Annotated in this window: 57 protein-coding genes and 1 tRNA gene (1 of these 58 only partly in view); 26 read left to right on the top strand and 32 right to left on the bottom strand. The window is 64.9% G+C overall.

From position 1 onward, the window contains the following. From N7422_RS12380 to N7422_RS12360, 5 genes are all read right to left on the bottom strand, one after another. Window positions 1-180, bottom strand: partial view of a DUF971 domain-containing protein gene (locus N7422_RS12380; protein ID WP_279806805.1) — the 5' portion only. It extends 96 nt beyond the left edge of the window; the window shows 180 of its 276 coding nt (coding positions 1-180); it begins with the start codon at window positions 178-180; its stop codon lies off the left edge, out of view. Continuing rightward, the gene (locus tag N7422_RS12375; RefSeq protein WP_279806804.1) at window positions 180-1145 is read right to left on the bottom strand and encodes a HEAT repeat domain-containing protein; all 966 of its coding nucleotides are present in this window, start codon (window positions 1143-1145) and stop codon (window positions 180-182) included. The genes N7422_RS12380 and N7422_RS12375 overlap by 1 nt, the downstream gene beginning before the upstream one ends. 32 nt (window positions 1146-1177) lie before the next feature. Further along, the gene (locus N7422_RS12370) at window positions 1178-1423 is read right to left on the bottom strand and encodes a ferredoxin family protein (protein ID WP_008096634.1); all 246 of its coding nucleotides are present in this window, start codon (window positions 1421-1423) and stop codon (window positions 1178-1180) included. 120 nt (window positions 1424-1543) lie between these two features. Next, window positions 1544-3268: a fumarate reductase/succinate dehydrogenase flavoprotein subunit gene (locus N7422_RS12365; protein ID WP_279806803.1), complete on the bottom strand. Its 1725-nt coding sequence runs from the start codon at window positions 3266-3268 to the stop codon at window positions 1544-1546. Next, complete coding sequence (locus tag N7422_RS12360) at window positions 3265-4014, bottom strand: GntR family transcriptional regulator (protein WP_279806802.1); 750 nt, start codon at window positions 4012-4014, stop codon at window positions 3265-3267. The genes N7422_RS12365 and N7422_RS12360 overlap by 4 nt, the downstream gene beginning before the upstream one ends. A 275-nt stretch (window positions 4015-4289) precedes the next feature. Between N7422_RS12360 and N7422_RS12355 the strand changes: the two genes are divergently transcribed. The 3 genes from N7422_RS12355 (at window position 4290) to N7422_RS12345 (ending at window position 6884) form a co-directional block, all read left to right on the top strand. Further along, window positions 4290-4366 (top strand) — tRNA-Arg (locus N7422_RS12355). 157 nt (window positions 4367-4523) lie between these two features. Next, window positions 4524-6254, top strand: a complete 1731-nt coding sequence (locus N7422_RS12350; protein ID WP_279806801.1) for a dipeptidase — start codon at window positions 4524-4526, stop codon at window positions 6252-6254. Between the two features lie 192 nt (window positions 6255-6446). Beyond that, window positions 6447-6884 (top strand): CBS domain-containing protein, encoded by a 438-nt coding sequence (locus N7422_RS12345; RefSeq protein WP_279806800.1) that lies wholly within the window; start codon window positions 6447-6449, stop codon window positions 6882-6884. Window positions 6885-6887: 3 nt separating this feature from the next. On the opposite strand, the gene N7422_RS12340 is transcribed toward N7422_RS12345, so the two are convergent. The 3 genes from N7422_RS12340 to N7422_RS12330 all read right to left on the bottom strand — a co-directional run bounded on the left by N7422_RS12340 (window position 6888) and on the right by N7422_RS12330 (window position 8356). After that, window positions 6888-7526 (bottom strand): NADH:ubiquinone oxidoreductase subunit N, encoded by a 639-nt coding sequence (locus tag N7422_RS12340; RefSeq protein WP_279806799.1) that lies wholly within the window; start codon window positions 7524-7526, stop codon window positions 6888-6890. A 68-nt stretch (window positions 7527-7594) separates the two neighbouring features. After that, window positions 7595-7837 carry a DUF2789 domain-containing protein gene (locus N7422_RS12335; RefSeq protein ID WP_279806798.1) on the bottom strand — a complete coding sequence of 81 codons (243 nt, stop codon included), beginning with the start codon at window positions 7835-7837 and terminating at the stop codon, window positions 7595-7597. Window positions 7838-7897: 60 nt separating this feature from the next. Further along, window positions 7898-8356 (bottom strand): YbaK/EbsC family protein, encoded by a 459-nt coding sequence (locus N7422_RS12330; RefSeq protein ID WP_279806797.1) that lies wholly within the window; start codon window positions 8354-8356, stop codon window positions 7898-7900. 95 nt (window positions 8357-8451) lie between these two features. Here N7422_RS12330 and N7422_RS12325 point away from each other — a divergent pair, with 95 nt between their 5' ends. After that, window positions 8452-9795 carry a nodulation protein NfeD gene (locus N7422_RS12325; protein WP_279806796.1) on the top strand — a complete coding sequence of 448 codons (1344 nt, stop codon included), beginning with the start codon at window positions 8452-8454 and terminating at the stop codon, window positions 9793-9795. Window positions 9796-9797: 2 nt separating this feature from the next. Beyond that, complete coding sequence (locus N7422_RS12320) at window positions 9798-10550, top strand: slipin family protein (protein WP_279806795.1); 753 nt, start codon at window positions 9798-9800, stop codon at window positions 10548-10550. Window positions 10551-10619: 69 nt separating this feature from the next. On the opposite strand, the gene N7422_RS12315 is transcribed toward N7422_RS12320, so the two are convergent. From N7422_RS12315 to N7422_RS12305, 3 genes are all read right to left on the bottom strand, one after another. After that, window positions 10620-11252 carry a LysE family transporter gene (locus N7422_RS12315; RefSeq protein WP_186662035.1) on the bottom strand — a complete coding sequence of 211 codons (633 nt, stop codon included), beginning with the start codon at window positions 11250-11252 and terminating at the stop codon, window positions 10620-10622. Window positions 11253-11377: 125 nt separating this feature from the next. Beyond that, window positions 11378-11965, bottom strand: a complete 588-nt coding sequence (locus N7422_RS12310) for a mechanosensitive ion channel family protein (RefSeq protein ID WP_279806794.1) — start codon at window positions 11963-11965, stop codon at window positions 11378-11380. Continuing rightward, window positions 11965-13875, bottom strand: coding sequence for an ATP-binding cassette domain-containing protein (locus N7422_RS12305; RefSeq protein ID WP_279806793.1), 1911 nt, complete (start codon window positions 13873-13875; stop codon window positions 11965-11967). Before N7422_RS12305 ends, N7422_RS12310 begins: the two co-directional genes overlap by 1 nt. A 50-nt stretch (window positions 13876-13925) precedes the next feature. Between N7422_RS12305 and N7422_RS12300 the strand changes: the two genes are divergently transcribed. Then, a complete protein-coding gene (locus N7422_RS12300; protein ID WP_279806792.1) occupies window positions 13926-14405 on the top strand; it encodes a TIGR02444 family protein in 480 nt (159 codons plus the stop codon). Here the strand turns inward: N7422_RS12300 and N7422_RS12295 are convergent. Continuing rightward, on the bottom strand, window positions 14381-15409 hold the full coding sequence (locus N7422_RS12295; RefSeq protein WP_279806791.1) for an AlgP family protein: 1029 nt from the start codon (window positions 15407-15409) through the stop codon (window positions 14381-14383). The genes N7422_RS12300 and N7422_RS12295 overlap by 25 nt on opposite strands. Before the next feature lie 224 nt (window positions 15410-15633). On the opposite strand from N7422_RS12295, the gene N7422_RS12290 reads away from it, so the two are divergent. Then, entirely contained in the window at window positions 15634-16299 is a 666-nt protein-coding gene (locus tag N7422_RS12290; RefSeq protein ID WP_279806790.1) for an FKBP-type peptidyl-prolyl cis-trans isomerase, read from the top strand. A gap of 1 nt (window position 16300) precedes the next feature. Here N7422_RS12290 and rsd read toward each other — a convergent pair whose 3' ends face one another. The 7 genes from rsd to N7422_RS12255 all read right to left on the bottom strand — a co-directional run bounded on the left by rsd (window position 16301) and on the right by N7422_RS12255 (window position 22716). After that, window positions 16301-16771: a sigma D regulator gene (gene rsd, locus N7422_RS12285; protein ID WP_279806789.1), complete on the bottom strand. Its 471-nt coding sequence runs from the start codon at window positions 16769-16771 to the stop codon at window positions 16301-16303. A 230-nt stretch (window positions 16772-17001) separates the two neighbouring features. Next, the gene (locus N7422_RS12280) at window positions 17002-17508 is read right to left on the bottom strand and encodes a disulfide bond formation protein B (protein WP_279806788.1); all 507 of its coding nucleotides are present in this window, start codon (window positions 17506-17508) and stop codon (window positions 17002-17004) included. A gap of 212 nt (window positions 17509-17720) precedes the next feature. Next, window positions 17721-18959 carry a heme biosynthesis HemY N-terminal domain-containing protein gene (locus N7422_RS12275; RefSeq protein ID WP_279806787.1) on the bottom strand — a complete coding sequence of 413 codons (1239 nt, stop codon included), beginning with the start codon at window positions 18957-18959 and terminating at the stop codon, window positions 17721-17723. Further along, a complete protein-coding gene (locus tag N7422_RS12270; RefSeq protein ID WP_279806786.1) occupies window positions 18956-20056 on the bottom strand; it encodes a uroporphyrinogen-III C-methyltransferase in 1101 nt (366 codons plus the stop codon). Before N7422_RS12270 ends, N7422_RS12275 begins: the two co-directional genes overlap by 4 nt. Before the next feature lie 46 nt (window positions 20057-20102). Then, entirely contained in the window at window positions 20103-20870 is a 768-nt protein-coding gene (locus N7422_RS12265; RefSeq protein ID WP_279806785.1) for a uroporphyrinogen-III synthase, read from the bottom strand. After that, window positions 20867-21808: a hydroxymethylbilane synthase gene (hemC, locus tag N7422_RS12260; RefSeq protein ID WP_279806784.1), complete on the bottom strand. Its 942-nt coding sequence runs from the start codon at window positions 21806-21808 to the stop codon at window positions 20867-20869. The genes N7422_RS12265 and hemC overlap by 4 nt, the downstream gene beginning before the upstream one ends. Window positions 21809-21969: 161 nt before the next feature. After that, window positions 21970-22716, bottom strand: a complete 747-nt coding sequence (locus N7422_RS12255) for a LytTR family DNA-binding domain-containing protein (RefSeq protein WP_279806783.1) — start codon at window positions 22714-22716, stop codon at window positions 21970-21972. Between the two features lie 298 nt (window positions 22717-23014). Here N7422_RS12255 and argH point away from each other — a divergent pair, with 298 nt between their 5' ends. Continuing rightward, window positions 23015-24409, top strand: coding sequence for an argininosuccinate lyase (gene argH / locus N7422_RS12250; protein ID WP_279806782.1), 1395 nt, complete (start codon window positions 23015-23017; stop codon window positions 24407-24409). 134 nt (window positions 24410-24543) lie between these two features. Here argH and N7422_RS12245 read toward each other — a convergent pair whose 3' ends face one another. Next, complete coding sequence (locus N7422_RS12245; RefSeq protein WP_279806781.1) at window positions 24544-25203, bottom strand: glutathione S-transferase; 660 nt, start codon at window positions 25201-25203, stop codon at window positions 24544-24546. A 146-nt stretch (window positions 25204-25349) separates the two neighbouring features. Here N7422_RS12245 and N7422_RS12240 point away from each other — a divergent pair, with 146 nt between their 5' ends. The 3 genes from N7422_RS12240 to N7422_RS12230 all read left to right on the top strand — a co-directional run bounded on the left by N7422_RS12240 (window position 25350) and on the right by N7422_RS12230 (window position 28977). Continuing rightward, window positions 25350-25652, top strand: coding sequence for a hypothetical protein (locus N7422_RS12240; protein WP_279806780.1), 303 nt, complete (start codon window positions 25350-25352; stop codon window positions 25650-25652). 51 nt (window positions 25653-25703) lie between these two features. Next, complete coding sequence (locus tag N7422_RS12235; RefSeq protein ID WP_279806779.1) at window positions 25704-25949, top strand: TIGR02647 family protein; 246 nt, start codon at window positions 25704-25706, stop codon at window positions 25947-25949. A gap of 163 nt (window positions 25950-26112) precedes the next feature. Next, on the top strand, window positions 26113-28977 hold the full coding sequence (locus N7422_RS12230; RefSeq protein WP_279806778.1) for a class I adenylate cyclase: 2865 nt from the start codon (window positions 26113-26115) through the stop codon (window positions 28975-28977). A 29-nt stretch (window positions 28978-29006) separates the two neighbouring features. Here N7422_RS12230 and rnk read toward each other — a convergent pair whose 3' ends face one another. The 3 genes from rnk to cyaY form a co-directional block, all read right to left on the bottom strand. Beyond that, the gene (rnk, locus tag N7422_RS12225; RefSeq protein WP_279806777.1) at window positions 29007-29417 is read right to left on the bottom strand and encodes a nucleoside diphosphate kinase regulator; all 411 of its coding nucleotides are present in this window, start codon (window positions 29415-29417) and stop codon (window positions 29007-29009) included. 156 nt (window positions 29418-29573) lie between these two features. After that, window positions 29574-29792, bottom strand: a complete 219-nt coding sequence (locus N7422_RS12220) for a DUF1289 domain-containing protein (RefSeq protein ID WP_279806776.1) — start codon at window positions 29790-29792, stop codon at window positions 29574-29576. Window position 29793: 1 nt separating this feature from the next. Further along, a complete protein-coding gene (gene cyaY / locus N7422_RS12215) occupies window positions 29794-30126 on the bottom strand; it encodes an iron donor protein CyaY (RefSeq protein WP_054902389.1) in 333 nt (110 codons plus the stop codon). 241 nt (window positions 30127-30367) lie between these two features. Here cyaY and N7422_RS12210 point away from each other — a divergent pair, with 241 nt between their 5' ends. Genes N7422_RS12210 through N7422_RS12185 form a run of 6 tightly spaced genes read left to right on the top strand, consistent with a single transcriptional unit; the run spans window position 30368 to window position 34972 of the window. Then, window positions 30368-30577 (top strand): lipoprotein, encoded by a 210-nt coding sequence (locus N7422_RS12210; RefSeq protein ID WP_279806775.1) that lies wholly within the window; start codon window positions 30368-30370, stop codon window positions 30575-30577. Between the two features lie 9 nt (window positions 30578-30586). After that, window positions 30587-31834 carry a diaminopimelate decarboxylase gene (gene lysA / locus N7422_RS12205; RefSeq protein WP_279806774.1) on the top strand — a complete coding sequence of 416 codons (1248 nt, stop codon included), beginning with the start codon at window positions 30587-30589 and terminating at the stop codon, window positions 31832-31834. 4 nt (window positions 31835-31838) lie between these two features. Continuing rightward, on the top strand, window positions 31839-32669 hold the full coding sequence (dapF, locus tag N7422_RS12200; RefSeq protein WP_279806773.1) for a diaminopimelate epimerase: 831 nt from the start codon (window positions 31839-31841) through the stop codon (window positions 32667-32669). Window positions 32670-32682: 13 nt separating this feature from the next. Further along, window positions 32683-33381 carry a DUF484 family protein gene (locus N7422_RS12195; RefSeq protein ID WP_279806772.1) on the top strand — a complete coding sequence of 233 codons (699 nt, stop codon included), beginning with the start codon at window positions 32683-32685 and terminating at the stop codon, window positions 33379-33381. Further along, on the top strand, window positions 33381-34280 hold the full coding sequence (xerC, locus tag N7422_RS12190; protein WP_279806771.1) for a tyrosine recombinase XerC: 900 nt from the start codon (window positions 33381-33383) through the stop codon (window positions 34278-34280). Before N7422_RS12195 ends, xerC begins: the two co-directional genes overlap by 1 nt. Beyond that, on the top strand, window positions 34277-34972 hold the full coding sequence (locus N7422_RS12185) for an HAD family hydrolase (RefSeq protein ID WP_279806770.1): 696 nt from the start codon (window positions 34277-34279) through the stop codon (window positions 34970-34972). Before xerC ends, N7422_RS12185 begins: the two co-directional genes overlap by 4 nt. Before the next feature lie 175 nt (window positions 34973-35147). Here N7422_RS12185 and sutA read toward each other — a convergent pair whose 3' ends face one another. The 3 genes from sutA to glnK all read right to left on the bottom strand — a co-directional run bounded on the left by sutA (window position 35148) and on the right by glnK (window position 37630). Next, window positions 35148-35477: a transcriptional regulator SutA gene (gene sutA / locus N7422_RS12180; protein WP_279806769.1), complete on the bottom strand. Its 330-nt coding sequence runs from the start codon at window positions 35475-35477 to the stop codon at window positions 35148-35150. A gap of 432 nt (window positions 35478-35909) precedes the next feature. Then, window positions 35910-37244 (bottom strand): ammonium transporter, encoded by a 1335-nt coding sequence (locus tag N7422_RS12175; RefSeq protein ID WP_279806768.1) that lies wholly within the window; start codon window positions 37242-37244, stop codon window positions 35910-35912. Between the two features lie 47 nt (window positions 37245-37291). Then, window positions 37292-37630, bottom strand: coding sequence for a P-II family nitrogen regulator (gene glnK / locus N7422_RS12170; RefSeq protein ID WP_002555808.1), 339 nt, complete (start codon window positions 37628-37630; stop codon window positions 37292-37294). A 407-nt stretch (window positions 37631-38037) separates the two neighbouring features. Here glnK and N7422_RS12165 point away from each other — a divergent pair, with 407 nt between their 5' ends. From N7422_RS12165 to N7422_RS12130, 8 genes are all read left to right on the top strand, one after another. Beyond that, on the top strand, window positions 38038-38301 hold the full coding sequence (locus N7422_RS12165; RefSeq protein WP_279806767.1) for an accessory factor UbiK family protein: 264 nt from the start codon (window positions 38038-38040) through the stop codon (window positions 38299-38301). A gap of 3 nt (window positions 38302-38304) precedes the next feature. Then, a complete protein-coding gene (locus N7422_RS12160; protein ID WP_279806766.1) occupies window positions 38305-38658 on the top strand; it encodes a gamma-glutamylcyclotransferase in 354 nt (117 codons plus the stop codon). Between the two features lie 40 nt (window positions 38659-38698). Further along, complete coding sequence (locus N7422_RS12155) at window positions 38699-39127, top strand: TOBE domain-containing protein (RefSeq protein WP_279806765.1); 429 nt, start codon at window positions 38699-38701, stop codon at window positions 39125-39127. A gap of 849 nt (window positions 39128-39976) precedes the next feature. After that, a complete protein-coding gene (gene mgtA, locus N7422_RS12150) occupies window positions 39977-42688 on the top strand; it encodes a magnesium-translocating P-type ATPase (protein WP_279806764.1) in 2712 nt (903 codons plus the stop codon). A gap of 10 nt (window positions 42689-42698) precedes the next feature. Then, entirely contained in the window at window positions 42699-43118 is a 420-nt protein-coding gene (locus N7422_RS12145) for a DUF2493 domain-containing protein (RefSeq protein ID WP_279806763.1), read from the top strand. 126 nt (window positions 43119-43244) lie between these two features. Continuing rightward, window positions 43245-43727: a sigma-70 family RNA polymerase sigma factor gene (locus N7422_RS12140; protein ID WP_279806938.1), complete on the top strand. Its 483-nt coding sequence runs from the start codon at window positions 43245-43247 to the stop codon at window positions 43725-43727. Continuing rightward, entirely contained in the window at window positions 43724-44665 is a 942-nt protein-coding gene (locus N7422_RS12135) for a FecR domain-containing protein (protein WP_279806762.1), read from the top strand. The genes N7422_RS12140 and N7422_RS12135 overlap by 4 nt, the downstream gene beginning before the upstream one ends. A gap of 81 nt (window positions 44666-44746) precedes the next feature. Continuing rightward, window positions 44747-47260, top strand: a complete 2514-nt coding sequence (locus N7422_RS12130) for a TonB-dependent siderophore receptor (protein ID WP_279806761.1) — start codon at window positions 44747-44749, stop codon at window positions 47258-47260. A 51-nt stretch (window positions 47261-47311) separates the two neighbouring features. Here N7422_RS12130 and N7422_RS12125 read toward each other — a convergent pair whose 3' ends face one another. From N7422_RS12125 to N7422_RS12100, 6 genes are all read right to left on the bottom strand, one after another. Beyond that, window positions 47312-47989, bottom strand: coding sequence for a phenylalanine--tRNA ligase beta subunit-related protein (locus N7422_RS12125; RefSeq protein ID WP_279806760.1), 678 nt, complete (start codon window positions 47987-47989; stop codon window positions 47312-47314). Beyond that, window positions 47986-49227: an ATP-grasp domain-containing protein gene (locus N7422_RS12120; RefSeq protein ID WP_279806759.1), complete on the bottom strand. Its 1242-nt coding sequence runs from the start codon at window positions 49225-49227 to the stop codon at window positions 47986-47988. The genes N7422_RS12125 and N7422_RS12120 overlap by 4 nt, the downstream gene beginning before the upstream one ends. Window positions 49228-49233: 6 nt before the next feature. Continuing rightward, on the bottom strand, window positions 49234-50415 hold the full coding sequence (locus N7422_RS12115; protein WP_279806758.1) for a hypothetical protein: 1182 nt from the start codon (window positions 50413-50415) through the stop codon (window positions 49234-49236). Between the two features lie 19 nt (window positions 50416-50434). Further along, entirely contained in the window at window positions 50435-50737 is a 303-nt protein-coding gene (locus tag N7422_RS12110; RefSeq protein ID WP_279806757.1) for a Rieske 2Fe-2S domain-containing protein, read from the bottom strand. Then, window positions 50734-52119 (bottom strand): iron-containing redox enzyme family protein, encoded by a 1386-nt coding sequence (locus N7422_RS12105; protein ID WP_279806756.1) that lies wholly within the window; start codon window positions 52117-52119, stop codon window positions 50734-50736. Before N7422_RS12105 ends, N7422_RS12110 begins: the two co-directional genes overlap by 4 nt. A 130-nt stretch (window positions 52120-52249) precedes the next feature. Continuing rightward, window positions 52250-52672, bottom strand: coding sequence for an AsnC family transcriptional regulator (locus N7422_RS12100; RefSeq protein WP_279806755.1), 423 nt, complete (start codon window positions 52670-52672; stop codon window positions 52250-52252). A gap of 244 nt (window positions 52673-52916) precedes the next feature. Here N7422_RS12100 and N7422_RS12095 point away from each other — a divergent pair, with 244 nt between their 5' ends. Then, window positions 52917-54404 carry a YifB family Mg chelatase-like AAA ATPase gene (locus N7422_RS12095; RefSeq protein ID WP_279806754.1) on the top strand — a complete coding sequence of 496 codons (1488 nt, stop codon included), beginning with the start codon at window positions 52917-52919 and terminating at the stop codon, window positions 54402-54404. The last annotated feature ends 88 nt before the right edge of the window (window positions 54405-54492 follow it).

The raw sequence follows: 54492 nt of genomic DNA, 5'->3' as shown, positions 1-54492 counted from the left end.
CGTCACCCGCACATCGTCACGCAGCGGTGAAACAGCGCCCTTCAAACGTGCCGCCCGACACTGCGAACACGGACAGGCGCCGCGCAATCGAGCATGGCTGAGGACCTGCAGCGTCCCCGCCCACTGCACCTGCAACTCGCCCTGCGCGGGTCGATTGTTCAGTGCCTGGGGCGTTTCCATCACGCCGCCTCCTGCAACTGCGCCAGGGCGATACGCACCGCCTTGCGTACTTCCGGGTCACTGTCGGCTGCGGCCGCCTGCAGCGCCGGTAGAGCCCGAGCCTCGCCCAGCTCCCCCAACGCCAGCGCGGCTTCCTTGCGCAGGTTGGCGATGCCATGCCCAAGCAGATCCGCCAAGCCCTCGAGGGCAGGAGCATGACGCAAACGGCCCAACGCGCGCGCCGCGCGCAACCGCACCTGCCAGTAGCTGTCGCCCAGCGCCGCGACCAGCGCCTGGCCCGCCTCGCCATGGCCGACCTTGCCCAGCGTGGTCGCCGCTTCCTCGCGGACCTGCCACGCCTCGTCCGCCAGGGCATCGATCAGCGCGGGCAGCACCGTGGTGTCGCTGGCCAGGCCGAGGGCGCCAATGGCGGCACGACGAACCTCGGTGTCCGCCTCGCTCGCCGCGAGCCGGGCCAGTGCCGCCAGCGCCGGTTCATGCTTGAGCCAGCCGAGAATGCCCACCGCCTCGCGCCGCACGCCGGCATCGACATCCGCCAGCGCCCGCAATGCCGGCCCGGCGGCGTCCTCCAGGCGCAGCTCGCGCAGCGCCCGCAAGGCACTGGCGCGGACGAAGGCATCGGCATGCTCGACCCAGGGCAGGATCAACAGGCCAGCCTGCGGGGTCTTCAGTTCGCTCAGGCTCTGCGCGGCAGCCAGACGCACCGCCTCGGCGGGGTCGGCCAGCGCCATGCACAGGCCTTGCACCACTTCCGGTGCCTCCCAGGCCTCCAGCAGGCGCGCCGCCTCGGCACGCACTTCGGCGACAGGGTCGACCAGCAGGGCATCGGTCAGCCAGGGCAAGGCATCCGGGTCTTCCAGGTCAGCCAGTTCGATCAGGGCGATGCGGCGTACGCTGGCATCGGTATCGTTCAGACGGGGCAGCAGGATGAGGACGTCAGGGTTGTCGGTGTTTCGTTCAGTCATCGGAGAATCCACGGCGCAATTGAGTGGGGTGTTCAACGCAACAGGTAAGGGATGTCCACCTTCACCGCGCCGGTGGGGCAGTCCTTCTCGCAGGGCATGCAGTACCAGCACTCGTCGAAGGCCATGTAGGCCTTTTGCGTGGCCGGGTTGATGGCCAGCAGGTCCATCGGGCAGACCTCGACGCAGACGGTGCAACCTTTCTCGGCGATGCACTTGTCTTCATCGATGGTGACCGGGGCGCTGCTGCGAAAGAAGATTTCCTGGGGTTGGTAGGCCATTTCACGGGGTCCTTGGAGCCTTCGGGCTCTCGTTCTGGTGAGGGCTGCGCCATGCCTGTGGCAACGGCGGTGGATGGCAAGGGCCAAGTCCGCTCCCACAGAGGTTGCTGAAAATCACGATCAAGCCGCGTCGGTCTTGACCCGCAGCCGTTCGTACGCGGTCTGTTCCGCGGCATCCAGAGCGACCAGGTAGGGCTCCACCGGCTTCTTGAAACTGGTCATCTCCCCCTCCTCGCCCTTCTTCAGATGGCAATGACAGAACCACTCGTCATCGTTGCGCTCAGGGAAATCGACCCGATGGTGGTACAGCCCCCAACGACTCTCCTCGCGGAACAGCGAAGCCCGCGCCGCCATCTCGGCGCAGTCGCGGATCACCGTGACTTCCATCGCGCGCATCAGCTCATGGGGGTTGCTGGCCTTCATCTGCCCGAGGTCGCGCTCGATCTCGGCGAACCGCGCCAGGCCGATTTCCATCTTCTTCGTCACCTTTGGCGGCTGCAGGTAATCGTTGACCATGCGCCGCAGCTTGTACTCGACCTGCGCTGGCGGCAGGCCGTGCTCACGATGCAGCGGCGCGAACACCCGCTCACGCTCACGCTCGACCTGCCCGGCATCGACTTCGGCGAAATCCCGCCCGGCCACGTACTGCGCGGCGTTCACGCCGGCAAACCAGCCGTAGGTGAAGGCCCCGAGCATGTAGTTGTGCGGCACCGCGGCCATGTCGCCAGCGGCGTACAACCCTTTCACGCTGGTCTCGGCCTTCTCGTTGACCCACACCCCTGAAGCCGAATGCCCGGAGCAGAAACCGATTTCGGAGATGTGCATCTCGACCATGTGCTGGCGGTAATCGGTACCGCGCCCGGCGTGGAACTGGCCACGGCTGGGGCGCTCGTTGCCGTGCAGGATCTGCTCGATGTTCTGGATGGTCTCCTCGGCCAGGTGGTCGAGCTTGAGGAACACCGGGCCGTTGCCGCCTTCGAGTTCCTGATGGAACTCCCACATCATCTGCCCGCTCCAGTAGTCGCACTCGATGAAGCGCTCGCCCTTGCTGTTGGCGGTGTAGCCACCCAGCGGGCCGGTGACGTAGGCGCAGGCCGGGCCGTTGTAGTCCTTGATCAGCGGGTTGATCTGAAAGCACTCGAGGTTCGCCAACTCCGCTCCGGCGTGATAGGCCATGGCGTAGCCGTCGCCGGCGTTGGTCGGGTTCTCGTAGGTGCCCATCAGGTAGCCCGAGGACGGCAAGCCCAGGCGCCCGGCGGCGCCGCAGGCGAGGACCACCGCCTTGGCGCGGATCACCCGGAACTCGCCCGAACGGCAATCGAAACCAAGCACCCCGGCCGCCGCGCCATCGCCATCGAGCAGCACGCGGGTGCAGACCATGCGGTTGCTGATCTCGACCCGAGCGCGCTTGAGCTGGCGGTACAGCACCTTCTTGATGTCGTGGCCTTCGGGCATCGGCAGCACGTAGGCGCCCATGTGGTGGACCTTCTTCACCGCGTAGTCGCCGGTCTCGTCCTTCTCGAACTTCACGCCCCAGCGGTCGAGCTGCTCGAGGGTCTCGAAACTCCGGGTGGCGTAGGCGTGCACCGTGGCCTGGTTGACGATGCCGTCGTTGGCGACGGTGATTTCCTTGGTGTATTGCTCGGCGGTGGCGTGGCCGGGAATGATGACGTTGTTCAGGCCGTCCATGCCCATGCTGATGGCACCGCTGCGCTTGACGTTGGCCTTGTCCAGCAACAGCACGCGCAGGTGTTTGTCCTGCTCCTTGGCCTTGATCGCCGCCATGGGCCCGGCGGTGCCGCCACCGATCACCACGATGTCGTAGTCCTGGGTCTCGATAGTCATGCCTTGTCCCCCTTCTGGCGGTCGATGCGCAGGCGGTACTGGAAGGCGTCGCCGCGGTAGTAGAGGTGCTCGAAGTCCAGCGGCGTGCCGTCGGCGGTGTGGGTGAGGCGTTCGATGCGCATGATCGGCGAGCCCTCCTGCACATCCAGCGCCTGGGTCAGGTCGCTGTCGGCGAGTACCGCATCGATGGCAAGGTCTGCGTGGCCAAGGGCTATGCCGCAGTCGTTCTCCAGCAGCACGAAGATGTCGCGGGTGACCAGATCGGCGTTCTCCAGCCGCTCGCCGACGCTCTTCGCCAGCCAGGTGATTTCCAGCGACACCGGCTCGCGGTTGATCAGGCGCACGCGGCGGATCTCGGTGACCTCGCTGCCCTCGGCAACCTGCAGGCGCGCCGCGACCAGGGCGTTGGCAGGCACATGGCGGAAGCTGCGCAGGCGGTTGAGCACCTCGTAACCCATCTGCGTCATCGATTCGCCCAAGCCCTGCAGGGTGCTGACGTTCTGAAACGCCTTGGGCTTGGCGACGAAGGTGCCCTTGCCGTGAATCTTGAAGATCAGCCCTTCCTTCTGCAGGTCGCCCAGCGCCTGGCGCACGGTGATGCGGCTGACGTCGAAGGCCTTGCCCAGTTCGTTTTCCGAGGGCATGCGGCTGTGTGGTGGATAGGTACCGTCGAGAATGCGCTCGCGCAGCAGTTCCTTGAGCTGGGTGTAGAGCGGTACGGGGGAGAGGGGAAGCAGTTCGGCCATGATTGTCTTCGCTGTCGGCTGACTTGTTATAACAAGTTGTGACCAGACAATATCTGGCATGACCCAACACTGGGAAATATCGATATGGCATATGAATAGAGACTTTTATCCGCTGTTCCAACCCATTCGCGGGCAAGCCCGCCGCCACAGCGAGCACATGCCCCTGTGGGAGCGGGCTTGTCCGCGAACGCAACAACACCGTCCTCTCAGGGAAAAACAGCCTCATATCAAGGCGATGGACGTCATCGAAACAGATGGGTATCATGCGGCCCGTTGCACTCGTAGCTCAGCTGGATAGAGTACTGCCCTCCGAAGGCAGGGGTCGTGGGTTCGAATCCCGCCGAGTGCGCCATCTTCAAAAAGCCCCAGGCCATGCCTGGGGCTTTTTCGTTTGTGCGTGAGCTCACAATGCCACCTCTCCCTCTGCGGTGGTCATTGGTGTTAGCGTGGGCATCTTCCGTTTGCGTAAACGGGTACCCACCAACACTTGCGAAGGAATGCGCACACCCATGCCATCTACCAAGCTCTGTGCCGTCTCCCTGATGCTGGCCAGCCTGGCCCTGTTCACCGCGCCAGCCCAGGCCAACCTGTCCCAACAGCAGTCCGCCGCCATCATCAAGGCCTACGACGGCAGCGACCCGACCGATTTCAGGCAGTTCCTCGGCAAGCTGGCCGGCAGCGAGCTGGCCAAGGCCGACAAGCTGGACGAAACCCTCAAGCTGTACCTGGCCGGCAAGCCACTGGGCGCCGAGCAGCAGGACGAGATCAACCGCCTGCTGGGCCTGTACACCCGGATCAAGTACGGCAAGGCCGCTACCGAAACCCTGCGCGAGCTGGTGGAGATCCCGACCTACCGCAAGGAGGGTGTACCCCAGCACGAGAACCCGGAGTTCCTCAAGATCGCCGACAAGATCAAGAGCCTCGCCGAAGGTTTCGGCCTGCAGTTTCGCAACATCGACAATCGCGTCTACGAAATCACCCTCGGCGAAGGCAAGGAAGTGATCGGCATCCATGCCCACGCCGACGTCGTCCCGGTCAATCCGGACAACTGGAAGCTCAAGGACGGCACCAAGCTCGACCCGTTCAAGGTCACCCTGGTGGGCGATCGCATGTACGGACGCGGCACCGAGGACGACAAGAACGGTATCGTCGTCGCGCTCTACGCGCTGAAAGTGGCCAAGGACGAGAAGCTGCCGCTGGCGCGTCAGTTCAAGCTGCTGGTGGACACCACCGAAGAAACTACCGGTGACGCCATCCCCTACTACTTCGAACGCAACGCCACCCCCAACTACAACCTGGCGCTGGACGGCGGCTACCCGGTAGTGATCGCCGAAAAAGGCTATGGCACGGTCATGGCCACCTTCACCCGACGTGCCGGTACCGGCAAGGGCGCCGAGGTGGTCAACCTGACCGGCGGCCTGGCCACCAACCAGATCCCCGGCAGCTCGGTGGCGACGCTGATCGGCGACAAGCCGGCCGACCTGGCAAAGGCCCTGGAGAAGGCCGGCGCCGAATACGTCAAACGCCATGGCGGTGACTTCAGCATCGACGCCAAGGTCGACGGCAAGCAGGTACTACTGACCGTGACCGGCGTGTCGGCGCATTCCTCCGAGCCCGAGTCCGGGGTCAACCCGGTGGCGCGCATGCTCGATTTCCTCAATGGCCTGGGCAACGAGGTGCCGCTCAAGCACAACCACATCACCGACGCCGCCCGCTACGCCGCCGACAACTGGGGCCTGGACTACCTGGGCAACAAGCTCGGCATCGGCTTCAAGGATGACTTCATGGGCCCACTGACCACCTCGCTGACCTACGTCGGCCTGGATGACAAGGCGCTGAAGCTGGCGGTGAACCTGCGTATTCCAAAAGGCAAGTCGCTGGAAACCCTCAAGTCCGAGATTTCCGACAAGCTCGGAGCCTGGGCGCGCAACAGCCACACCTCGGTGGCTTACAACTACACCCTCGACGAGCCGATGTACCGCAACCCGGAAGGCGAGTGGGTCAAGGCCCTGCTGGCCGTGGCCAGCGAGAATCTGGGCATGAAGCACGAGTACGGCACCTCTGCCGGTGCGACCTCGGTGCATGACCTGCCCAACGGCGTGCAGTTCGGCCTGGCCATGCCGGACGTGAAATACACCGGGCACAACGACAACGAGTTCAAGACCGTGGAGCAGTTCATGCTCGACCTGCAGATCGTCAGCGAGATGGTGGCGCGGATCGGGCAGATGCCGAAGCTCTGAGGTTTCGGTCTGGAACGAGCGTTGCGGGGGCCCGCTCCCACAACGCTCGTTCTCACGCTGGTGATGTTTGTCCCCCGCATACGATGACGTTTTTCAATCGCCTCCATGCCGTTTCCTGCATTGCCGTGCAGAGCGCCGTGCCGGATGCTTTATTTACTCCGACACCGCGCTTTTTCACCCACCGAGGCCCGTATGAAGAACGTCGAACAAATTCTCAAAGCCAAGTCCCAGCACCACACCGTCTACACCATCGGCCCGGATGACTCGGTACTGGATGCCTTGAAGCTGCTGGCGGAGAAGAACGTCGGCGCACTGCCGGTGGTGGAGCACGACCAGGTGGTAGGCATCGTCAGCGAGCGTGACTATGCCCGCAAGCTGGTGCTCAAAGGCCGTTCATCACCGTTCACCAAGGTACACGAGATCATGAGCGCCCCTGTGATTACAGTGGAGCCCAAGCAGAACCTCGAGTATTGCATGGGCCTGATGACCAACCGCCACCTCCGACACCTGCCAGTGGTGCAGGACGGCAAGCTCATGGGGCTGCTTTCGATCGGTGACTTGGTTAAAGAGATCATCGCCGAGCAAGCAAACCAAATCGTCCAACTGGAGCAGTACATCCGCGGCGAATGAGCCTCAGTGGTAGGCGCGCTCCAGCTCGTCCAGCTGATGATCGAAGCTGCGCAGGCGCGCCGACCAGGTGTACACCAGCACTTCCAGATCGCGATTGAGCACCGCGGTATTGCCGCCTTCGCGCACCGGTGCATCGCACAGGTCCAGCTGGTAACGCTCACGGGCCATGGCCGTGGCCACGCTGGACAAGTCCCGCGCATTGGCCAGCCAGTGATGATGGTGGTCGTGGACTTCCCGATCGAGCTCCCGGCACTGGCGCTTGAGGGCGTCGAGGCTCTGCTCCAGCGGCGTGCCCTTGAGTTCGCCCATCACCTCCTCGAACGTGCGCCCGGAGTGCCAGTAGCTGCCCCAGAAGTAGCGGTCGAACACGGTCTCGACCCGCCGCAAGGCGACCTTGGTGTTCCAGATGGTCAGCAACGTTCGCCCCTGGGCCACCTCACGCCGGTTCAAGTGCAGCTGTTGCCAGGCGATCCACGCCAGGCCGCACAACGCTACCGCCGCGGTCACGGCGGCGGCGGCATAGAGAAACTGCACGGCCTGGTTCATCTGGTGAGTGTGCCGGATACCGTAGAAGTAACCGGCGGTCAGGGTGCCCAGGATCGTCACGGTGCACCAGAAGCCTGGTGCGTAGGGATCTTTCATCGCCATCCCCTCTTGTTTTCCCTGAGCATAGCAACGGCCCGGTCACCCATCAGGTGCCGCTCGGCGCTTTATTTGCGAGGGCGACGCAGTGCTTCGTTGAGTTGATCGAACAACTCCGCCCAATCTGCGTCCTCCTCGATGATCTCCTTGAGGAATGTCCGCTGGGCTTCGTTCCAAAAAGGCGCATCCACCAGTTTCACATCGCCCTTGAGTGGCGAATGGCTGGTGATGAACTGGTCGATGCCCAGCGCATCGTCGGGCAGCCCCAGTTGCTTGAACAGTTCGGAAAACTTGTGGATCGGCGCTTCCATGATTCACTCCTGTAGCCGGACCGATCGTCCACGACGCCAGCCCGGTATGGGTTGCGAGTATCAGCTCAGTTCGCGCACTTCGGCGTGCGGTACCAGTTTCAAGTATTGCTCCATGCTCATGTGGATCAGGTGATCGTGGTCACCTGCCTCGAGATAGACATCACCCTGGCGGGTAAGACGGCGATCGAGCAGCATCGGGATGTCGTAGGCATCGCCCAACGCAGGAATCGCTCCGCGCTCGCAATCGCCGAACAGGCTCGGCAGGTTGCTCTCACGGGTCAGCTGCCAGGCACCGGTCATGCGCACCTCGCTCATGTCCAGGTGCCGGTTGGCCGGCAGCACGGCCATGATGTAGTTGCCATGACGGTCATCGAGCATCACCGACTTGGCGACCCGCTCGGCGGGCACGCCGGCCGTGCGCGCCGATTCCAGGCTGGTGGCCGAATGTGGATGGGAAATGATGTCGTAGTCGCAGTTGGCCTGGTCCAGGCGTTGCTGCAGGGTCTTGGCCATACGCATGTTGCACCTCCGGTTTACCCCCATCCACAAGTTTAGGCCGTGGTCGGTCAGGCACGACTAAACTTCAGGGACTGGTCCGCACGAGGTGACGACAGGTGATCGCTCACGGCTGGCGCGTACTGCTGTTGTCACTGTTGCTGGGATTCGCCCCGGCCGGCCACGCCGCGCCAGGCGCCAGCGTCTGGTTGCTGAGCGTCGACGACGCGATCGGCCCGGCCAGCGCCGACTACCTGCTACGCGGCCTGGACCAGGCACAGGCGCAAGGCGCGCAACTGGTGGTGATCCGCCTCGACACCCCCGGCGGGCTGGACAGCGCCATGCGCCAGATCATCAAGGCCATCCTCGCCAGCCCGGTGCCGGTAGCCACCTATGTCGCCCCAGGCGGCGCCCGCGCGGCCAGTGCCGGCACCTATATCCTGTATGCCAGCCATGTGGCGGCCATGGCGCCTGGAACCAACCTGGGTGCCGCCACGCCCGTGCAGATTGGCGCCCCCGGCAAAGGCGACAAAGCGCCCGCGAACAACGAAGAAGACATTCTCGCCCGCAAGCAGATCAACGACGCCGCCGCGTACATCCGCGGGCTGGCCGAGCTGCGCGGACGCAACGCCGACTGGGCGCAGAAGGCCGTGCGCGAAGCGGTCAGCCTGCCGGCCAGCGAAGCCCAGAGCCTGAAGGTGGTCGACCTGATCGCCAATGATCTGCCCGACCTGCTGCGCCAGCTCGACGGCCGCGAGCTGGTCGCCGCCGGCCAGACGCTGCAACTGCGAACCGCCGGCGCCAGCGTGACCGAGCACCTGCCGGACTGGCGCACACGGCTGCTGGCGGTGATCACCAACCCCAGCGTGGCGCTGATCCTGGTCATGATCGGCGTGTACGGCCTGCTCTTCGAGTTCATGAGCCCGGGTTCCGGTGTCGGCGGGGTGATCGGCGGCATCTGCCTGCTGCTGGCGCTGTACGCCCTGCAGCTGCTGCCGGTGAGCCATGCCGGAATAGCGCTGATCCTGCTCGGGATGGCGTTCATGATCGCCGAGGCGTTTCTACCCAGCTTCGGCGTGGTCGGCTTCGGCGGCGTGGTCGCCTTCGTGGTCGGCGCGGTGATCCTGATGGACACCGACGCTCCCGGCTTCGGCATTCCCCTGGCACTGATCGTCAGCCTCGCGGTGGCTTCGGCACTGCTGCTCGGTGGCGTGCTGGGCATGGCGGTAAAAGCGCGCAGGCGTGCCGTGGTCAGCGGCGACGCAGGGTTGGTGGGCAGCCTGGCCACAGTGACCCTGGTACGCGCGGACAACCCGTTCTGCGGCTCGGTCCAGGCCCAGGGCGAAGAATGGCAGGCGCAGTGCGCGACACCGCTGCAACCCGGCCAGCACGTGCGGGTGACCGCGCGCAACGGCGTGACGCTGGAGGTCAGCGCCACCGCGCCCACGGCGCAAGGAGAATGAACATGTTCGTGCAATTCGGTTTCGGCACCGTGCTGGTGCTGCTGGCAGTGTTGCTGCTGTCGGCGCTGCGCATCCTGCGCGAATACGAGCGCGGGGTGGTGTTTCAGCTGGGGCGTTTCTGGCAGGTCAAGGGCCCAGGGTTGATCATCCTGATCCCGGGCATCCAGCAGATGGTCCGCGTCGATCTGCGCACCGTGGTGCTCGACGTGCCGCCGCAGGACGTGATCACCCGCGACAACGTCTCGGTCAAGGTCAACGCCGTGCTGTACTTTCGCGTGCTCGACCCGCAGAAGGCGATCATCCAGGTCGAGGACTTTCTCGCGGCCACCAGCCAGCTGGCCCAGACCACCCTGCGCGCCGTGCTGGGCAAGCACGAACTGGACGAGCTGCTGGCCGAGCGCGAGCAGTTGAACTCGGACATCCGTGAAGTGCTGGACGCGCAGACCGATGCCTGGGGTATCAAGGTGGCCAATGTCGAGATCAAGCATGTCGACCTCAACGAATCGATGGTCCGCGCCATCGCCCGCCAGGCCGAAGCCGAGCGCGAGCGGCGGGCCAAGGTGATCCATGCCGAAGGCGAGCTGCAGGCGTCGGAGAAGCTGATGCAGGCAGCGCAGATGCTGGGCAAGGAGCCCGGGGCGATGCAACTGCGCTACATGCAGACGCTGGGGTCGATTGCCGGGGACAAGAGCTCGACCATTGTGTTTCCGCTGCCGATGGACTTGCTCAAGGGGCTGGTGGACAAGCAGAGGTAGCGCAGCCGCGCTCCATGGGAGCGGCGGTGCGCCGATGCGACTTGCCCGCGAACGGCCTGGCGCGATCGATCAGATCGGCGCCCGACGCAAGGTGGCGAGGAACGTCGCCGCACCGATGAACAACCCGGCGAAGGTGCGGTTCAGGCGCTTCTGCTGCTTCGGCGTGCGCAGCAGGCGCAACACCCGCGAGGCCAGCCCGGTGTAGCCCGCCATCACCAGCATGTCGACGCTGATCATGGTCACGGTGATGGCCACGTACTGCGGCAGCAGCGCTTCATGCGGGTTGATGAACTGCGGCAGCACCGCCAGCATGAACACCAGCGCCTTGGGGTTGCTGACATTGACCAGGAAGCCACGGAACACCAGGCTCAGCGGCTTGCCGATCGGCCGCACGCCGGACTCGTCGCTCATGTCCATCGGCAACGCGCGCCATTGCTTGTAGGCGAGGTAGACCAGGTAGGCGACACCGAACCACTTGATGACCTGAAAGGCGGTGGCCGACGCGGCGAGGATGGCGCCGACACCGGCGGCGATGATGGCGATCTGTACGATCAGACCCAATTGCAGGCCCAGGGCATTCCAGTAACCACGCCAGAAACCGTACTGCAGCCCGCTGGACATCGAGGCAATGGCCCCGGCACCCGGCGACAGGCTGATCACCCAGCACGCGGCAAAGAAGGCCAACCACGTTTCCATCGACATCGCACACCTCGCTCGAACGTTTGTTGCAAAACGTTAAGCTACGGTCTTGGCGAAAAAATAACCAGCGGTTTTTGCGCTTGCAACGAGCGCGGGCATGCCTCGCGACTGCGCCGAGCAGCGCCCTATCAGTCGCTCTCGACAGGCGCCTCTTGCAGTGCCACCGAAGCCTCGGCCCCGCGCCAACGGCGCACGGCTTTCTGGAAGAACTGGCTGTTCGGCACCTGCACCAGCGCCCCACCCGCCTCCGGCGTTTCCATCAGCGTGGTGTACAGCAGGTTGATGGCGATCACCCGGCCCTTCACGCCCGGCTTGTCGAGGGTGTCGACCAGCTCGACCACATCGCCGATGCGAAACGGCCCGACGGTGAAGATCAGCACTGCGCACAGCAGGTTGGACAACACGCTCCAGATGGCGAAGAACGCCACCGCCGCGACCGCGACGAAGCCCGACAGCGCCGTCCACAGCACCGTGGCCGACACGCCCAGGCGCTCCAGCACGAACAGCAACGCGCTGCCCATGATCAGCCAGCGCAAGGCCCCGCGCACCGGCACCATCAGCTCATGCGGCAGCGGGTAGCGCTCGCCCAGGCTCTTCAGGCACCGGGCGATCATGCGCTGCAGCACGAATGCGGCGATGAGGATCAGCAGGATCTGCAGCCCCAGCCAGAACGCGTCCATCCACTGTCCCGGCAGCAGCGAGCGCAACGCCTCCATCAGCTCAACGCCTCGAGCTCGGCCTGCATGCTTTCGAGGGTTTCCAAAGCTTCCATCCAGGCCTCTTCAAGCTCGCCTTCGCGCTGCTTGAGCTTGGTCTGGCGGGCCAGCAGATCACGCAGCTCGTCCTTGCGCGACGCCTCGTACAGGCTGCTGTCACCCAGGGCGGTCTCGATCTCGGCCAGTTCCTTGTGCACCTGGTTGAGTTCGGCCTCCAGCTTGTCGGCCGCCTTCTTGTGCGGCGCCAACTGCTGGCGCAGCGCCGCCGCGGCCTGGCGCTGGGCCTTCTTGTCGGTCTTGTCCGGGTTGCCAGGCGTACTGCTGGCAGGCGCGTTGCGCTGGCGGAACTCGACCAGCCAACGACTGTAGTCGTCCAGGTCGCCGTCGAACGTGTCGACCTTGCCGTCGGCCACCAGCAGGAAATCGTTGGTGGTGCTCTTGAGCAGGTGACGGTCGTGGGAGACCACCACCACGGCACCGGCGAACTCCTGCAGGGCCATGGTCAGGGCCAGGCGCATCTCCAGGTCGAGATGGTTGGTCGGTTCGTCGAGCAGCAGCAGGTTCGGCCGTTCCCAAGCGATCAGCGCCAAGGCCAGGCGGGCCTTCTCGCCACCGGAGAAATTGACCACCGGTTCATCCACTCGATCGCCATGGAAATCGAAGCCACCGAGGAAGTCACGCAAGGTCTGCTCGCGCTCGGCCGGGGCGATGCGTTGCAGGTGCAGCAACGGGCTGGCCTTGTCGTCCAGCGAATCGAGCTGGTGCTGCGCGAAGTAGCCAACAGCGAGGTTCTCACCGCGCATCAGCCGCCCGGACAACGGTTGCAGCTCACCAGCGAGGTTCTTGATCAGGGTCGACTTGCCCGCGCCGTTGGGGCCGAGCAGGCCGATGCGCGCGCCAGGCACCAGCTGCAGCTTGACCTTCTCGAGCACGGCCTTGTCGCCATAGCCCAGGCGGCCTTCGGACAGGTCGAGCAGCGGGCTGGAGATCTTCTCCGACTCGCGGAAGACGAAGTCGAACGGCGAATCGACATGGGCCGCCGACAGCTCCTCCATGCGCTCCAGGGCCTTGATCCGGCTCTGCGCCTGGCGGGCCTTGGTGGCCTGCGCCTTGAAGCGGGCGATGTACTTTTCCATGTGGGCGCGCTGCGCCTGCTGCTTCTCGTAGGCCTGCTGCTGTTGCGCCAGGCGCTCGGCACGGGTGCGCTCGAAGGCGCTGTAGCCGCCCTTGTAGAGATTGAGCTTGCGCTGCTCGACATGCAGCACATGGTCGACCACGGCATCGAGGAAGTCACGGTCGTGAGAGATCAGCAGCAGCGTGCCCGGGTAGCCCTTGAGCCACTCTTCCAGCCAGAGGATGGCGTCGAGGTCGAGGTGGTTGGTGGGTTCGTCGAGCAGCAACAGGTCGGACGGGCACATCAGTGCCTGGGCCAGGTTCAGGCGCATCCGCCAGCCACCGGAGAAGTCGCCGACCCGGCGGTCCATCTGCTCGTTGGTGAAGCCAAGGCCCGCCAGCAGCTTGCGCGCGCGCGCATCGGCGGTGTAGCCATCGGCGCTGTCCAGCTCGCTGTGCAGGCGCGCCAGGGCGGTGCCGTCGTGGGCCTGCTCGGCGGCGGCAAGCTCGGCCTGGACCTTGCGCAGGCGGGCGTCACCGTCGAGCACGTAGTCCACGGCGAGGCGGTCGAGGGTGTCGACTTCCTGGCGCATGTGGGCGATGCGCCAGTCGCCGGGCAGCTGGCAGTCGCCGGCATCGGGCGACAGCTCACCGCGCAGCAAGGCGAACAGGCTGGATTTGCCGGCGCCGTTGGCACCGATCAGGCCGGCCTTGTGACCGGCGTGCAGGGTCATCTCGGCGCCTTCTAGCAGGCGCTGCGGACCACGCTGTAAAGTGAGGTTCGATAGTCTGATCATGATGGTCGCGGAGTCTACCAGCTTCCCCGATCACTGGCGCGAGCGAAACCATGCACACTGACCTGTGGAATCATGCCCTGGCCCTGTACGCCCGGCCGGGGGTCGAAGCGGCCTGCCTGGCGCTTCAGGAGCGGGGCGGCGATGTCTGCCTGCTGCTCTGCGCGACCTGGCTGCAGGCGCGCGGCGTGGCCGCTGACGAGCAACGCGTCCTGGCCTTGCAGGCGCTGGCCGGGCCATGGCAGCGAGAGGTGATCGTACCCCTGAGAACGCTGCGCAAGCAGTGGCGCCAACAGGCGTCAGGGGATCGGCAGCTGAACGCGCTGCGTGAACGTGTGAAGGATCTGGAACTGCAGAGTGAGCGCACCTTGCTGGAGCGTCTGCAGAGCCTCGCCGGCGACTGGGCAAGCGGGACGAGCGAGGGTGAAGACTGGCTGGCCCGACTCGCGCCGGACCAGGCCCAGGACCACGACGCGCTGCATCTGCTGCGCGTCGCGGCACAGCGGCTTCAGGAGGCCGAGGACGGCGTCTGAGCCGGGGTGCTGGCAGGCGCGGCCGAGCTGCTTGCCGCTGGCACCGAAGTGCTGGCGGGCGATGTGGCCGGCTTGCTGTCGACAGGCTTGCTGACCGCAGCAGGTTTGGCTGCTGGCTTGGCCGGGGCTTTGGCAGCCGGTTTCGCAGCTGGCTTGGCAGCTGGCTTCGCGGCGGCGGGCTTGGCCGGGGCCTTGGCGGCAGCCGGTTTTGCGGCAGGCTTGGCGGCAGGTTTTGCAGCGGCGGTCCTGGCCGGGGTCTTGGCGGCAGCCGGTTTCACGGCAGGCTTGGCAGCAGGTCTGGCGGCAGCCGTCTTGGCCGGCGCCTTGGCAGCAGCCGGTTTCGCGGCAGGCTTGGCAGCAGGCTTCGCGGCGGCGGTCCTGGCCGGGGCCTTGGCGGCAGCCGGTTTCGCGGCGGGCTTGGCAGCAGGTCTGGCGGCAGCCGTCTTGGCCGGCGCCTTGGCAGCAGCCGGTTTCGCGGCAGGCTTGGCGGCGGGCTTCGCGGCGGCGGTCTTGGCGGTAGCCGGTTTCGCGGTGGGCCTGGCAGCCGAAGCCTTGGCCGGTGCCTTGCCGGCTGCCGGCTTGGCAGCCGCTTTCGGAGCGACAGTGCGAGCGTCCAGTGCCTTGCCCGCGGCCTCGCGCACCTTGCCGACACCTTGCGCCAGCTTCAGGCTTTCCTGGGCATCGCGCTTGAGTTGCTGGATATAAGTACGGGTCTGGGCCTGGCGATCTTTCAAGGAGTCGAGCAGGTGTTCAAGTTCACCGGCGGCTTTTTGCGCCTTGCCTTGTGCCTTGGCCTTGCCGGCCTTGGCCGCGTCCTGCAACTTCAGACGCGCGTTGTGCAGTTTTTCCTGCGCCTTGCCACGTTGTTTTTCCAACTTGGCCAGCAGTTTCTCGGCATCCGCCAGCGCTTGGGAGCAGGCATCTTCCAAATGTTCGAGCAGGCTGCCCGAAAGTTGCTGGAGCAGGTGCAACGGCGTACTTACTGGCTTCTTTTTGGCCGACATGGTTTACCTCCTGGCTGACGAGAGTGCGGCTCATACTATGCTTCTGCTGCTACCGCCGCTAGGGCATGTTGACAGTCTCGATAGCGCCGCGTTGCATGCCTGGGCAAAGTTGTTGTCTTGCAGCAGAAAACAAGTGTAGTTGCCGATTAAAGTGTTGCGGATATTTACACGTCTTACCTCAACAAGGCTGGCATACTTCGCCCTCAATGCCGCTGGAGGCGATCATGCCCCGATATCTGATGCTTGGCCTGTGCCTGGTGGCGCCACTGTCACTGGCCTCTGCCGAGACCGCTCCATCCAACGACAACGACCTGGCCTACAGCATCGGCGCCAGCCTCGGTGAACGACTGCGTACGGAGGTGCCAGACCTGCAACTGGAGGCCTTGATCGAAGGCCTGCGCCAGGCCTATCAGGGCGAGCCTCCACGCATCGCCAAATCACGCATGCAGGCCATCCTGCAAGCCCATGACGAACAGGCCAGCGCCGCCGCCGAGCAGGCCGAAGTGGACAAGCTGCTGGCCGCCGAAAAACGCTTCATGGCAGGTGAACGGGCCAAGGCCGCCGTGCACGAACTGGCCGATGGCATCCTCTACAGCGAACTGGCCAGTGGCAGCGGCGCGCAGCCCAAGGCCAGTGGCAGCGTGCAGGTACGTTACGTAGGGAGGCTGCCGGATGGCACGGTGTTCGACCAGAATCAGCAGCCTCAATGGTTCAAGCTGGATTCGGTCATCGAAGGCTGGCAGGTGGCGCTACCGAAGATGAAGGCGGGGTCGAAATGGCGGCTGGTGATTCCGTCCGCCCAAGCCTACGGTGCAGAAGGTGCGGGCGACCTGATCGCGCCCTACACCCCGCTGGTATTCGAGATCGAGCTGCTGGCCGTGGCCGACTGAATCAGGCCTGCACGGCGCCCTCTTCCTTGTGCGCGTTGTGCAGCACTTCGATCAGGCAGTCTTCCAGTTCGAAACGCTCGTGCAGGAGGCTGCCCAGCTTGCGAAGCTTCTCGGCGAAACGCTCGGTGTCATTGCACTCGCCTTTTTCGCAGTGGTCGTTGAATGCCAGGGCGATCTGGGTACTGTCATTGATACGTGGATTGATCTGCTCGGCCAACTCCAGAGCCCCTGTATCACCAAAGGCCTTGGCTTCGCTGACCAACTGCTCGCTGACTTCGAAATGCCAGGCAGACACGTAGTCGACCAGCACTGCGCAGAATTCGCGGCTCTTGTCCTTGTCGGCAAACGCCGGCCGGGCATCGCGCAAGGTGCGAAAAGCCCGAACCAGCTCCTCTCGCTCCTTGAGCCAACGATCGATCAGCTTGTGAACACCGCCCCAGCGTTCCTGGGCGTTCTGGCAACTATCGAGCATGGCGATCTCATCCCTTCTGGATAGATGCCGCTGCACTTCGCGACACAACACCGTGGCACAAAAGTGACATCAGCAGACGGCATCGAGCAGTTGTGTTTTCGATAAGCGTGCTGGGAGATTATTCCCACGCGACCTGCCCATCAAGGTACGCAGCAGACTAAGTTCATACAAGCGTTTAATCCCCTGCCACCTCACCGCTGGTCGCGCAATCCCCGGGCAATTGCCCTGGATCAACCCGTTGCGTGATTGCGGAAACGATACGCCACCAGCCAGGACAAGGGCAGCGTGGCCAGCATCAGGAACGCCAGCAGGCTCCATTCGGGCAGGGTCAGGTCGAGGAAGCTCCAGCTGATGGACACGCAGTCGGGGCTGCCCAGCAGGAACGTGTTCACGATCTCGCCCAACGGGCGCTGCAGAAGTTGGCCGACTGGCAGGTGGCAGCCATCGATCGCCATTGGGTCGCCCTGCAGCCAGACATGCCGCCCCGCCAGCAAGGCGCCCCCCACAGCCATGAGCAAGGTCAACCAGGCATAGCCGCGCTTGCCGCGGGCAGCGGGCGCATGCATGGCCGCGGCGAAGCACACCAACGCGTACAGCCCCAGCATCACGCGTTGGCTGAAACACAGCGCGCACGGCACCAGGCCGACGACGGACTCCAGGCGAAACGAAGCCACCAGCACGGCCAGCGATGCCAGGAAAGCGGGAAGGAAAAAGCTGCGCAAGCAGGCCAGCGACATGGGTATTGGATGTCCGAGAGTGGGGAAAGTGGTTTGAAACGGTAGAGGAAAGGGGCGCTTTGTATCAAGGCGCTACAGAGCGGACAAGTCGCTGATTGGCGGGGGAATCAATTTCGTCGCAGGCAGGAAAGATCTGACGCAACGGTGGGAAAGGTCTACGAGTCATGCGTCGAGGTGAGAAAAGGGGCTGTCTGGCAGCCCCTTGAGCAGTTTCAGGCCCTGACACCCTCGGGCAACGGCAAGGCCAGCAGGCGCTCATCCAGCAACCCCAGCCCCTCCTGGAACAGCTGGTTGCTACGCTCGGTCTCACCCAAGCCGGCCAACAGACGCGCCAGTTCTGCGCACGCCTCCGGGTTGCGCTCCATGCGCAGGCTGCTTTCCAGGTAGTCCCGCGCCTTGCCCCACAGGCGGTTCTGCAGGCTCAGGCGCCCCAGGGTGAGCAGCAGGCTCGGGTCTTGCGGGTGGTCCTTGAGCCAGCCCTCGGCGGTCTGCAGCTGTCGCGCCGGATCATCTGCGCGCACCAGGCCGTACAACCGCGCGAGATGGCTCTCGTAGTTTCGCTTGAGCGCGGCGCGCAACACCTGCTCGGCTTCACCCTGGGCGCCACTCTGACGCAATTGTTCGGCATAGGCCGACACCAGTTGCGGTTCCTGGCGCTGGGCCGCGGTCAGCTGTTGCCAGGCGCGCTCGAGCGCCTGGCGCGCAGCCTGCGGATCTTCGCCACGGCTCGCCGCCAGCCCGAGGTTCTGCCCCCAGGCACGTTGCTCGAGATCGGCCAGCTCGTTGGGCGGCAGCACCTTGTGCTTGCGCAGGTCGGGCAACAGTCGAATCAGCGACGGCCAGTCGCCCCGCTCCAGGTGCAGACGCTGCAGCAGGCGCAGCACCTGTGCATTGTGCGGATGGCGCTCCTGCATCGCCTGCAGGGCCTCCAGCGCACCGTCGCTTTCACCGCGATCCATTTGCAACTGTGCGTGCGCGAGGGCAATCGCCAGCTCGGCCTGTGGCTGGCGCTCCAGGGCGCGCTCGAGCAGGTTGTCGCGTTCGTCGACGCGGCCCAGCTCGTTGGCTGCGCGGGCAGCACCCAGGTAGTACAGCAGCGGCTGGCGATCAGCTTCGGCGGCCCGCTGAAGATGGCGCTGGGCACTGGCCCAGCGGCCCTCCGCCAGGTCCAGCTGGCCCTGCTCGACGGCGATGCGGGTACGCCGGCTGCGGTTGCGCCGCGACCATGGATTGACCACCCCGGAGGAAGTCAGCACCAGCCCGACCAGATAGCGCAGCAACAGGAGCAGCAGGATGACCGCCACCAGCGCCCCGAGCGCCGCCCACAGACCCGACTGATAACGGAAGCCACCATAGGCGATCAGCACGTAGCCGCTGTGCTTGGCGATGGCGATGCCCAGCGCCGCGGCGATCACGATCGCCAGGACCGCCAGCAGGTACACGCGCTTCATGGCTTGCCCCCCTCGGCGGCAGCCGGCAGGTCACGACGCTGGATGTACGCCTGCACCGCGGCCAGGCTCTCGCTCAGGTCGGGGGTGACGACCGACACTGGCTGCTCCGCCAGCTGGTTGAGGCTGTCGAGCATGGCCTTGCTCTGTGGGTTGTCCGCGTTGAAGTTGGCCAGCAGCACACTGCGGGCATCGTCCAGCGCCTGGGCATAGACCTTGGCTTCGCCGTTGAGCGCCGCCCACTGGGCCTGCTCGATGGTCAGGCTCAGGGCCAGGCGCAGCTGGTTGAGCGACTGTCCGGAAAGCAGCGGACGCACGTTGTCATCGGCGTTGAACTCGACCTGGAAATACTTGGACATCTCAGCCCACCACTGCGACCAGCGGCTGGCACCGTCGCCGTCGGCGGTGAGGGTACCCATGGCGTCGGCCTTGCTGTCGAACTCCGGCGACTGGGCGCTGAGCTGCTGGACCAGCTCGCGCTGCGCGGCCAACTTGAGGAACAGGCCGGTGCGGTCCGGCTGTTGCGTGCTGTTGAGCGTCGCCAGGCTGCGGGTCAGCTGTTCGCGGGCAGCGAAGGCGCCGGGGTCGCTCTGCTCGCGCAGGATCTCGTCGGCACCCTCGACCAGCGCCTTGGCGCTGGCGATATCCTGCAAGGCCGACAGGCGCAGGGTAGCCAGGCGCAGCAGGTGTTCGGCCTCGGCCAGGCGCCATTCCTTGCGGCTTTCGCCGAGCACGGTTTCCAGGCGCTGGCTCAGACGTTGCTGATCGCCCTGCAACTGCGCCACCAGTCGGCGGCGGTCTTCCAGCTCGCTGGCCGCCGGCAGGCTGGCCAGTTGCGCGGTGAGCTGCTGCTCGCGCTGCTGCAGTGCGTCGGCACGCTGGTTGAGGGCCTGCAGGTGCTCGCCCTGGCCTTGCTCGCTGCCTTGCAGCTGACGCACCTGCCAGACGCCCCAGCCGCCGACCGCCACCCCGGCGGCGCCCAGCAGCAGGGCCAGCAGCGCCAAACCGTTGCCGGAGCGTCGGACGGGCTTGGCGGTGGTGGATTCCGGCGTCTCGGGCGCCGATGGCTGTTCGGTGTTGGACAAGACAGTTTCGCTCACGTATCCATCCTTTGCATGGTGGCGCATCGCTCTCTAGCTTAGCGCCTTAAGAGGCAGGCGCAGCGCTTCGCTGCACGGCTGCCAGCAAGGCCGCGGCGCTGGCGCCACGGCAATCCACAATTTTTCGCACCCCGAGCGCACGGGCCTGCTCGGCCACCCGGGGGCTGGGCACGAACAGCGGCAAGCGGGAAAGCCGCGGCCAATCCGTGCCTGCCAATCGGTGCAGATGTTCAAGCCCCTGCCCACTGCTGACCACCAGGCCATTGAGGCGTTCCCCCGCGATGCGCTGAACCAGGGTACCGGCGGGATAATGCGGCAGGCAGCGGCGATACAGTTCCAGATAATCGACACTAGCACCTTGCTCGGCAAGACGCTCGGCCAGCAGTTCGCGACCTCCCAGGCCGCGAACGATGAGCACACGGGGCGCTGGTGCTGCGAGAGACTCGCGCAAGGCGGGCAGTTCGAGCAAGGCTTCGCTGTCGTCGCCAGCCGCCGGGAAGCTCACCTGCAGCCCTTGCTCCTGAAGGATTCGCGCCGTCGCCTCGCCCACGGTGAACCAGCCCCCGCGTGGCGGTGCCACGCCTGCCTGGGCGAGCTGTTCGAGCAGCAGGCGAGCGGCAGGTTTGCTCACCACGATGATCGCCTGGGCCTCGCCGACCGCCCGCAGGCGCTGCAACTGCGCCGCATCCGGCACGATCGCCTCGATTGCCAGCAACGGCAGACTGGCGCTGGCGATGCCCGCATCGGCCAGCGTCTGCGCCAGCGCCGCACAGTCCTCTTCAGGGCGAGTCAGCAGCAGGCGCCAGGGGCTCACGGGTGGCCGGCCTCGCCGTAGACTTCCTTGAGGATCGCCTCGGCGCCCTGGCCGAGCAGATCCTCAGCGACCTGCACACCCAGAGCCTCGGCACCGGCGCGCGGGGCTCGGGCTTCAGCCACCAACAACTTGTCACCGGACGGCTGACCGACCAGGCCGCGCAGCCACAACTGGTCGCCTTCGAGCACCGCGTAGCAGGCGATCGGCACCTGGCAACCGCCATTGAGACGTTTGTTCAGGGCACGCTCAGCCACCACCCGGTCGGCGGTATCGACATGATGAAGGGGGGCCAGCAAGGCGTGGATCTCACTGTCGGCGCTGCGGCATTCGATGCCCACCGCGCCCTGGCCACCGGCCGGGAGGCTGTCTTCGACGCTGATGGCGGCGGTGATGCGGTCTTCGAAACCGAGGCGGATCAGGCCGGCGGCGGCGAGGATGATCGCGTCGTACTCGCCGGCATCGAGCTTGGCCAGGCGGGTGTTGACGTTGCCGCGCAGGAAGTGGATTTTCAGGTCGGGCCGGTGCGCCAGCAACTGGGCCTGGCGACGCAGGCTGGAGGTGCCGACGATGCTGCCGGCCGGCAACGCCTCGAGGCTGGCGAAGGTGTTGGAAACGAAGGCGTCACGCGGGTCTTCGCGCTCGCAGATGCAGTACAGGCCCAGGCCTTCGGGGAAGTCCATGGGCACGTCCTTCATCGAATGCACGGCGATGTCGGCTTCGTTTTCGAGCAGGGCGGTTTCCAATTCCTTGACGAACAGGCCCTTGCCGCCGATCTTCGCCAGCGGCGCATCGAGCAGCTTGTCGCCACGGCTGACCATGGGCACCAGGCTTACCCGGATGCCGGGGTGCGCCTGTTCCAGGCGGGCTTTGACGTATTCGGCCTGCCACAGGGCCAAGGCACTTTTACGGGTGGCAATGCGGATTTCGCGAGTGGACATGAAACGCCCCGAAGCAGAGAAATGCCGCCGATGATAACAGCATCGCCTGTATCGCTTGCAGATACGGATCAATAGCTCATGCGCGGGCTGGTGTGGGAGCGGCCTTGCCGAGGCCGCTCCCACAAGGGCCGAGCAGATTCACAGGCTTTGTGCAGACAGCTTCAGAGGGCCTGCATCATCTTGCGCACCCCCGCCACATGGCGGCGGCTGACGGTCAGGGCATCGCCTTCCAGGCCTTTGAGATAGAGCTGGAAATGCCCCAGCGGCGTGCGCTGCAGGCGCTCGATGCGCTCACGAGCAACCAGTGCGTTGCGGTGGATGCGCACGAAGCGCTCGCCAAACTCGTCCTCCAAGGCCTTGAGCGGTTCATCGAGCAGCACCTCGCCCGCCTCATGGCGCAGGGTGACGTACTTGTGGTCGGCGATGAAATAGATGACCTGCGGAATGGGGATCAACTCGATGCCTTTGCGGGTGCGGGCGCTGATATGGCTACGCGGGCCGCCACCGGTGTCGGCGCCGGGACGGGTCAGCGCCGCCAGGTGGGCACGGTTGGGCTTTTCGGCCCGGCGCAGGGCGTCGCGCAGGGCCTGGGGCTGGATGGGCTTCTCGACGTGGCTCAGGGTGCTGTCCCTGAACGCTTCGCTGCCGTATTCGTCATCGCCGGTGCAGAACACCACCGCCGGCGGCGACTCGCGCTCGCACAGCCGGGCGGCGACCTGCAGGCCATCGAGGCCCGGCATGCCGATATCCAGCAACACCACGTCGGGTTTCAGGCTTTCTATCAGGGCCAGGGCCTCCTCGCCGTTGGTGGCGCTGGGCTCCAACACGGTGTAACCCTCCAGCTCGCCGAGCAGCCGGCTCAGGCGCTCGCGGGCCTGGGGTTCATCATCAACGATCAGGACATTCATAATTGCGCTGGATTCCTGAGTGAGTCTCGCACGGGTATAGCGTAGACAAGTGTGGGACGACCGAAACGCGGTCACGCTACAGACCGGTGCGAAGGCCAAAGATTCACTGGCCTGGCAGATTCACCGCCAGCCCTTTGTCCAACTGTAGACGGTCCGTGGAACACTGCCGTTCAATCGGTGAATATGCCGCACCCCTTTGTTGCCGGACGATTCTCACGACCAGCGCCCTGCGGCGGCGGGCGCAACCCTGCTATGATCGGCGCCACTTTTTCCGTTCACGCCTTCAACGAGTGAATCCATGAGCACCGACAAGACCAATCAGTCCTGGGGCGGCCGCTTCAGTGAGCCCGTCGACGCCTTCGTCGCCCGTTTCACCGCCTCGGTCGATTTCGACAAGCGCCTGTACCGCCACGACATCATGGGTTCGATCGCCCACGCCACCATGCTGGCGCAGGTCGGCGTACTCACCGAGGCCGAACGCGACGCGATCATCGATGGCCTGAAGACCATCCAGGGCGAAATCGAGGCCGGTAACTTCGATTGGCGCGTCGACCTGGAAGACGTGCACATGAACATCGAAGCCCGCCTGACCGACCGCATCGGCGTCACCGGCAAGAAGCTGCACACCGGCCGCAGCCGCAACGACCAGGTGGCCACCGACATCCGCCTGTGGCTGCGCGACGAGATCGACCTGATCCTGGGCGAGATCACCCGTCTGCAGAAGGGCCTGCTGGAGCAGGCCGAGCGTGAAGCCGAGACCATCATGCCCGGCTTCACCCACCTGCAGACCGCCCAGCCGGTGACCTTCGGCCACCACCTGCTGGCCTGGTTCGAAATGCTCAGCCGTGACTACGAGCGCCTGGTGGACTGCCGCAAGCGCGCCAACCGCATGCCTCTGGGCAGCGCCGCGCTGGCCGGCACCACCTATCCGATCGACCGCGAGCTGACCTGCAAGCTGCTGGGCTTCGAGGCCGTGGCCGGCAACTCGCTGGATGGTGTCTCGGACCGTGACTTCGCCATCGAATTCTGCGCCGCCGCCAGCATCGCGATGATGCACCTGTCGCGCTTTTCCGAAGAGCTGGTGCTGTGGACCAGCGCCCAGTTCCAGTTCATCGACCTGCCCGATCGCTTCTGCACCGGCAGCTCGATCATGCCGCAGAAGAAGAACCCGGACGTGCCGGAGCTGGTACGCGGCAAGAGCGGCCGTGTGTTCGGCGCCCTGACCGGCCTGCTGACCCTGATGAAAGGCCAGCCTCTGGCCTACAACAAGGACAACCAGGAAGACAAGGAGCCACTGTTCGACGCCGCCGACACCCTGCGCGACTCGCTGCGCGCCTTCGCCGACATGATTCCGGCGATCAAGCCCAAGCACGCGATCATGCGCGAAGCGGCCCTGCGCGGCTTCTCCACCGCCACCGACCTGGCCGACTACCTGGTGCGCCGCGGCCTGCCGTTCCGTGATTGCCACGAGATCGTCGGCCATGCGGTGAAGTACGGCGTCGACAGCGGCAAGGACCTGGCCGAGATGAGCCTGGAAGAGCTGCGCCAGTTCAGCGACCAGATCGAACAGGACGTGTTCGCCGTGCTGACCCTGGAAGGGTCGGTCAACGCCCGCAACCACATCGGCGGCACCGCGCCGGCCCAGGTGCGCGCGGCCGTTGCCCGAGGCAAGGCCCTGCTGGCTTCGCGCTAAGCAGTCAGGGGCCGCTTTGCGGCCCTTTCGCCGGCAAGCCGCCGCCCACCCCGATCGCACAGCCCTCAGCGCTTCGTTGTATCTGTGGGAGCCGGCTTGCCGGCGAAAGGGCTGCGCAGCAGCCCCGATTGCAGTCAGCGCTTGCTCTTGATCATTTCGAGGAACGCCGGCATCGCCGCGTCCTTGTCCGCCACGATCCGCGCCATGTGCGGATTCTGACCCATCAACTGCAACAGCGCCTTCGCTTGCGGGAAGTCCGTCAGGAAGTCGATGTTCAGCACCTTCTTGCCCACCGCACAAGCCAGGTCGACCGAGAAGCAGAACATCAGGTCGGCGATGGTCAGTCGCTCACCGGCCACATAAGGCTCAAAGCGCCCATTGCGCTTGAGGGTGGCAAAACCCGCCAGCAACTCGGCCCGGGCACGTTCCTTGATCAGCGGCTCCACCGCAGCGCCGAAGAACGCCTCGGCGTAGCAGGTACGCGCCGGCAGCTCTATGTACAGTTCGATCTCCCTGAGCAATTCGCGCACTTTCGCCTGGCCGAACGCATCAGCCGGCAACAGCGGCGTGCCAGGTTGGGTCTGCTCGATGTAGTCGAGGATCACACCGGTCTCGCTGATGAAGCCGTGCTCGGTCTCCAGCGCCGGCACCTTGCCACGCGGGCTTTTGGCCAGGGCCTCGGGTGCCTGGCCACCAAAGAACGGCACCTCCTCGAAAGGCACGCCTTTCTCCAGCAGGGCCAGCTTGACCATGTTGTAGTAGTTGCTGACCGCGAATCCGTGAAGCTTGAGCATTGAGGCAGCCTCCAAGGCCGTATGGGGTTGGCCCGGCTTTTATAGCCCCCCTGCCCGCCCTTGGCCAGTGCCATGGCCGGCGCTGATGGCCAGGCATTGCCAACGCAGGCGTGGCACACTGTGCGCCTCACCACAGGAGTACCGCCATGAGCGAGCACGACGATATCGACAGCAACGATGAAGAAGCCTTCACCGAGGCCACTCTCACCCAGGCCATCGAAAACCAGATCGAAAGCGGTGAACCCGCCGCGGCCAAGGCCACCTTCAACAAGCTGACCCTGGTCGGCTACGAGCGCGAAGACATCCTCAACCTCATGGCCCACGTGCTGACCATCGAGATCGACGCCATGCTCGACGCCGACCGCCCGTTCGACACCGAATGGTACGAAAACGCCCTGCGCGCTCTGCCGGAACTACCGCCTGAGGCGGATCAAGGCGACATCGAATAAGCCCGTCTACACTCCTGACTTCCATCCTCGTCTCGAAGTCAGGAGTTGCCCATGTCCTTCACCCCCGAACTGATCGCCGAACTGGAAGTGCTTGCACTGTTCAACCTGGACAGTCATCAGGAAGGCATCAAGGTTGGCAGCAGCGCCTCCCCCGCCCTGATCGCCGCTGCCAAGCGCCTGTATGAGAAAGAGCTCACCGACCAGCCTGATGGTGGCTACCTCACCAGCCTGGGCAACGATGCCGCCGAAAGCGTCCAGTTACTCCTGACCATCCTCAAGACGCCACAACCGGCCTGAGTTCGCCAAGCCCGCCCCTCGCGAACCTGTGGGAGCGGGCTTTCCTCGCGATGGTAGCCGCAAGGACGCTTGAAATCTGACGTCAAAAAGTCATCAACCCCTTATCCGACCGCGCCACTCAGGCTAAACTCGCCAGTGCTCCCCCGGCCTGCCTGAGTGCGCAATGAATCACCCCCATGAAATCCGCCCCGATCTTGACCAAGGCATCGACCGCAAGGAGCTGTCCACGCTGCGCGCGCGCTTCCTGAAGATCAACCAGGGGCGTCTGGCACGGGCGATGGAGGGGCTGTCCACACGCCAGCAACAGGTCCTCAAGCTGCTGCCGCTGTTCTTCCACGTCAATCATCCGCTGCTGCCGGGCTATGTCTCCGGCATCACCCCCGCCGGCGTGTCGGGGTTCGAGCCCGACGGCGAACTGCTCGCCGAAGCCCAGCGCCTGACGCGCTCGTTCACCTACAAGGCGCGCCACGGGAATCCACCGCAACCGATCCACGGCCTGTTCCTGATGGGCAGCCTGGGTACCCTGGCCCAGGCCGAACAGAGCGACATGGACCTGTGGGTGTGCCATGCCCCCGACCTGGATGAACTGGCGCTGAACGAACTACGCCGCAAATGCCAGCTGCTCGAAAGCTGGGCCGCCAGCCAGGGCGCCGAGGCGCATGTGTTCCTGATCGAGCCCCAGGGCTTTGTCCAGGGCGAACGTGACAGCCAGCTCAGCTCCGATGATTGCGGCACCACCCAGCACTACCTGCTGCTCGACGAGTTCTACCGCACCGCGATCTGGCTGGCCGGGCGCACACCGCTGTGGTGGCTGGTGCCGGTCTACCAGGAACACAACTACCGCGACTACACCCAGACCCTGCTGTCCAAGCGCTTCATCCGCGACCAGGACGATCTCGACCTTGGCCACCTGGCGCACATTCCCTCAGGGGAATTCGTTGGCGCCGGGCTCTGGCAGCTGTTCAAGGGCATCGACTCGCCTTACAAGTCGCTGCTCAAGCTGCTGCTCACCGAGGCCTACGCCAGCGAGCACCCGGACGTGCGCTGCCTGAGCCTGGACTACAAGCAGGCCGTGTTCGCCAACCAGCTGGACCTGGACGAGCTCGACCCTTACGTGATGGTCTACCGGCGCATCGAACGCTACCTGCTGCAGCGCGGTGAGCCGGCGCGCCTGGAGCTGGCACGGCGCAGCCTGTACCTGAAGGTGAACAAGAAGCTCGGCGACCTGGGCCGCTCCCGCAGCGGCGACTGGCAGCGCCAGCTGCTGGCGCGCCTGACCGAAGAGTGGGGCTGGGACGAGCGCCAGCTGGCCCTGCTCGACAGCCGCAGCCAGTGGAAGGTGCGCCAGGTCGCGGTCGAGCGTCGCGAGCTGGTGGCCGAGCTGAACCACAGCTACCGCTTCCTGACTCAGTTCGCCCGCCTGCAGAACGCCAGCAGCCGCGCCGACCAACGCGACCTCAACGTGCTGGGTCGCCGCCTGTATGCCGCCTTCGAGCGCCGCGCCGGCAAGATCGAGGTGATCAACCCGGGCATCGCCCCGGACCTGGCGGAAGATACCCTCACCCTGGTGCAATCGCCCAACCGCAAAGAGCCGGGCACGCACCATTGGGGCCTGTACAACGGCAACCTGGGGGTGCACGAGTGGGAGCACTTCAGCCCGATCAAACGTTGCCGGGAATTGCTCGAGCTGCTTACCTGGGCCCACCGCAATGGCGTGATCGACAGCAGCACGCGACTGGCCCTGCACCCGGGCGCCAGCGACCTGAGCGAGTTCGAACTGTTCAACCTGATCGGCAGCCTGCAACAGAGCATTGCGCTGCCGCTGGAAACGGTCAGCGAGGTGCGCCTGCTGCAACCGAGCGTGGCCGACGAGATCCTGTTGCTGGTCAACGTAGGTGTCGACCCGCTGCGCCATCACCGCGACCTGAACATCCTGATGACCACCGAGCGCACCGACTCGCTCAGCTACGCCGGGGTGCGCGAGAACCTGGTGCTGACCCTCGATCAGATAACCCTCAACAGCTGGAACGAAGTGCTGGTGCATCGCTACGACGGCGAACACGCGCTGGTGCGTTGCCTGCGCGACTTTCTCAATGGTCTCGGCCAACGCAACCAGCGCCCGCGGGTCCGGGTGCGCTGCTTCTGCCACAACCGCGCCCAGGCCATTGGCCAACGGGTCGAGGAAATCTTCGACACCGCGCGACTGCTGCTAGACCAGGGCCTGAACCACCGCTACCTGCTGCAGGTGGCGCAACACACCCACGTGCTCGACCTGCAGCCCGGGCAGGTCACCCTGGCCAGTCTCGATGACCACGGCGCCGTGCTGGATACACTCGGCGAGGAGCGCAGCAGCTACAGCCCGCTGCATCTGGATGCCCATGCCCTGCAGGATCACGACCTGCCCCTGGTGCTCGCCCAGGGCCAGCCCCGCTGCATCCAGGTGTTCTACCGCCTGTTCGAGGGTTGGGCCGACCTCTATGTGCTCGACGAGCACAACGCCCTCTGGCAGCAGCGCCTGCCGCTACAGGACGAACCGCACCTGTTGCTGCCGCTGCAGCGTTTCCTGCAATCGATGGTGATGCGCCGCGACGCGCAACTGCCCCTGGACAGCCTGCAACAGGCAGCGCTGGACATCCTCTACTACCAGTTGCTGCCATCGGGCATCGGCAAGGCGCGCCACCTGGAGCGGAGGCCCGCCCCCGAGGACAGCCGCAACCAGGCCTACTACGAAGTGCAGGCGATCCTCCAGGCCGGCTCGGGCGACGAGGTGCATGTCACCCTCTATTGCAACCAGCAGGAATTCTCCGAACTGGAGCATGGCGACCAGCTGTACACCGTGGTCGCCCGACAGATCCTGCGCCAGCGCCGTGGCAGCGGCAGTTACCGCTGCTACATCACCGACCTCGACCTGTCCGAGCTGCTGGAGGACGAGCAGGGGTCCACCAGCCTCTACCTGCGCTACAAACGCGAGCTGGAGCAGGCGCTCAACGAGGGACTGGAACAGCTGCAGGCGCGGCTGGAGCCCTGACACTCAGAAAGCACGACGCCCCGACCGCCTCAGAGATCGAAGTCGCCCGCCGCCTCCGGCTGGTACTCGACCGCCAGCAGCTCGAGCTTGAGGGTCTTGCCGCCGGGCGCCGGCCAGTCGATCTGGTCGCCCACCGACAGGCCAAGCAGCGCACAGCCGATCGGCGCGAGGATCGAGACATTGCCTTCCGGCCCGGCATCCTTGGGGTACACCAGGGTCAGGTGGTAGTCCTTGCCACTGGCGCTCTCGCGGCAATGCACGCGGGAGTTCATGGTCACCACGCCAGCCGGTACTTCCTCATGACCGACCACCTGCTCGGCGCGGTCCAGCTCGTCCTGCAAGGCGAGCACACCCGGGGTGCTTTCGTCGAGGCTGTCGATCAGCCGCTCGAGACGCTGTACGTCCAATCGGGTGAGGATGAGGGTAGGCTTGGTGCTCATGATCCAGTCAGACTCCTTTGAACAGGCGATTTTCTACAGGCAGATAAAGCAAAACCCCGCCCAAGGGCGGGGTTTGCGCAATGCTGTGGCGTCATCGACGCGAAACCTGACACTACCACAGCGGGGCAAATACTCAAGCCCACACCGTCGATGTGGCTATGCCGACATGCGCGCTTTCAGGGCCAGGGCCTCGCGACAGATCTGCCGCCGCCGCTGGTCATCGGCCGAGCGCCACTCGCGAATATGCTCGACATGGCGATGGCAGCCGGTGCAGACCTTGCGCTCATCCAGCCGACATACGCTGATACAAGGTGACGGCACCGCCGGGCTCACATTGCTGTAGAGCGGCTTGGGTGGGCGAGGCTGGTCGCTCATCTCAGATCTCGTCGAAGTCCAGCTTCTCGCCGGCCCGCTCCCAGACGATGCGCTCGAGCATCTCGCCCAGCAGCTCTTCGCTTTTCTCGCACACCCACTTGCCGCTCTCTTCGTCGTAGTCGAAGTGGAAACCACCGGAGCGGTCGGCCAGCCACAGCTGACGCAGCGGCTCCTGGCGGCTGAAGATCAGCTGGCTGCCGTTGTCGAACTTGACGGTCAGCACACCGGCGGAGTTCTCCATGTCCAGATCCAGGCCGCTTTCGTCGAACAGGTCTTCCAGGGCCTGTTGGGTCGCGTCGACCAGATCGTGGAAACGCGCTTCACTCAAACTCATTGCAGGGACCTCGAAAAATGACTGCGTTACAGGCAAGGCGGGCAAGATACGGGCGCTGACCGCCGAATGCAAAGACTAGCGGATGCCGACGCGCGCCCTGTCGCGGGCAAACCCGCAGCCATCCAGGCCGACACGGGCAGCACAAGGATAGCCCGCCCGGCGGGCCGGCCCTTGCATAGGCAATCAGGTAGCCGCTGGGTATACTCGGCCGCAATACTGCATATTTCCAAGGATTTCACCCATGAAACGCCTGATTTCCTCCCTCGCGGCGCTGGTCGCGGTTGCCTGCCTCGTTTCCGCCTGTGGCCAGAAAGGCCCCCTGTACCTGCCGGAAGACGGCAAGGACGGCAAAGGCCCGCGCAAGTCGCACCAGCACCAGCCGGCCAAGCCCGTCCAGCAGCAACAGGAGCTTGAGCAGCAAGCGCAGCCCGAGCCGTCGCCCGAGCAGTAAGGAAATCCAATGGATGCTTTCAACTACCGCGGCGGCGAGCTGTTCGCGGAGGGTGTTGCCCTGTCGGCCATCGCCGAACGCTTCGGTACCCCGACATACGTGTACTCGCGCGCCCATATCGAGGCCCAGTACCGTAGCTACACCGATGCCCTGCAAGGGGTCGAGCACCTGGTGTGCTTCGCGGTCAAGGCCAACTCCAACCTCGGCGTGCTGAACCTGCTGGCCCGCCTGGGCGCCGGCTTCGACATCGTTTCCGGTGGCGAGCTGGAGCGTGTGCTGGCCGCCGGTGGCCGCGCCGATCGCGTGGTGTTCTCGGGCGTGGGCAAGACCCGTGAAGACATGCGCCGCGCCCTGGAGGTCGGCGTGCATTGCTTCAACGTCGAATCCACCGACGAACTCGAGCGCCTGCAGGTCGTGGCCGCCGAGATGGGCAAGGTCGCGCCGGTCTCGCTGCGCGTGAACCCGGACGTCGATGCCGGCACCCACCCTTACATTTCCACCGGCCTCAAAGAAAACAAGTTCGGCATCGCCATCGCCGACGCCGAAGCCATCTACGTGCGCGCCGCGCAGTTGCCGAACCTGGACGTGGTGGGTGTCGACTGCCACATCGGCTCGCAGCTGACCACCGTCGAGCCCTTCCTCGATGCCCTCGACCGCCTGCTGGTGCTGGTCGATCGCCTGGCCGAGTGCGGCATCCACCTGCGCCACCTGGACCTGGGCGGCGGCGTCGGTGTGCGCTATCGCGACGAGCAGCCGCCCGTACTGGCCGACTACATCAAGGCCATCCGCGAACGCGTCGGCAGCCGCGACCTGGCCCTGGTGTTCGAGCCGGGCCGCTACATCGTCGCCAACGGCGGCGTGCTGCTGACCCGCGTGGAATACCTCAAGCACACGGAACACAAGGACTTCGCCATCATCGACGCGGCGATGAACGACCTGATCCGCCCAGCCCTGTACCAGGCCTGGATGGGGGTCAGCGCGGTCAAGCCACGCGCGGGCGAAGGCCGCGCCTACGACCTGGTCGGCCCGATCTGCGAGACCGGCGACTTCCTGGGCAAGGACCGCGTGCTGAACCTGGCCGAGGGCGACCTGCTGGCCGTGCAGTCCGCGGGAGCCTATGGTTTCGTCATGAGTTCGAACTACAACACCCGTGGCCGCTGCGCCGAAGTGCTGGTCGATGGCGACCAGGCCTTCGAAGTGCGTCGCCGCGAGACCGTCGCCGAATTGTTCGCCGGCGAAAGCCTGCTGCCGGAGTGAGCCCATGCTGCTGCGTTTCACCAAGATGCACGGACTGGGCAATGACTTCATGGTCCTCGACCTGGTCAGCCAGCACGCGCACATCCAGCCCAAGCACGCCAAGCAATGGGGCGACCGCAACACCGGTATCGGCTTCGACCAGTTGCTGATCGTCGAGGCACCGAACAATCCCGAAGTGGACTTCCGCTACCGGATCTTCAATGCCGACGGCTCCGAGGTCGAGCAGTGCGGCAATGGCGCGCGCTGCTTCGCCCGCTTCGTGCTCGACAAGCGCCTGACCGCGAAGAAGCGCATCCGCGTCGAGACCAAGGGCGGCATCATCGAGCTCGACGTGCGCAACGACGGTCAGATCTGCGTCGACATGGGCCCGCCACGCTTCGCCCCGGCCGAGATTCCGTTCATCGCCGACGAGCAGGCACTCAGCTATGCGCTCGAAGTCGATGGCCAGGTGCACCCGATCGCCGCGGTGTCCATGGGCAACCCGCATTCGGTGCTGCGCGTCGATGACGTGCGCACCGCGCCGGTCCATGAGCTGGGCCCGAAGATCGAACACCACCCACGCTTCCCGCAGCGGGTGAATGCCGGTTTCATCCAGGTCGTCGACCGCCACCACGCCAACCTGCGCGTGTGGGAGCGCGGCGCGGGCGAGACCCAGGCCTGCGGCACCGGCGCCTGCGCCGCCGCCGTGGCGGCGATCAGCCAGGGCTGGATGGATTCGCCGGTGACCATCGACCTCCCGGGCGGACGCCTGAGCATCGAATGGGCCGGCCCCGGCAAACCGGTGCTGATGACCGGCCCTGCCGTACGCGTTTTCGAAGGACAAGTTCGTCTCTAAGCGAGTATCCGCCATGACCGATCAGCCTAACGTTGTACCCGAGCTCGACGTCGAAACCGTGATCGCCTACCTGCGCGCCCACCCGACCTTCTTCGCCGAGCACGACGAGCTGCTGATCGAGCAGCGCATCCCCCACCAGCGCGGCGACAGCGTGTCGCTGGTGGAGCGCCAGCTCCAGCTGTTGCGCGACCGCAACATCGAGATGCGCCATCGCCTGTCGCAACTCATGGACGTGGCCCGCGACAACGACCGGCTGTTCGACAAGACCCGCCGGCTGATCCTCGACCTGCTCGACGCCAGCACCCTGGAAGAATTGGTGATGGCCGTCGAGGACAGCCTGCGCCAGGAGTTCCAGGTGCCCTTCGTCAGCCTGATCCTGTTCGGCGAGAACGCGGCGCCCGTCGGCCGCTGGGTATCGGGCACCGAGGCGCAGCAAGCCATCGGCGGCCTGATCAGTGGCGGCAAGACCATCAGCGGCAACCTGCGCGAGCATGAGCTGGCCTTCCTGTTCGGCGATGCGCAGCACAAGGAGGTCGGCTCCAGCGCCGTGGCCGCGCTCGAATACCAGGGCCTGCACGGTGTGCTGGCGATCGGCAGCCGTGACCCGCAGCACTACAAGAGCAGCGTCGGCACTTTGTTCCTCAGCTACATTGCCGAAGTGCTCGGCCGCGTGGTGCCACGCTTCACCCAGACACTGCGCTCGGTACGCTGATGGAAACCCAGCTGGAGGCTTATTGCGCCCACCTGCGCAACGAGCGCCAGGTGTCGGAGCACACCCTGCTGGCCTACCGCCGTGACCTCGAGAAGGTCATCGAATTCTGCAATACCCAGGGTATCCCCGGCTGGCACGCGCTGCAGGTCCAGCAGCTGCGCCAGCTGGTCGCTCGCCAGCACCATCACGGCCAGTCCTCGCGCAGCCTGGCGCGTCTGCTTTCGGCGGTGCGTGGCCTGTACCGCTATCTCAATCGCGAAGGCGTGTGCCAGCACGATCCGGCCAACGGCCTGGCGCCCCCCAAGGGCGAACGGCGCCTGCCCAAGGCGCTGGATACCGACCGCGCCCTGCAGCTGCTCGACGGCAGTGTGGATGACGATTTCATCGCCCGTCGCGATCAGGCCATCCTGGAGCTGTTCTACTCCTCTGGCTTGCGTCTTTCGGAGTTGACCGGCCTCGACCTCGAGCATCTCGATCTCGCCGCCGGGCTGGTGCAGGTGCTCGGCAAGGGCGGCAAGAGCCGCGTCCTGCCGGTCGGACGCAAGGCCCGCGAAGCCCTGCAGGCGTGGTTGCGGCTGCGTGGCATCGCCGGGCCACGGGACGGCGCGGTATTCATCTCGCGACAGGGTAATCGCCTCGGCCCCCGGGCCATCCAGATGCGGGTCAAGGCCGCTGGCGAACGCGAGCTGGGCCAGCACCTGCACCCGCACATGCTTCGCCATTCCTTCGCCAGCCACCTGCTGGAATCGTCCCAGGACCTGCGCGCGGTGCAGGAAATGCTCGGCCACGCCGACATCAGCACCACGCAGATCTACACCCACCTGGACTTCCAGCACCTGGCCGCCGTGTACGACAGCGCCCACCCCCGGGCCAAACGCAGTAAGGGCACAGACTCATGAGCATCAAGCTGATCACCTTCGACCTTGACGACACCCTGTGGGACACCGCGCCGGTCATCGCCAGCGCCGAAGTCGTCCTGCGCGACTGGCTCGAAGCCAACGCGCCGATTCTCGGCGGGGTGCCGGTCGAGCACCTGTTCGCCATCCGCGAGCGCCTGGTCCAGGCCGAGCCGGGCCTCAAGCACCGCATCAGCGCCCTGCGTCGACGGGTGCTGTTCCACGCCCTGGAGGAGGTCGGCTACAGCGAAAAGCATGCCCAGGAGCTGGCCAACGAGGGTTTCGAGGTGTTCCTGCATGCGCGGCACCAGGTCGAGGTGTTCCCCGAAGTGCTGCCGGTACTGGAAATCCTGCGTCACCACTACACCCTCGGCGTGGTCACCAACGGCAATGCCGACGTGCGTCGCCTGGGGCTGGCGGACTACTTCCGCTTCGCCCTGTGCGCCGAGGACCTGGGCATCGGCAAGCCGGACCCGGCACCCTTCGTCGAAGCGCTGAAGCGAGGCGAAGTGGACGCGGGGGCGGCGGTGCATGTGGGCGACCACCCGGGCGACGACATCGCCGGCGCCCAGCGCGCCGGGTTGCGGGCAGTGTGGTTCAACCCGCAGCACAAGCCCTGGAGCGGCGAGCAGGCGCCGGATGCCGAGATCCAGCGGCTGTCGCAACTGCCCGACGTGCTGTCGCGCTGGCGCTGACCTTGTGGGAGCGGCCTTGCGGGGGGAAAGGGCTGCATAGCGGTCCCAGAGATTGATGCAGCGCCGCTGATGCCCTGGGGCCTTTCGCGACACAAGGCCGCTCCCACAGGGCAGCACAAAACCGAAAGGCACAAAAAAGCCCGCAGCGACGGCGGGCTCTTTTGCATTCAACCACTCAGATAGGGCGGCTGCCGTACTTGTTGTCCGGCTTCTTGGGCGGATCGGCGACCACGTTGGCCTCCACTTCCTGCACCTTGCCACCGCGGGCGAGGAATTCCTCCATGGCCCTGGCCAGGGCGTCGCGCTCCTTCTGCTTGGCTTCCATGCTCGGCATCTCGTCTACCGAGACAGCCGCCTTGGACTTGCCCTTGGCCGCCGGAGCCGGGCTGCTGTCGTCGTCGCCGGAGTCTTCCGCGCCGTCGTCAGACGCTGCCTCGAGGCCTTCATCGGCCTCGTCTTCGTCGCCTACTTCGAGGTCATCATTTTCCAGATCGTCGTCGCTCATGTTCTACCTCATGACTTGCGAAAAGCAGGTTAGTTATAGACCGGTGCAGCCGTAGACCGGCAGCCACCAGTGAAAATTCAACTGGCCGTGGGTTGGCCACTGCCCTGGGTGTCCGCCTCCTGATGGGAGGCCTGGCACCCTGCAGGTCCTGCTCCTGGCAAGACCTGACGAAATCGTTTTTGACCCTTGCTGGCCACAGGCTATTGGCAAGCCTAGCAAAGGCTGCGCAAGTGTGCGGCGTCCTCGCCTTGCACCCTTCGGCGCGCATTCTAGCGCGCTCGGAGAAAAAGCAAAGCACCAGAAACGCCCAATGACTTGTAAGTTTTCGACCCAGGTCGCGAACAGGACAGGGAAACCGTTTGCTCTGCGCAAAACGGCAAATTACAGGCAAAAAAATGCCCGGCGAACCGGGCAAGTTTTCCAGCAGGGCGGTTACAGGTTGTAGCCGCGCTCGTTGTGCTGAGCCAGGTCGAGGCCGACCGACTCTTCTTCTTCGCTGACCCGCAGGCCCATCACCAGGTCCAGTACCTTGAGGATCACGTAGGTGACGATGGCGGTGTAGACCACGGTGAAGATCACGCCCTTGGCCTGGATCCAGAACTGCGCGGCGATGTCGGTGACCGCGCCGAAGCCACCCAGGGCCGGCGCGGCGAACACGCCGGTAAGCAGCGCGCCGACGATGCCGCCGATGCCGTGCACACCGAAGGCGTCGAGGGAGTCGTCATAACCGAGCTTGCGCTTGAGGCTGGTGGCGCAGAAGTAGCAGATCACACCCGAGGCCAGGCCGATCACCAGGGCTCCCATCGGGCCCACGGTGCCGGCGGCCGGGGTGATGGCGACCAGGCCGGCGACCACGCCCGAGGCGATGCCCAGCGCGCTTGGCTTGCCGTGGAAGATCCACTCGGCGAACATCCAGCCCAGGGCGGCGGCGGCGGTGGCGATCTGGGTCACCAGCATGGCCATGCCGGCGGTGCCGTTGGCCGCGGCGGCGGAGCCGGCGTTGAAGCCGAACCAACCGATCCACAGCATGGCCGCGCCCATCAAGGTGTAGCCCAGATTGTGCGGGGCCATTGGCGTGGTCGGATAACCCTTGCGCTTGCCCAGCACCAGGCAGCAGACCAGACCGGCGATACCGGCGTTGATGTGCACCACGGTGCCACCGGCGAAGTCCAGCACGCCCCAGTCCCACATCAGCGCGCCGTCACCGCTCCAGACCATGTGTGCGATCGGCGCGTAGACCAGGGTGAACCAGACGCCCATGAAGATCAGCATCGCCGAGAACTTCATGCGCTCGGCGAAAGCGCCGACGATCAGCGCCGGGGTGATGATGGCGAAGGTCATCTGGAAGGTGATGAACACCGCCTCGGGGAACAACGCGGTGGCCGAGGTCAGGCCCGACGGCGTGACACCGCTGAGGAAGGCCTTGGAGAAGCCACCGATGAAGGAACTGAAGTTGAGCACGCCCTTTTCCATGCCCGTGGTGTCGAAAGCCAGGCTGTAGCCGTAGATGACCCACAGGATGCTGATCAGGCCGGTGATGGCGAAGCACTGCATCATCACCGAAAGCACGTTCTTCGAGCGCACCATGCCGCCGTAGAACAGGGCCAGGCCCGGAATGGTCATGAACAGGACCAGCGCCGTCGAGGTGAGCATCCAGGCGGTGTCGCCGGAGTTCAGCACGGGGGCGGCAGTTTCCTCGGCCAGGGCCAGCCCTGGCATTACGAGGGACAATAGGGCTCCTAGCCCTGCGATCTTGCGCAGAGTCATGTTGTTTTCTCCTGGGGCGTTGGGTTTGGTGAGGCTTTTTGTAGCGCTTAGATCGCGTCGGTATCGGTTTCGCCGGTACGGATGCGGATCGCCTGCTCCAGATTGACCACGAAGATCTTGCCGTCGCCGATCTTGCCGGTGTTGGCCGCCTTGGTGATGGCTTCGATCACCCGATCGAGGTCCTTGTCGTCGATGGCGACATCGATCTTGACCTTGGGCAGGAAATCGACCACGTATTCAGCGCCGCGGTACAGCTCGGTGTGACCCTTCTGCCGACCGAAGCCTTTGACCTCGGTCACGGTGATGCCCTGCACGCCGATTTCCGACAGCGACTCGCGCACGTCGTCCAGCTTGAACGGCTTGATGATGGCAGTGACTAGCTTCATGAAACTCTCTCCCGATTTGGTGGACTTGCCCCAGGAAAACAAACCCGTCTCAAGTCTAAGCGCAGCGCCTGGCTTTGTAACGCGTCGTCGGCTCCATCCTCCCCGCCGACGCACGATCCGGCTGTGACGAAGAACCTTTCGGCTCCGCCTGCGCACTGCCTGGTCACAAGGGACTGCATCAGTGCATGGCTCGCAATGGACATAGCAGAAACCTTGCCAGTTAGCGCAAAGCACAGGAAAACAACCAGTTGCGTGAACCTGGCAGGCTTGGCCAATCGCCAGCAGTGAAAAAGCGCACAAAATCGGTGCGCGAACTTTGGCCGCCCTGCGCGAAAACCGTGCAGGGCAAGCGCGCAGAGGCCGCGTGCTACACTGCAGCCCTTTCAGTGATCAGCGGATATCCACACATGCTCGCGCCAAAAGCCTTTCTCGATGCCCTGAGCGATCAGGCCTCGCGCCTGTTCAGCGGTGACACCGCTGCCCCCCGCGCCGAACTGGAAAGCCAGTTCAAGGTGCTGATGCAGGGCGCCTTCAGCAAGCTCGACCTGGTCAGCCGCGAGGAGTTCGACAGCCAGATGGTCGTGCTGGCCCGCACCCGCGCCCGCCTCGAAGCGCTGGAGAAACAGTTCGCCGAACTGGAAGCACGGATCGCCCCGCCTGCGCAGGAGTGAGCCATGCAGCCCTCCAGCCAATATCCGGTGCTGCTGTTCTCCTACGGCACCCTGCAGGACAAGGCCGTGCAACTGGCCAACTTCGGCCGTGAACTGAGCGGCCAGGCCGACCGTATGCCGGGCTATCGCCAGGATTGGGTGGAGATCACCGACCCCGAGGTGCTGGCCACCAGCGGCAAGGCCCAGCACCCCATCGTTTCCCCCAGCGAGCAGGCCGACGACAGCGTTGCCGGCATGGTCTTCCAGATCAGCGAGCAGGAGCTGGCCGCCGCCGATCGCTACGAAGTTGCGGATTACAAGCGGATTGCCGTCAGCCTCGCCTCGGGGCTGACCGCCTGGGTTTATGTACGCGCCTGAACCCTTCGGGCGTGATGATTCATACACGGAGCGTTTCCCCATGAAAGTCAGTGCACGCAATGTCTTCGAAGGTAGTGTCAGCGATATCAAGCCAGGCGCGGTCAACGCGGAAGTCGAACTGACCCTGGGCGGCGGCGAGAAACTGGTCGCGGTGGTGACCATGGCCAGCCTGCACAACCTCAACATCAATGTCGGCAAGCAGGCCGTCGCGCTGGTCAAGGCGCCGTGGGTGGTGCTGATGACCGACGCCGCTGGCTACAGGCTGTCCGCGCGCAACAGCCTGGAAGGCGAAGTGGTACGCGTTGGCGACGGCGCGGTGAACGCCGAGGTGGTACTGAAGCTGTCCGGCGGTACCGAGGTGTATGCCATCGTCACCCGCGAAGCGGTGCAGGAGCTCGGTCTCAAGCCGGGCGTGAAAGCCACCGCGCTGATCAAGGCTTCGCACATCATCCTCGGCGCCAAGGCCTAGCACGCACCCTGTGGGAGCGGCTTTAGCCGCTCCCACAGGCCCTGCTGAAACAACAAGTCATGTGCAGTCCCATGAGAGCGGGCTTGCCCCGCGATGGCACTTGAGCAGTGCGCAGGATTAATTCACCCTGCACCAGATGAAACTTATTTAAGTTACACCTCCCCGGTTGACTTCCCCGCTATGCTTTGCATAAAGTTCACCCGCCCCGAAAAGCGGGCCTTTATTTCAACTCACGAAGAATTCAATGGACACAGTATCTAGTCGCTGTCTGGCAGCTGTTGGCCGCCAGGCACTTGAACCGGAACTCCGGGCCCGCCCCCAAGGTCGGGCAAGCCGCGCCAGAGCCTGATGCTCCGCCGACGCTTGCCGCCCCGGGTGCCCGCCCGGTCGGAGGCAAGCTCATGAACCTCATCATCGTTACCCCCCGCCGCCCGCACGCCAACGCATGCGCGGGCTCGCGCCGTCCTCGTCGCCCCTGCGCAGCCCGCGTCGCCTGGCTGTACCCTCCTGCGCCCCTTGAACCACCCAGTCGATAACGCGCTCGCGATGCCGAGCGCGATGCCGCGCGAAAACTGAATGTACGCCGTATTCGACATCGAACTTGCAATATTGAAAGTTCGACGGACTTGTATTGCCCGTTATTTATCAGAGGATTTAAAAGCCATGGACTCCGCCAGTAGAAAGTTCGCTGCCGATCTTATTTCCGGCATTCGCCAGCGAACACGCAAACGTCGGAAAAACCACGTTTTTCACTGTTCGAACAGTTGCGACACGAGACACTTTCACTCACCTCCCCAACCGTGAGTCGACTGTGTGTCGTGCCGCCTCCCGCGGCAGGAGCACAGCCAAATGACCGTAAAAGACCGCAACACTCACAGCAAGACCAGCGAAGACGCCCGCCTCTCGATGCGCGCCGCCCGCGAAGCACGCAACGGCCTCGCCGTCACCTTCGCCAACCTCGATGCCAGCGAACTGGGCCTGACCGAGCACGAAGCCGCCAAGCGCCTGCAGCGCGACGGCGCCAACCAAGTCGCCCACGACAAGCCGCAACCGGCCCTGCTGCAACTGCTCAAGGCCCTGCACAACCCCTTTATCTACGTGCTGCTCACCCTCGCCGGCATCAGCTTCGTCACCGACTACTGGCTGCCGGTCCGCGCTGGCGAAATGGAGGATGCCGACCTCACCAAGGTCATCATCATCATGACCATGGTCAGCGTCAGCGGCCTGCTGCGTTTCTGGCAGGAGTACCGCTCGGGCAAGGCGGCCGACGCCCTCAAGGCCATGGTCCGCACCACCGCCACCGTGCTGCGCCGCGAACGCCACGACCAGCCGCCCCGCCTGCGCGAAGTGCCGATGAACGAACTGGTGGCCGGCGATATCGTGCAGCTGGCCGCCGGCGACATGATCCCCGCCGATATCCGCCTGATCGAGTCCCGCGACCTGTTCATCAGCCAGGCCGTGCTGACCGGTGAGGCGCTGCCGGTGGAGAAGTACGACACCCTTGGCCACGTCGCGCAGAAGTCCGCCGCCGACAGCGCCAGCGGCGAAAGCGGCCTGCTCGACCTGCCCAACATCGGCTTCATGGGCACCAACGTGGTCAGCGGCCGTGCCCGCGCGGTGGTGGTGGCCACCGGCAAGCGGACCTACTTCGGTTCGCTGGCCAAGGCCATCGTCGGCTCGCGCAGCCAGACCGCCTTCGACCGCGGCGTGAACAGCGTCAGCCGCCTGCTGATCCGCTTCATGCTGGTGATGGTGCCGGTGGTGTTCATGCTCAACGGCGTGGTCAAGGGCGACTGGAGCGACGCCTTCCTGTTCGCCCTCGCCGTGGCCGTGGGCCTGACCCCGGAAATGCTGCCGATGATCGTCAGCGCCAACCTGGCCAAGGGCGCCGTGGCCATGGCCCGGCGCAAGGTGGTGGTCAAGCGCCTGAACGCCATCCAGAACTTCGGCTCGATGGACGTGCTGTGCACCGACAAGACCGGCACCCTGACCCAGGACCGCATCATCCTCGAGCACCACGTCGATCCCAGCGGCCACAAGGACGCGCGTCTGTTGGAGCTGGCCTGGTTGAACAGCCACCACCAGAGCGGCGTGAAAAACCTGATGGACCAAGCCGTGCTGCGCTTCGCCGGTGAAGACCGTGGCTTCCAGCCGCCCTATGCCTACGCCAAGGTCGACGAACTGCCCTTCGACTTCATCCGCCGGCGCCTGTCGGTGATCGTCAAGGATGCCCTGGGCGATCACCTGCTGGTGAGCAAGGGCGCCGTCGAGGAAATGCTGGCCATCGCCACCCACGTGGAGGAGCACGGCCAGCGGGTCGCCCTGGACGCCGCTCGGCGCCAGCAGTTGATGGCCACCGCCAGCGCCTACAACCAGGACGGCTTTCGCGTGCTGCTGGTCGGCACCCGCGATATTCCGGCCGCCGATGGCAAGGCCCAGTACCGCACCGATGACGAGCGCGAGCTGGTGATCCGGGGCTTCCTGACCTTCCTCGACCCGCCCAAGGAAACCGCAGGTCCAGCCATCGCAGCGCTGCGCGAGATGGGGGTGAAGGTGAAGGTGCTGACCGGCGACAACCCGGTGGTGACCTGCAAGGTCTGCCGCGAGGTCGGCCTGGAGCCGGGCCAGCCACTGCTCGGGCAGGACATCGAGCGCCTGGACGATGCCCAGCTCAAGGCGCTGGTCGAAGAACGCACGGTGTTCGCCAAGCTCACGCCGCTGCAGAAGTCGCGGGTGCTCAAGGCATTGCAGGCCAACGGCCACACCGTGGGCTTCCTTGGCGACGGCATCAACGACGCCCCGGCCCTGCGCGATGCCGACGTGGGCATCTCGGTGGACAGCGGCACCGACATCGCCAAGGAATCGGCCGACATCATCCTCCTGGAAAAGAGCCTGATGGTGCTCGAAGAAGGTGTGCTCAAGGGCCGCGAGACCTTCGGCAACATCATGAAGTACCTGTGCATGACCGCCAGCTCCAACTTCGGCAACGTGTTCTCGGTACTGGTGGCCAGCGCCTTCATCCCGTTCATGCCGATGCTGGCGATCCACTTGCTGCTGCAGAACCTGATGTACGACTTCTCCCAGCTGTCGCTGCCCTGGGACCGCATGGACAAGGAGTTCCTGCGCGAGCCGCGCAAGTGGGATGCCCGCAACATCGGCCGTTTCATGCTGTGGATCGGTCCCACGTCGTCGATCTTCGACATCACCACCTTCGCCCTGATGTGGTACGTGTTCGCCGCCAACAGCGTGGAAATGCAGGCGCTGTTCCAGTCCGGCTGGTTCATCGAGGGGTTGCTGTCGCAGACCCTGGTGGTGCACATGCTGCGCACTCGCAAGGTACCGTTCTTCCAGAGCACCGCGGCGTTGCCGGTGATCCTGGCCACGGGCCTGGTGATGTGCCTGGGGATCTACATCCCGTTCTCGCCGCTGGGCGCGATGGTCGGGCTGGTGCCGCTGCCGCTGGCATACTTCCCTTGGCTGGTCGCCACCCTGCTGGGCTACTGCCTGGTGGCCCAAGGCATGAAGACGCTGTACATCCGCCGCTTCGGCCAGTGGTTCTGAGGGGGTGGGCATGCGCGTACTGATCTGCGCGGGGCGCAACTACGCCGACAGCCAGCGCTGCCGCCAGGCGCTGGACGCCCTGCAGCGCCAGCAACCGATCCGGGTACTGATCCATGGCGGCAGCCAGCACCTGGGCGGCGAGATCGAAGGCTGGGCCCGCGAGCAGGGGGCCGACATCGTGCGCTACCCGCCCAACTGGCAGTTGCACGGCAAGCTGGCCGAGCGCTTGCGCAACGTCTTCATGCTGCGCGACAGCCGGCCCGACCTGGTGCTGGCGCTGCCGGGCGGTGACGACACCGAGGAGCTGCTGGCGCGGGCACGGGGTTCGGGAATTCCTGTGATCTGCGGCAGGCAGCCCCGGAGCACTGACCTGACGATCGGCACGTTTTCGCTAAAGGGCCAGGACGGCACGCTCTTACCAAAGGACTGACTAGCGCTTGAGGGCACGACCACAAACCCCGTAGGATTGAGAGCGATTCCCATCCGCATCTCGCTCATTCCTTCGCAGGAGAGGCTCGTCGTGCCTTCACCCTCACTTCCGCCGCCCCACCCGGCCATGGATGCGTTGTACCAGGACCATCACGCCTGGTTGCTGGGCTGGCTGCGCCGACGCCTGCAGCACGCCGACAACGCCGCCGACCTGGCCCATGACACCTTCGTGCAACTGCTCGGTCGACCGGAGCTGCTGCCCTCGCTGCGCCAGCCACGGGCCTGGCTCAGCAGCGTGGCCAAAGGGCTGATGATCGACCGGCAACGTCGACACAAGCTGGAAACCGCTTATCTCCAGGCCCTGGCCAGCCTGCCGGAGCCGGAGGCGCCTTCGGCGGAGCGCCAGCTGATCCTGCTGGAGACGCTGATGCAGATCGACGCCATGCTCGATGGCCTGCCGCCGAAGGTGCGCATGGCCTTCCTGCTGTCGCGCCTGGAAGGCATGAACTACCAGGACATCGCCCACCACCTGGCGATCAGCCTGAGCAGCGTGGAGAAGTACATGGCCAAGGCCATCCGCCACTGCTACCTGGCGAGACTGGAGCCATGAACGACGACGTGCTCGACCAGGCCATCGGCTGGCTGGTCCGGCTCGAATCGGCGCAGTACGCGCCGCCGCTGTGTGCCGCCTGCCTGGCCTGGCGCCAGAGCGACCCACGCCACGAGACCACCTGGCAGGCCCTGCAGGAGGCCCAGGCCTGCTTCAGCCAGGCCCGTGAGCTGCCGGGCGGCATAGCCATGCGCACCTTGACCGGCCCTGCCCGGGGCGAGCGTCGACACGCACTCAAACTGCTCACCCTGGGCCTGCTTGGCCTGGGCCTGAGCGGCACCGCGCTGCAGCATTCGCCCTGGCGCGTCAGCCTGGCCGACTACAGCACCCGCCACGGCGAACGCCGACGCCTCGACCTGGCCGACGGCAGCGAGCTGCAGCTCAACAGCCGCAGCGCGGTCAACCTGCGCTTCAGCGCGACCCAGCGCCTGATCGAGTTGCTGGAAGGCCAGATCTATGTGCGCATGCATGGCGACCATGGACTACGCCCCTTGTGCGTGACCAGTGCCGAAACCAGCCTGCTGGCCATGGACGCGGCGTTCGACGTCTGCCAGGCCCACGGCAGCACCCGCCTGAGTGTCGACCGGGGCCAGGTCGTGATCCAGCAGGCCGGGCGCAAGCAGCAGTTGGCCAACGCCGGCGAGCAATACCGCATCGACCGTGCCGGCGCACCGCCCCTGGCCAATCCGCAGGCCCAGGGCTCGGCCTGGACTCGCGGTCTGCTGATCGCCAACGGCATGCCGCTGGCCGAGCTGGCCGATACCCTGGCGCGTCAGCGCGAGGGCTGGGTCGGCTGCGACCCGGCGGTGGCCGGCCTGCGCATCTTTGGCGTGTTCCAGCTCGACGACACCGACAACGCCCTGCGCACCCTGACCCATACCTGGCCGGTGCGCCTGCAGTGGCGCACCTCGCTGTGGGTGCGCATTCTCCCCGCGTAAAGAAAATCGATTCTCGTTTACGGGTTTTCCGGCCTCCTTCGACAAACAGGAAAAACACCTGCCAATTCCCAGGAGCTTCCGATGGACCTGCTGTCCCGCTACCGCCCCACCTTGCTTGCCCAGGCCCTGCTGCTGGGCACCGGCGTTGGCCTGGCCCACCCCGTGCTGGCCGAACAGCCGCTACGCCGCTACGACCTGCCCGCCGCGCCGCTGGCCGATGCGCTCAACCGCTTCGCCGAACAGGCCGGTATCAGCCTGACTTACGACCCTCAACAGGTGCAGGGCAAGCAGGCCAGGACGGTGAAAGGCCAGTTGCCCACCGACATGGCGCTGTACCTGATGCTCGAAGGCACCGGGCTCAAGGCCGTGCAAGCCGCCGATGGCAACTGGGCACTGCAACCTGCCGCCAGCGGTGCAGACGCACTGGAGCTCGGCAGCACACTGATCCAGGGGCAAGGAATGGGCCAGGCCACCGAGGGCTCGCGCTCGTACACTACAGGCCTGGTCAGCGTGGGCTCGAAGACCCCAGTGAGCCTGAAGGACACGCCGCAATCGGTGTCGGTGGTGAGCCGTCAGCTGATCGAGGACCGACGCATGGTCAGCCTCGACGACGCCATGAAATACACCCCCGGCGTCACCCTGCGCAACGTCAACTTCAACACCCAGGAGTTCATCTCCCGTGGCTTCGCGATCGACAATCTGCAGATCGACGGCACCGCGCCGATGGACATCGGCAATGGCCTGGGCACCTTCTACAGTCAGCGCAAGTACGACCTGGCCGCCTACGACCACGTCGAAGTGCTGCGCGGTGCCAGCGGCCTGCTCGGCGGCACCGGCAACCCCGGCGGCATCGTCAACCTGGTACGCAAGCGCCCGCTCGACCACTACCAGCTCAAGCTCGAAGCCTCGGCCGGCTCCTGGGACAACTACCGTGGCGAAGTGGACGTGACCGGCCCGCTGGCCTTCGACGGCAAGCTACGCGCACGCATGGTGGCCGCCTACCAGGACCGCCAGTACTTCTTCGACAATCGCGGCACGCAACGGCCGTTCTTCTACGGCGTGTTCGAGGCCGATGTCAGCGATGATACCCTGCTCACCTTTGGCGGCAGCTACGACAAAGTGCAAGAGAATGGGGTGGGCGACGGCCTGCCGCGCTACAGCACCGGCGGCGACGTGAAACTGCCGCGGCACACCTGGTACACCACCAACAGCGCCTGGAGCGACAGCGATACCCGCGAGCTGTTCGCCAAGCTCGACCACCACTTCTCCGAGAACTGGAAACTCAACACGTCCTACACCTACTCGTACAACGAGGGCTCCACCGAAGGCGTGATCCCCTATGGCTCGGTGGACGAAAACAGCAACAGCGGCCCCTACTGGTGGGGCAGCTATGTCTCCAGCTGGAGCAAGCAGTCGGTGTTCGACGTCAACCTCTCCGGCACCTTCGACGCCTTCGACCGCGAACACGAACTGCTGGTGGGTGGCGACTACCAGGAGGTCACCAGCCGCTGGCGCGCCGCCCAGGGCAAGGTCGGCCTGGGCGGCATGATCGACCTGTGGGACCCACAGTCCACGCCACTGCCGACCGAGGCCACCAACCACGCCTTCTACCGCGACTACTACCCGAACAAGCGCAAGCAGTACGGCCTCTACTCCACCCTGCGTCTGCAGCTGACCGACCCGCTCAAACTGGTGATCGGCGCCCGCGCCCAGCGCTACACGTTCGAGCAGGCCTATGCCACGCGCAACCGCGACGGTTCGGGCGACTGGACACGCCAGGATCAGGTCTCGCACCGCGAGCCGACCACCCTGGTACCGTTCGGCGGCCTGATCTATGCCCTCGACGACCAGTGGTCGACCTATGTCAGCTATGCCGAGATCTACAAGCCACAGGCGCAGAAACTCAAGGGGCCGGAAAAGTCCGGCAGCTCCCTCGACCCGATGACCGGCAAGACCTACGAAGCCGGGATCAAGGGCGAGCTGTTCGACGGCGCGTTGAACGTCAGCGCGGCGCTGTTCTACACCAAGCGTGAGCACCAGGCGATCAAGGATCCCGCCTACCCTGACACGCCTTTCAGCTATAGCGCGTCCTGCTGCTTCCTCGGTCAGGGCAAGGTGATCAGCAAGGGCATCGACCTGGAGGCCACCGGGGAAATCATGCCGGGCTGGGACCTGATCGCCGGCTACACCCTCAACCTGATGGACGACCAGAGCGAGGAAACGCTGTACAGCACCGTCACGCCCAAACACCTGCTCAAGCTCTGGTCGGTCTATACCCTGCCGGGCGACTGGTCGGCGTGGCGCGTCGGCGCCGGGGTCACCGCCCAGAGCGCCAGCTACGTGGAAGGCAAGGCCTACCGCTTCGACGCCAACTGGAACGCCGTGGGCGAAACCCCGTTCGATTTCAGCCAGAGCGGCTACGCGGTCTACGACGCGATGGTCGAGTACAAGGTCGACGACCACTGGACCGTGGCCCTGAACGGCAACAACCTGTTCGACCGCAAGTACTACGCCAGCGTCGGCACGTCCGAGTACGGCAACTACTACGGCGAGCCACGCAACTTCATGCTGACCTTGCGCGGCGTATTCGACTGAGACGAAGCGGGGCGCTGCTGCGCCCCTTCTTGGGATGCGTTGGTCCTGGCGCTACGTCTCGAACACCGTCTCCAGAAAATGCGCCTGCATCTGCGGCATGCTCTGGCCCAGCAGCTCGATCACCTCGGCGATGCGTGCACGATTGAACGCCGCCGAGGTGTACTCGTGCCCCAGGATCACCACCACCACCCGCTCCACCTCGGCCGTAATGCGGTGTTCATGGGAGTCGGCATCGAGGCTGCCCAGCACTGCCAGGGGCTGCCCTTCCACCGCATAGAGCAGATCGCCTGCCGGCACCTCGCAAGCCTTGCGGGCGAACATCGGATGGATCCGCATGGGCTCCGGGGCACGGAACACCTCGATGTCCCGGTCCTCATCGAAGCGGTGCGCCCCGATGCTGATGCCATGACGAATGGCCACCGCGTTGTAGGCATCGACAAGCGTATTGATCGACTTGACCCCACGCGCGACGAAGTTCTTCAGCAGTCGCTCGTTGGCGCTCATCGTCCCGGGGTAGCCCAGGCTCGCCAGCTGGCTGGCAAACCCGGTGAACACCGGGTCGTCGTGCAGGGTGCCCATCCGTTCGGCAATGGCGTTGAGGTTTTCCTGCAGCACCGGGAGATAGGTGGGCTCCTGTGCCACGCGGACATTCGAGATGACCGCCGCGCAGGGGTTGCAGACACCCACCGCCGTGGCGCATGGGCGAACACGTAGTCTGGCATCGCTCACTGGACGGTTTCCTGTTCGTTCCACAGCAAGGTACGCAGGCGTTCGGCGCCTTCCGCCACCCCATCGGCCCGGGCGTGGCTGAGCCAGAACAAGCCAGGACAGGTGGCGAAATCGATCGTCAGCGCAGTGGCTTGCCCAGGCTCGACGAAATACTTGTGGCCTTCGTAGCCGGCGACCGTCTTGGCTTCGGCAAGGGCCGTGGCCCCGGGCAGCGAAAAGGGACGCCGGGTATCGGCATAGAAGAAGCCGACCTGCCCATGCTTCACCAGGCTGACCTTGTCCGTCTGCGCAGAGCCGTCCTTCTGCAAGTAGCTCTGCACCGCCAGGTCAACCAGGGCCGGGCGATAGGTGCTGGCGAACAGCGAAGGCGCGACGCCCCCATGCAGGCGCGCTCCGGCCTCGACCATGACCGGCCCTTCTTCAGCCCAGATGATCTCCATGTGGATGGGCCCGATCTCGATGTCCAGCGCCGAGGCCGCCTTGCGCGCATAGTCGATCAAGGGCTGCAGCTCGGGCAGCGCGGGGTCGAGGATATCCAGGCTCTCATAGACGAACTGCCCGCCATTGCGCGCGATCTTCTTGTACTTGCAGACCGAGGCAATCACGTATCTGGAACCGAACGCCACCATGTCCAGGACATACTCCGGGCCTGCGACGAAAGGCTGGATGATGAAGCCCTGGTTGACCTCGCCCAGGTCATTGATCTGGTCCCACCCGGCCACCAGCAGCGCCTGTTGCACGCCAGCACGCCCCTGGGCGAACACCACGCCATCGGTGGCGGCCGAGTTGATCGGCTTGACCACATAGGCGCGCTGTTCGTCCAGGCCCTGCAGACACTCGTTGATCGCGTCGAACGAAGTGACCAGGCGTGACTCGATATGCGCCAGGCCTTGGTCTTTCAGGGCCTTCTGCATGACGAACTTCTGCCGGCGCAGCGCGCTGGTGGCCTCGTGGTTGCCAGGCACGTCGAGCTGCGCGGCGATGTGGTCCGCCAGGTAGACCGCGGTCTCGCAGCCGGCGACCACCGCGCTGACAGGACGATCCCTGAACGCCGATAGCAGCGCTTCATCCCAGTAATGGGTCTCTTCGAAGTCATCGCTCTGCAGGTCGTTGATGAAATGCGCCGGCAGCTCCCGGGAAGAAATCACGGCGATGCATTTGAAGCCTTGCGCCTTGAACGCTGGCGCATACAGGCGACCGGTCGACAGCGGGTCCACCAGGATGACGATTTTTTCCATGACTGTTTACTCCGTGGCCACAGAAGGGGAACGAGAAGAAGACAGCTGCCAGCCCAGCGCGGCCAAGCCCAGGAGCAGTGCGGCACAGATCATCAGTGGACGGGCCGCTTCCAGGCCGAACACGCTGGCCGAGGCCAGAAGCGTGAGCAGCATGGGCGCGGAACCGTTGAGCATCAGGTAGACGAATGCGCTCTGCGAGGCGAAGTTGTCTGCCGTGGCATTGTCCGCGGCGGCCTCGATCAAGTGTTTGCGCAAGGCGATACGCAGGTAGTTGATGGAGAAACCGAGGCAGAAAGTCGCGACACCGATCAAGACCGTGCTCTGCGCGAACACGATCAGCGCGTCGGCCAGAATGATGAACACCAGGCACAGCAGATGAGGCAGGCGGACCCTGGTCAGCACGGCAGCGCTGAAGGCACCGAGCCCGGCAAGCCCACTGGCGATGCCGAACTGCGCGGCACTCCAGTCGTTGAGCTGCTGGAACACGATCGGCACCAGGCTATTGAAGGCGCCGATGTGAAAACCGATCATGCCCAATGCCACGATGAGCATGACGATCTTGCCCGGTATCGCCTGGCGCGGAGTGCGTGCCTGCGCCGCCTGGCCATCGCCGGCTTGCGGCTGATGGCGCTCGTCGAGCACGAAAGCCAGCACCAGCGAACCGATGGCCGCCAGGGATATCCCCTGCAGCACGGTCGACAGGCTGAAGGCATCGACCACCACGCCGCCCAGCAGCGCCCCGCCGAACGCACCGATCTGGATGGACGTCTGCATCAGCCGCGACGACGCGTCGCTGCTCAGCTTTCCGGCCAGGACCAGCTTGGTGTTGCTCGCCTCCAGGGTGCTGATGGTGAAGTAGTCGGTCATGCCGACCAGGAAGGCGATGAGCAGAAAGCCCACAGGCACCTGGATGAACGTGGTCAGGCTCAGCAGCCCCACCGTCGCGAAGATGAGCAGGCGTGTCAGCACCAGCCGCCGCATGCTCAAGGTCACACGCCCGAACCGGGCCATGACGCGCTCGACGATATAGGGCACCAGGGTCGCCACGCACAGCGTGGTCCCCAGCAGCACCGCCGACCCGGTGACCTTCAGCCCGTACCAGATCATGGCGATGACCATGGCCATGTCGAGGGCCGTGAACAGCGTGACCGTCGCGTAGAAGGTCGTGAGGGATGTCTTGGTCTTCATTGGCCAGCTCCTTGGTGAATCACAGCACGTGCCAGGTTTCGACCGGCGAGGCCTGAGGCACGACGAACGACAGCTGGTTGCCGACCCGCACGCTTACCAGTGCCTTGCGTTCCAGCCTGCAGGTCTTGTAGGGGATGTCGTGCCAAGGGCAGACAATGTCCTGGCCATCGCCAGAGGCCTTGCCCAGGTGCAATGGCCCACCACGATGCGGGCAGGTCGCCGGCAGAAACTGCGCGCCTTTGGGCCCGCTGTTACGGAAATACAGGGTCTCGCCCACCTTCACCCGGTTGATCGCCGCGTCTGGGCTGTGGAAAACCTTCATGCCTGCTCTCCCAAGGCCGTCACCGAATAGTCGCAGCTGTCACTGAGCACCAAGGTGCCGTGCAGCATGCCCTTGGGAATCACGATACCTTCGCCCCCATTGAGCACGATCTTCTGTTCAGGGCCGGCGACGAACTCCAGTTGCCCTTCCTCGACCCAGAACAGTTCGTCGACAGGGTGGGCGTGGGTGACGGACAGCTCGCCACGCAGCTCCTTGAAGAACATGTCGGGAGTTCGCAGAGGGCGCAACGCAGCGGCCTGGGCCTGGCATTCGGCCAGGCGGTCATGCCAGTGAATGTGGCTGTACATCTCCGCGTCCGCCTTGTCCTGCAGCAGCCGGAACTCTTCGAAACCACGCAGCAGGTCCGGAATGATGGCGTCGCCGTATTGCTTCACCAGCGGCATGATCAACTTGTGCAGCGCCATGCGGCCGTGGTGCACATCGATATGATTGTGCTCGTCGAAATAAAGCGTCGGTACCGCGCCGGCAAATACCTCTTTGATCGCGCGCGACTGATGACGGGTGGTGAACGCCAGCGTCGCCTCGGTGAAATACATCGCGCCGATATACCTGAACAGCGAGCCATGGTTGGCGGAGACATAATGGAAATAGTTGATCAGCGCGAGGGAAGACGCGGTATAGAACTGCCAATAATGATGAATATGATGTGACAACCCGGCCTGCTTCAACATCTCTTCGAATATGGAACTGTGTTTCTTTTCGTTGACGCCATAGCCATATTCATCGATCAATATCTTGAACAATTCGCTGGTGTGGCTGCCGAAGTTGCCAAGTACATTGCGCGCCATGGCCGACGCCTCACTCAGGAAATCACCCGCGCATTGCACCAGGAAGTATTTAGCCGCCTGCTGCGGGTTCTGACTGGTGGTCAGTTCACGGTGCAGGCTGGATTCGCCTTTGGCAATCTCGTCGAGCACTTGCTGGGTATGGGTCAGGAACGAGTCCAGGCACCAGGGGCCGCTGATGTCGACTTCCTTCTCCAGCCAATCGAAGACGAAATGCTCCAATGCCGGGCGAATCAGCTTGCCGCAGGCCGCCAGCTCCGGATCGTAGAAGCTCTTGAACTCCTGCAGGTCGAGTTTGTTCGGCGCCTGTGGCAGGAATACCAGGTCCTGCTCATAGATGTTCAACAGCAAGCGCTGCGCCAACAGGTAATCATTACTCGCCAGGTCATGGACCGACAATGAGTCGGTCAACAGCGACTCGCTGATATCCTGCGGGCGACTGGGGCGAAAGAACGGTGAATGGCTGTAAAAACTGGCGGCAGAAGAAAAGTGTGAAGAACCGCCATAAAAATGCAGTGCTTGCAACAGGTGATTACTGACACTTTCATGTTGCTGATTTTTGATCGTCCCTATCATTACCCAACCCGTCCATTGAGAACAAACAACCAAGAGTTGGGCGATTCTAACAATGCGCTCTAACAGCGAGTAAGTGCAAAAACGCAGGTGTCGGTAGTGATTTTCACTATCCGCTAGTCATTCTGCTTGCTTATTGCCAGACCTTCAAAACGGGGTTCACGACAATCTCGGCGACGGCGTCCAGTGCATTGATACGCTCCTTCAGCAGCATCAGTTCCTCGAAGCGTACATAGGTCACCTCGAGGATCATGTCGAGCTCACCGAAGATCGAATACCCCCGCACCACCCCCGGCATCACCTTGAGCAAGGGAAAGACCTCGTGGCACTTCTTGTCCCTGAACGTCAGCAGGAGGAACGCCGTCTGGTTGCCGGAGCGCACCTCCTGCGCCAGCTCGATCGTGAAGTTGAGGATCTTGCCGTTCTCCAGCAGCCGGTTGATACGCGATTCGACAGCAGTCCGGGACTTGTGCACCCGTCGAGCGATCTCGGCCAGGCTGGTGCGGGCATTCTGCTTCAGGATCTGAAGGATCTGCTCATCCGTTTTGTCGATCATCGTTTCTCCACCCGGGCTTTTTATTGGTGTGCGTGTCGGTGCTGCCTGCGCTGGAATCACCAGACGGTGACACGACAGTTTCGAGGCATGATGCTCGGCGGCCCCTCTGACATCAAGCTGGCCCGCTCCCTGCCCGGGCAGGGTGAAAAACCCCGACGCATTCTTTCCAGCGTTGCGCCGCCGGACACCACTAAGCTTTGCCGGGCCGCAGGACGCGGCCTTTCTCGGCAAACACGGAGCGCCCATGTCCCTCGCCCTCGTTCACAGCCGCGCCCAGGTCGGCGTACAGGCACCTGCGGTCAGCGTCGAAACCCACCTGGCCAACGGCCTGCCCACCCTCACCCTGGTCGGCCTGCCGGAGGCCACGGTCAAGGAGAGCAAGGACCGGGTACGCAGCGCCATCGTCAACTCTGGCCTGGACTACCCGGCCCGGCGCATCACCCAGAGCCTCGCCCCCGCCGACCTGCCCAAGGACGGTGGCCGCTACGACCTGGCCATCGCCCTGGGCATCCTCGCCGCCAATGGCCAGGTGCCCGTGGCCACCCTCGAAGACCTCGAATGCCTGGGCGAGCTGGCCTTGTCCGGGGCGCTGCGGCCAGTGCAGGGCGTGCTGCCCGCCGCGCTGGCGGCTCGGGACGCAGGCAGGGCGCTGGTGGTGCCCAGGGAAAACGCCGAAGAGGCCAGCCTGGCCAGCGGCCTGGTGGTGTACGCGGTAGGCCATCTCCAGGAACTGGTGGCTCACCTGAACGGGCAGCCGGCGCTGCCTCCCTATGCGGCCAAGGGCCTGCTGCTGGAGCAACGGCCTTATCCGGACCTCAGCGAAGTTCAGGGCCAGATCGCCGCCAAGCGCGCCTTGCTGGTAGCCGCGGCCGGCGCGCACAACCTGTTGTTCTCCGGCCCGCCTGGCACCGGCAAGACCTTGCTCGCCAGCCGTCTGCCGGGCTTGCTGCCGCCATTGGACGAGCGCGAGGCGCTGGAGGTCGCGGCGATCCGCTCGGTCAGTGGCCACGCGCCGCTCGACAGCTGGCCGCAACGACCGTTCCGCCATCCGCACCACTCGGCCTCCGGCCCGGCACTGGTGGGCGGTGGCAGCCGGCCGCAGCCCGGCGAGATCACCCTGGCGCACCATGGCGTGCTGTTTCTCGACGAACTGCCCGAGTTCGAACGGCGCGTGCTGGAGGTGCTGCGCGAGCCACTGGAGTCCGGCGAGATCGTGGTGGCCCGGGCCAAGGACCGGGTGCGTTTTCCGGCGCGCTTTCAGCTGGTGGCGGCCATGAACCCCTGCCCCTGCGGCTACCTGGGCGATCCTACCGGCCGCTGCCGGTGCGGCAGCGAGCAGATCCAGCGCTACCGCAACAAGCTGTCCGGCCCGCTGCTCGACCGCATCGACCTGCACCTGACGGTAGCTCGGGAAAGCACCCTGCTGAGCCACCAGCCCAGTGGCGAAACCAGCGCCAGCGTTGGCCAGAGGGTGGCCGCGGCACGGGCGCTGCAGCAACGCCGGCAGGGCTGCGCCAATGCGTTTCTCGACCTCAAGGGGTTGCGCCGGCACTGTCTGCTGGAGCCGGTTGACCAGGCTTGGCTGGAACAGGCCTGCGAGCGGCTGACGTTGTCGTTGCGGGCGGCGCACCGACTGCTGAAGGTAGCCCGCACGCTGGCGGACCTGGAGGGCGCGCAATCCATCGCCAGGGCACACCTGGCGGAGGCGCTGCAGTACCGACCCAGCACTTGACGTTGCCCCACCCGCCCTCATGGAACAAGCCGTGACTTATTGATTTATCTAGCCCTGTGGGAGCGGCCTTGCGTCGCGAAAGGGCTGC

The sequence above is a fragment of the Pseudomonas sp. GD04091 genome, assembly GCF_029836165.1.
Classification (GTDB): domain Bacteria; phylum Pseudomonadota; class Gammaproteobacteria; order Pseudomonadales; family Pseudomonadaceae; genus Aquipseudomonas.
The sequence above is the reverse complement of the archived record's forward strand: the minus strand, read 5'-3'. Positions and strand labels throughout refer to the sequence as shown.

What these genes read in the sequence shown, in the direction of transcription:
- N7422_RS12230 (WP_279806778.1), top strand. Translation starts at nt 26,113, where the DNA reads ATGAATCACCCCCATGAAATCCGCCCCGATCTTGACCAAGGCATCGAC.
- sutA (WP_279806769.1), bottom strand. Translation starts at nt 35,477, where the DNA reads ATGAGCGACGACGATCTGGAAAATGATGACCTCGAAGTAGGCGACGAA.
- xerC (WP_279806771.1), top strand. Translation starts at nt 33,381, where the DNA reads ATGGAAACCCAGCTGGAGGCTTATTGCGCCCACCTGCGCAACGAGCGC.
- rsd (WP_279806789.1), bottom strand. Translation starts at nt 16,771, where the DNA reads ATGCTCGATAGTTGCCAGAACGCCCAGGAACGCTGGGGCGGTGTTCAC.
- dapF (WP_279806773.1), top strand. Translation starts at nt 31,839, where the DNA reads ATGCTGCTGCGTTTCACCAAGATGCACGGACTGGGCAATGACTTCATG.
- N7422_RS12185 (WP_279806770.1), top strand. Translation starts at nt 34,277, where the DNA reads ATGAGCATCAAGCTGATCACCTTCGACCTTGACGACACCCTGTGGGAC.
- N7422_RS12320 (WP_279806795.1), top strand. Translation starts at nt 9,798, where the DNA reads ATGTTCGTGCAATTCGGTTTCGGCACCGTGCTGGTGCTGCTGGCAGTG.
- N7422_RS12350 (WP_279806801.1), top strand. Translation starts at nt 4,524, where the DNA reads ATGCCATCTACCAAGCTCTGTGCCGTCTCCCTGATGCTGGCCAGCCTG.
- cyaY (WP_054902389.1), bottom strand. Translation starts at nt 30,126, where the DNA reads ATGAGTTTGAGTGAAGCGCGTTTCCACGATCTGGTCGACGCGACCCAA.
- glnK (WP_002555808.1), bottom strand. Translation starts at nt 37,630, where the DNA reads ATGAAGCTAGTCACTGCCATCATCAAGCCGTTCAAGCTGGACGACGTG.
- N7422_RS12175 (WP_279806768.1), bottom strand. Translation starts at nt 37,244, where the DNA reads ATGACTCTGCGCAAGATCGCAGGGCTAGGAGCCCTATTGTCCCTCGTA.
- N7422_RS12360 (WP_279806802.1), bottom strand. Translation starts at nt 4,014, where the DNA reads ATGGCCGAACTGCTTCCCCTCTCCCCCGTACCGCTCTACACCCAGCTC.
- N7422_RS12345 (WP_279806800.1), top strand. Translation starts at nt 6,447, where the DNA reads ATGAAGAACGTCGAACAAATTCTCAAAGCCAAGTCCCAGCACCACACC.
- N7422_RS12300 (WP_279806792.1), top strand. Translation starts at nt 13,926, where the DNA reads ATGCACACTGACCTGTGGAATCATGCCCTGGCCCTGTACGCCCGGCCG.
- N7422_RS12155 (WP_279806765.1), top strand. Translation starts at nt 38,699, where the DNA reads ATGAAAGTCAGTGCACGCAATGTCTTCGAAGGTAGTGTCAGCGATATC.
- N7422_RS12235 (WP_279806779.1), top strand. Translation starts at nt 25,704, where the DNA reads ATGTCCTTCACCCCCGAACTGATCGCCGAACTGGAAGTGCTTGCACTG.
- N7422_RS12240 (WP_279806780.1), top strand. Translation starts at nt 25,350, where the DNA reads ATGAGCGAGCACGACGATATCGACAGCAACGATGAAGAAGCCTTCACC.
- N7422_RS12370 (WP_008096634.1), bottom strand. Translation starts at nt 1,423, where the DNA reads ATGGCCTACCAACCCCAGGAAATCTTCTTTCGCAGCAGCGCCCCGGTC.
- N7422_RS12275 (WP_279806787.1), bottom strand. Translation starts at nt 18,959, where the DNA reads ATGAAGCGCGTGTACCTGCTGGCGGTCCTGGCGATCGTGATCGCCGCG.
- N7422_RS12280 (WP_279806788.1), bottom strand. Translation starts at nt 17,508, where the DNA reads ATGTCGCTGGCCTGCTTGCGCAGCTTTTTCCTTCCCGCTTTCCTGGCA.
- N7422_RS12145 (WP_279806763.1), top strand. Translation starts at nt 42,699, where the DNA reads ATGCGCGTACTGATCTGCGCGGGGCGCAACTACGCCGACAGCCAGCGC.
- N7422_RS12295 (WP_279806791.1), bottom strand. Translation starts at nt 15,409, where the DNA reads ATGTCGGCCAAAAAGAAGCCAGTAAGTACGCCGTTGCACCTGCTCCAG.
- N7422_RS12165 (WP_279806767.1), top strand. Translation starts at nt 38,038, where the DNA reads ATGCTCGCGCCAAAAGCCTTTCTCGATGCCCTGAGCGATCAGGCCTCG.
- N7422_RS12100 (WP_279806755.1), bottom strand. Translation starts at nt 52,672, where the DNA reads ATGATCGACAAAACGGATGAGCAGATCCTTCAGATCCTGAAGCAGAAT.
- N7422_RS12110 (WP_279806757.1), bottom strand. Translation starts at nt 50,737, where the DNA reads ATGAAGGTTTTCCACAGCCCAGACGCGGCGATCAACCGGGTGAAGGTG.
- N7422_RS12340 (WP_279806799.1), bottom strand. Translation starts at nt 7,526, where the DNA reads ATGAAAGATCCCTACGCACCAGGCTTCTGGTGCACCGTGACGATCCTG.
- N7422_RS12335 (WP_279806798.1), bottom strand. Translation starts at nt 7,837, where the DNA reads ATGGAAGCGCCGATCCACAAGTTTTCCGAACTGTTCAAGCAACTGGGG.
- N7422_RS12315 (WP_186662035.1), bottom strand. Translation starts at nt 11,252, where the DNA reads ATGTCGATGGAAACGTGGTTGGCCTTCTTTGCCGCGTGCTGGGTGATC.
- N7422_RS12220 (WP_279806776.1), bottom strand. Translation starts at nt 29,792, where the DNA reads ATGAGCGACCAGCCTCGCCCACCCAAGCCGCTCTACAGCAATGTGAGC.
- N7422_RS12290 (WP_279806790.1), top strand. Translation starts at nt 15,634, where the DNA reads ATGCCCCGATATCTGATGCTTGGCCTGTGCCTGGTGGCGCCACTGTCA.
- N7422_RS12210 (WP_279806775.1), top strand. Translation starts at nt 30,368, where the DNA reads ATGAAACGCCTGATTTCCTCCCTCGCGGCGCTGGTCGCGGTTGCCTGC.
- N7422_RS12135 (WP_279806762.1), top strand. Translation starts at nt 43,724, where the DNA reads ATGAACGACGACGTGCTCGACCAGGCCATCGGCTGGCTGGTCCGGCTC.
- N7422_RS12105 (WP_279806756.1), bottom strand. Translation starts at nt 52,119, where the DNA reads ATGATAGGGACGATCAAAAATCAGCAACATGAAAGTGTCAGTAATCAC.
- N7422_RS12160 (WP_279806766.1), top strand. Translation starts at nt 38,305, where the DNA reads ATGCAGCCCTCCAGCCAATATCCGGTGCTGCTGTTCTCCTACGGCACC.
- lysA (WP_279806774.1), top strand. Translation starts at nt 30,587, where the DNA reads ATGGATGCTTTCAACTACCGCGGCGGCGAGCTGTTCGCGGAGGGTGTT.
- N7422_RS12310 (WP_279806794.1), bottom strand. Translation starts at nt 11,965, where the DNA reads ATGGAGGCGTTGCGCTCGCTGCTGCCGGGACAGTGGATGGACGCGTTC.
- N7422_RS12120 (WP_279806759.1), bottom strand. Translation starts at nt 49,227, where the DNA reads ATGGAAAAAATCGTCATCCTGGTGGACCCGCTGTCGACCGGTCGCCTG.
- N7422_RS12115 (WP_279806758.1), bottom strand. Translation starts at nt 50,415, where the DNA reads ATGAAGACCAAGACATCCCTCACGACCTTCTACGCGACGGTCACGCTG.
- N7422_RS12255 (WP_279806783.1), bottom strand. Translation starts at nt 22,716, where the DNA reads ATGAATGTCCTGATCGTTGATGATGAACCCCAGGCCCGCGAGCGCCTG.
- N7422_RS12330 (WP_279806797.1), bottom strand. Translation starts at nt 8,356, where the DNA reads ATGCGTATGGCCAAGACCCTGCAGCAACGCCTGGACCAGGCCAACTGC.
- N7422_RS12365 (WP_279806803.1), bottom strand. Translation starts at nt 3,268, where the DNA reads ATGACTATCGAGACCCAGGACTACGACATCGTGGTGATCGGTGGCGGC.
- mgtA (WP_279806764.1), top strand. Translation starts at nt 39,977, where the DNA reads ATGACCGTAAAAGACCGCAACACTCACAGCAAGACCAGCGAAGACGCC.
- N7422_RS12140 (WP_279806938.1), top strand. Translation starts at nt 43,245, where the DNA reads ATGGATGCGTTGTACCAGGACCATCACGCCTGGTTGCTGGGCTGGCTG.
- N7422_RS12245 (WP_279806781.1), bottom strand. Translation starts at nt 25,203, where the DNA reads ATGCTCAAGCTTCACGGATTCGCGGTCAGCAACTACTACAACATGGTC.
- rnk (WP_279806777.1), bottom strand. Translation starts at nt 29,417, where the DNA reads ATGAGCACCAAGCCTACCCTCATCCTCACCCGATTGGACGTACAGCGT.
- argH (WP_279806782.1), top strand. Translation starts at nt 23,015, where the DNA reads ATGAGCACCGACAAGACCAATCAGTCCTGGGGCGGCCGCTTCAGTGAG.
- N7422_RS12195 (WP_279806772.1), top strand. Translation starts at nt 32,683, where the DNA reads ATGACCGATCAGCCTAACGTTGTACCCGAGCTCGACGTCGAAACCGTG.
- N7422_RS12305 (WP_279806793.1), bottom strand. Translation starts at nt 13,875, where the DNA reads ATGATCAGACTATCGAACCTCACTTTACAGCGTGGTCCGCAGCGCCTG.
- N7422_RS12375 (WP_279806804.1), bottom strand. Translation starts at nt 1,145, where the DNA reads ATGACTGAACGAAACACCGACAACCCTGACGTCCTCATCCTGCTGCCC.
- N7422_RS12130 (WP_279806761.1), top strand. Translation starts at nt 44,747, where the DNA reads ATGGACCTGCTGTCCCGCTACCGCCCCACCTTGCTTGCCCAGGCCCTG.
- N7422_RS12095 (WP_279806754.1), top strand. Translation starts at nt 52,917, where the DNA reads ATGTCCCTCGCCCTCGTTCACAGCCGCGCCCAGGTCGGCGTACAGGCA.
- hemC (WP_279806784.1), bottom strand. Translation starts at nt 21,808, where the DNA reads ATGTCCACTCGCGAAATCCGCATTGCCACCCGTAAAAGTGCCTTGGCC.